General features: G+C 73.6%; 42 protein-coding genes (2 of these 42 cut by a window edge). 21 read left to right on the forward strand and 21 right to left on the reverse strand.

Annotation, left to right across the window (positions count from 1 at the left end; translation table 11 throughout):
• The 3 genes in view from ABD879_RS02390 to ABD879_RS02400 are tightly spaced (at most 9 nt apart) and all read right to left on the reverse strand, a layout consistent with a single transcriptional unit that may run on beyond the window.
• A protein-coding gene (locus ABD879_RS02390; RefSeq protein ID WP_345016931.1) for a DUF397 domain-containing protein crosses the window boundary here: on the reverse strand, positions 1-70 show its beginning. It extends 224 nt beyond the left edge of the window; the window shows 70 of its 294 coding nt (coding positions 1-70); its start codon is at positions 68-70; its stop codon lies beyond the left edge, outside the window.
• Positions 71-79: 9 nt separating this feature from the next.
• Positions 80-334 (reverse strand): DUF397 domain-containing protein, encoded by a 255-nt coding sequence (locus ABD879_RS02395; RefSeq protein ID WP_345016933.1) that lies wholly within the window; start codon positions 332-334, stop codon positions 80-82.
• Positions 315-1,175 carry a helix-turn-helix domain-containing protein gene (locus ABD879_RS02400; RefSeq protein ID WP_345016935.1) on the reverse strand — a complete coding sequence of 287 codons (861 nt, stop codon included), beginning with the start codon at positions 1,173-1,175 and terminating at the stop codon, positions 315-317. Before ABD879_RS02400 ends, ABD879_RS02395 begins: the two co-directional genes overlap by 20 nt.
• Positions 1,176-1,324: 149 nt before the next feature.
• Here ABD879_RS02400 and ABD879_RS02405 point away from each other — a divergent pair, with 149 nt between their 5' ends.
• Positions 1,325-2,116 carry an ATP-binding protein gene (locus ABD879_RS02405; RefSeq protein WP_345016937.1) on the forward strand — a complete coding sequence of 264 codons (792 nt, stop codon included), beginning with the start codon at positions 1,325-1,327 and terminating at the stop codon, positions 2,114-2,116.
• A 405-nt stretch (positions 2,117-2,521) separates the two neighbouring features.
• Here ABD879_RS02405 and ABD879_RS02410 read toward each other — a convergent pair whose 3' ends face one another.
• From ABD879_RS02410 to ABD879_RS02435, 6 genes are all read right to left on the reverse strand, one after another.
• A complete protein-coding gene (locus tag ABD879_RS02410) occupies positions 2,522-3,079 on the reverse strand; it encodes a TIGR04222 domain-containing membrane protein (RefSeq protein ID WP_345016939.1) in 558 nt (185 codons plus the stop codon).
• A 185-nt stretch (positions 3,080-3,264) separates the two neighbouring features.
• The gene (locus ABD879_RS02415) at positions 3,265-5,823 is read right to left on the reverse strand and encodes a bifunctional FO biosynthesis protein CofGH (protein ID WP_345016940.1); all 2,559 of its coding nucleotides are present in this window, start codon (positions 5,821-5,823) and stop codon (positions 3,265-3,267) included.
• 426 nt (positions 5,824-6,249) lie between these two features.
• Positions 6,250-7,188: a DNA-3-methyladenine glycosylase family protein gene (locus ABD879_RS02420; protein WP_345016942.1), complete on the reverse strand. Its 939-nt coding sequence runs from the start codon at positions 7,186-7,188 to the stop codon at positions 6,250-6,252.
• 4 nt (positions 7,189-7,192) lie between these two features.
• Entirely contained in the window at positions 7,193-8,260 is a 1,068-nt protein-coding gene (manB, locus tag ABD879_RS02425; RefSeq protein ID WP_345016944.1) for a mannose-1-phosphate guanylyltransferase, read from the reverse strand.
• Between the two features lie 99 nt (positions 8,261-8,359).
• Positions 8,360-9,517: a glycosyltransferase family 4 protein gene (locus tag ABD879_RS02430; RefSeq protein WP_345016946.1), complete on the reverse strand. Its 1,158-nt coding sequence runs from the start codon at positions 9,515-9,517 to the stop codon at positions 8,360-8,362.
• A 216-nt stretch (positions 9,518-9,733) separates the two neighbouring features.
• Positions 9,734-10,438 (reverse strand): class I SAM-dependent methyltransferase, encoded by a 705-nt coding sequence (locus ABD879_RS02435; RefSeq protein WP_345016948.1) that lies wholly within the window; start codon positions 10,436-10,438, stop codon positions 9,734-9,736.
• Between the two features lie 127 nt (positions 10,439-10,565).
• Here ABD879_RS02435 and ABD879_RS02440 point away from each other — a divergent pair, with 127 nt between their 5' ends.
• Positions 10,566-11,594: a lysylphosphatidylglycerol synthase transmembrane domain-containing protein gene (locus ABD879_RS02440; RefSeq protein ID WP_345016950.1), complete on the forward strand. Its 1,029-nt coding sequence runs from the start codon at positions 10,566-10,568 to the stop codon at positions 11,592-11,594.
• 2 nt (positions 11,595-11,596) lie between these two features.
• The gene (gene trxA / locus ABD879_RS02445; protein WP_345016952.1) at positions 11,597-11,920 is read left to right on the forward strand and encodes a thioredoxin; all 324 of its coding nucleotides are present in this window, start codon (positions 11,597-11,599) and stop codon (positions 11,918-11,920) included.
• A gap of 7 nt (positions 11,921-11,927) precedes the next feature.
• On the opposite strand, the gene ABD879_RS02450 is transcribed toward trxA, so the two are convergent.
• The 3 genes from ABD879_RS02450 to ABD879_RS02460 form a co-directional block, all read right to left on the reverse strand.
• Positions 11,928-13,007 (reverse strand): glycosyltransferase family 4 protein, encoded by a 1,080-nt coding sequence (locus ABD879_RS02450; protein ID WP_345016954.1) that lies wholly within the window; start codon positions 13,005-13,007, stop codon positions 11,928-11,930.
• 85 nt (positions 13,008-13,092) lie between these two features.
• Positions 13,093-14,016, reverse strand: coding sequence for a glycosyltransferase family 2 protein (locus tag ABD879_RS02455; RefSeq protein WP_345016956.1), 924 nt, complete (start codon positions 14,014-14,016; stop codon positions 13,093-13,095).
• 63 nt (positions 14,017-14,079) lie between these two features.
• Complete coding sequence (locus tag ABD879_RS02460) at positions 14,080-16,110, reverse strand: hypothetical protein (RefSeq protein ID WP_345016958.1); 2,031 nt, start codon at positions 16,108-16,110, stop codon at positions 14,080-14,082.
• A gap of 133 nt (positions 16,111-16,243) precedes the next feature.
• Here ABD879_RS02460 and ABD879_RS02465 point away from each other — a divergent pair, with 133 nt between their 5' ends.
• From ABD879_RS02465 to ABD879_RS02500, 8 genes are all read left to right on the forward strand, one after another.
• Positions 16,244-17,095 (forward strand): TIGR03089 family protein, encoded by an 852-nt coding sequence (locus tag ABD879_RS02465; RefSeq protein WP_345016960.1) that lies wholly within the window; start codon positions 16,244-16,246, stop codon positions 17,093-17,095.
• Between the two features lie 58 nt (positions 17,096-17,153).
• Positions 17,154-18,605: an LCP family protein gene (locus tag ABD879_RS02470; RefSeq protein WP_345016962.1), complete on the forward strand. Its 1,452-nt coding sequence runs from the start codon at positions 17,154-17,156 to the stop codon at positions 18,603-18,605.
• Between the two features lie 39 nt (positions 18,606-18,644).
• Entirely contained in the window at positions 18,645-20,726 is a 2,082-nt protein-coding gene (locus ABD879_RS02475) for an acyltransferase family protein (protein ID WP_345016964.1), read from the forward strand.
• 109 nt (positions 20,727-20,835) lie between these two features.
• Positions 20,836-24,333: a CDP-glycerol glycerophosphotransferase family protein gene (locus tag ABD879_RS02480; protein WP_345016966.1), complete on the forward strand. Its 3,498-nt coding sequence runs from the start codon at positions 20,836-20,838 to the stop codon at positions 24,331-24,333.
• A 318-nt stretch (positions 24,334-24,651) separates the two neighbouring features.
• Positions 24,652-25,665: a CDP-alcohol phosphatidyltransferase family protein gene (locus tag ABD879_RS02485; protein ID WP_345016968.1), complete on the forward strand. Its 1,014-nt coding sequence runs from the start codon at positions 24,652-24,654 to the stop codon at positions 25,663-25,665.
• Between the two features lie 292 nt (positions 25,666-25,957).
• Entirely contained in the window at positions 25,958-26,611 is a 654-nt protein-coding gene (locus ABD879_RS02490) for a hypothetical protein (protein WP_345016970.1), read from the forward strand.
• A gap of 391 nt (positions 26,612-27,002) precedes the next feature.
• On the forward strand, positions 27,003-28,424 hold the full coding sequence (locus ABD879_RS02495; RefSeq protein ID WP_345016972.1) for a protein kinase domain-containing protein: 1,422 nt from the start codon (positions 27,003-27,005) through the stop codon (positions 28,422-28,424).
• Positions 28,414-29,079 (forward strand): hypothetical protein, encoded by a 666-nt coding sequence (locus ABD879_RS02500; RefSeq protein WP_345016974.1) that lies wholly within the window; start codon positions 28,414-28,416, stop codon positions 29,077-29,079. The genes ABD879_RS02495 and ABD879_RS02500 overlap by 11 nt, the downstream gene beginning before the upstream one ends.
• Positions 29,080-29,308: 229 nt before the next feature.
• On the opposite strand, the gene ABD879_RS02505 is transcribed toward ABD879_RS02500, so the two are convergent.
• A complete protein-coding gene (locus ABD879_RS02505; protein WP_345016976.1) occupies positions 29,309-29,746 on the reverse strand; it encodes a hypothetical protein in 438 nt (145 codons plus the stop codon).
• Between the two features lie 240 nt (positions 29,747-29,986).
• The gene (locus ABD879_RS02510) at positions 29,987-31,540 is read right to left on the reverse strand and encodes a hypothetical protein (protein ID WP_345016978.1); all 1,554 of its coding nucleotides are present in this window, start codon (positions 31,538-31,540) and stop codon (positions 29,987-29,989) included.
• Positions 31,541-31,770: 230 nt separating this feature from the next.
• Between ABD879_RS02510 and ABD879_RS02515 the strand changes: the two genes are divergently transcribed.
• On the forward strand, positions 31,771-33,375 hold the full coding sequence (locus ABD879_RS02515; protein WP_345016980.1) for a glycosyltransferase family 39 protein: 1,605 nt from the start codon (positions 31,771-31,773) through the stop codon (positions 33,373-33,375).
• Here ABD879_RS02515 and ABD879_RS02520 read toward each other — a convergent pair.
• On the reverse strand, positions 33,317-35,224 hold the full coding sequence (locus ABD879_RS02520; protein WP_345016982.1) for a glycosyltransferase family 2 protein: 1,908 nt from the start codon (positions 35,222-35,224) through the stop codon (positions 33,317-33,319). The two genes, ABD879_RS02515 and ABD879_RS02520, sit on opposite strands and share 59 nt — an antisense overlap.
• 295 nt (positions 35,225-35,519) lie before the next feature.
• Here ABD879_RS02520 and ABD879_RS02525 point away from each other — a divergent pair, with 295 nt between their 5' ends.
• Positions 35,520-37,766 carry a bifunctional glycosyltransferase/CDP-glycerol:glycerophosphate glycerophosphotransferase gene (locus ABD879_RS02525; RefSeq protein WP_345016984.1) on the forward strand — a complete coding sequence of 749 codons (2,247 nt, stop codon included), beginning with the start codon at positions 35,520-35,522 and terminating at the stop codon, positions 37,764-37,766.
• A gap of 54 nt (positions 37,767-37,820) precedes the next feature.
• The gene (locus ABD879_RS02530; RefSeq protein ID WP_345017084.1) at positions 37,821-41,243 is read left to right on the forward strand and encodes a bifunctional glycosyltransferase/CDP-glycerol:glycerophosphate glycerophosphotransferase; all 3,423 of its coding nucleotides are present in this window, start codon (positions 37,821-37,823) and stop codon (positions 41,241-41,243) included.
• Between the two features lie 43 nt (positions 41,244-41,286).
• Here ABD879_RS02530 and ABD879_RS02535 read toward each other — a convergent pair whose 3' ends face one another.
• Genes ABD879_RS02535 through wecB form a run of 3 tightly spaced genes read right to left on the reverse strand, consistent with a single transcriptional unit; the run spans position 41,287 to position 45,380 of the window.
• Positions 41,287-43,521 carry a glycosyltransferase gene (locus ABD879_RS02535; RefSeq protein WP_345016986.1) on the reverse strand — a complete coding sequence of 745 codons (2,235 nt, stop codon included), beginning with the start codon at positions 43,519-43,521 and terminating at the stop codon, positions 41,287-41,289.
• Positions 43,522-43,564: 43 nt separating this feature from the next.
• A complete protein-coding gene (locus ABD879_RS02540; protein ID WP_345016988.1) occupies positions 43,565-44,317 on the reverse strand; it encodes a hypothetical protein in 753 nt (250 codons plus the stop codon).
• Entirely contained in the window at positions 44,301-45,380 is a 1,080-nt protein-coding gene (wecB, locus tag ABD879_RS02545) for a non-hydrolyzing UDP-N-acetylglucosamine 2-epimerase (protein WP_345017086.1), read from the reverse strand. The genes ABD879_RS02540 and wecB overlap by 17 nt, the downstream gene beginning before the upstream one ends.
• A 54-nt stretch (positions 45,381-45,434) precedes the next feature.
• On the opposite strand from wecB, the gene ABD879_RS02550 reads away from it, so the two are divergent.
• From ABD879_RS02550 to ABD879_RS02560, 3 genes are all read left to right on the forward strand, one after another.
• Positions 45,435-46,976, forward strand: a complete 1,542-nt coding sequence (locus ABD879_RS02550) for a glycosyltransferase family 4 protein (RefSeq protein ID WP_345016990.1) — start codon at positions 45,435-45,437, stop codon at positions 46,974-46,976.
• A gap of 109 nt (positions 46,977-47,085) precedes the next feature.
• A complete protein-coding gene (locus ABD879_RS02555) occupies positions 47,086-48,411 on the forward strand; it encodes a nucleotide sugar dehydrogenase (protein ID WP_345016992.1) in 1,326 nt (441 codons plus the stop codon).
• Positions 48,412-48,547: 136 nt separating this feature from the next.
• On the forward strand, positions 48,548-49,681 hold the full coding sequence (locus tag ABD879_RS02560; RefSeq protein WP_345016994.1) for a glycosyltransferase family 4 protein: 1,134 nt from the start codon (positions 48,548-48,550) through the stop codon (positions 49,679-49,681).
• Between the two features lie 54 nt (positions 49,682-49,735).
• Here ABD879_RS02560 and ABD879_RS02565 read toward each other — a convergent pair whose 3' ends face one another.
• Positions 49,736-51,769 carry an outer membrane protein assembly factor BamB family protein gene (locus ABD879_RS02565; RefSeq protein WP_345016996.1) on the reverse strand — a complete coding sequence of 678 codons (2,034 nt, stop codon included), beginning with the start codon at positions 51,767-51,769 and terminating at the stop codon, positions 49,736-49,738.
• A gap of 109 nt (positions 51,770-51,878) precedes the next feature.
• Between ABD879_RS02565 and ABD879_RS02570 the strand changes: the two genes are divergently transcribed.
• The 4 genes from ABD879_RS02570 (at position 51,879) to ABD879_RS02585 (ending at position 56,524) form a co-directional block, all read left to right on the forward strand.
• Positions 51,879-52,490, forward strand: a complete 612-nt coding sequence (locus ABD879_RS02570) for an HD domain-containing protein (protein WP_345016998.1) — start codon at positions 51,879-51,881, stop codon at positions 52,488-52,490.
• Between the two features lie 87 nt (positions 52,491-52,577).
• Positions 52,578-53,081 (forward strand): SRPBCC family protein, encoded by a 504-nt coding sequence (locus ABD879_RS02575; RefSeq protein WP_345017000.1) that lies wholly within the window; start codon positions 52,578-52,580, stop codon positions 53,079-53,081.
• Positions 53,082-53,102: 21 nt separating this feature from the next.
• Positions 53,103-53,837, forward strand: coding sequence for an acetoacetate decarboxylase family protein (locus ABD879_RS02580; protein WP_345017002.1), 735 nt, complete (start codon positions 53,103-53,105; stop codon positions 53,835-53,837).
• A 152-nt stretch (positions 53,838-53,989) separates the two neighbouring features.
• Positions 53,990-56,524, forward strand: coding sequence for a HelD family protein (locus ABD879_RS02585; protein WP_345017004.1), 2,535 nt, complete (start codon positions 53,990-53,992; stop codon positions 56,522-56,524).
• 21 nt (positions 56,525-56,545) lie between these two features.
• Here ABD879_RS02585 and ABD879_RS02590 read toward each other — a convergent pair whose 3' ends face one another.
• Positions 56,546-57,400: a glycosyltransferase family 2 protein gene (locus tag ABD879_RS02590; protein ID WP_345017088.1), complete on the reverse strand. Its 855-nt coding sequence runs from the start codon at positions 57,398-57,400 to the stop codon at positions 56,546-56,548.
• 94 nt (positions 57,401-57,494) lie between these two features.
• Positions 57,495-57,671 carry the end of a CDP-alcohol phosphatidyltransferase family protein gene (locus tag ABD879_RS02595; protein ID WP_345017006.1) on the reverse strand. It continues 651 nt past the right edge of the window, so 177 of the gene's 828 nt are visible here — the last part of the coding sequence; the start codon falls outside the window, past its right edge; its stop codon occupies positions 57,495-57,497.

Here is a 57,671-nt window from a genome sequence, read left to right on the forward strand (position 1 = left end):
GCGCGACCTCAACAAATTCGCACCCGGTGCCCTGACTACACGCAGTCTTCGGCCACGAGATGTCGTGCATCCTCGGAGGCTATCTCTCCAGATCGAACGTGCCTCGACGGATAGCCTCGGCGAGCCTGACGAACTCCGACCGACCGAACATCAGCACCGGGCCCGACGGGTCCTTGGAGTCACGGACAGCGACGCCCGCCGACCGCAGATCAGCCACCTCGACGCACGCATTTCCACTACCACTGTGACTGCTTTTCCGCCACATGGAGACCCCTGAATTGACATCGGAACCGAACATAACTTGAGCAACCTCTCTAATCTTCGGCGGCGGCATCGATCAACACTATGGACTCTTCAGGACTGAGCGCCACATCGCAAAGCTGTTTAAAAGCGGTGGTACAGCGGTCGACCTCTGCCGGGCTTTCTAGGTAAACATCACCGTAGATTCCCTCGGTGTAGGCTACGTCCGGATCTGCTTCTTCGGGGAAGCTCAACACGATGAACGGCCCCTCCAGACCAGGATGCGTACCCGCCGAGAACGGGAGCACCTGGAGGGTGACGTTAGGACGCCTGCCCTCTTTGGAGAGATACCGCAACTGATCCTTCATCAGATCCCAGCCACCGATCGGCCGCCGCAGGATCGCTTCGTCGAGGACGACGTGTAGCCGTGGGGCATTCGGCTCCCTACGAAGCACGGTCTGACGCGCCATCCTTGCCATGACTCGCCGACGGACATCGGACTCTTTGCTGTGCGGCCGTCCCGCCCTGATTACTTCACGAGCATAGTCCTGCGTCTGAAGCAAACCAGGTATGAACTGGGCCTCCCACTCGCAAATGAGTGATGCTTCATCCTCCAACGCCACGTAGCTGCCAGTGAAGACATCGGCATAGTGGGTCCACCAGCCGCGCTGTCCAGCCTCCCGAGCGAGCGCGAGTAGCGCCTCTCGCTCGGGACTCGAGATGCCATAGAGGTTGAGCATCACCTCGACGTCTCCTACGCCCGGCTTGGTCCGACCGTTCTCAATATGACTCACTTTGGGCTGACTCCAGCCCAGCCTGCTCGCCGCTTGTACGGCTGTGAGCCCTGCTCGCTGCCGCGCCTCCTTGAGACTCCTCGCCAACCTGCGAGCCCGCACCGAGGGTGCGTACGTGGGGGCTGACTTCGCTGCTGACATCGGACGAATCCTCCCGCTCTAGATCGACGCTGCGAACACAGATGGCCACATAAGGCCACGATGTTTGAATCATTCATGGTGCTCATGAATATTCATGGCTACCATGACTCCGTATCGAAGTCACTACAGAGCGTAGTGATCCTCGCCGCATGACGTGGCAACCCCACGGAGGCGACCCGATGATGAGCGGCAACCCCCTGAACCTTCCGCACGGCGGTGCGTGCGCCTGGCGGCTCTCGGCGGACGCCGGCTGCGCTGCCCAGGCCCGGTCGGCGCTGGGCTCGGTGATGCGGACGCTCCGGTTCCCGGCGGCCAGCATCGACGACGGGGCGCTGGCGGTGAGCGAGCTGGCCACCAACGCCCTTTGGCACGCGATCAGCCCCTACCGCGCCAACCGAAGCCCCGCCGGCCACCTCGTCGGCCCCGAACTGTGGGTCTGGGCCCGTACGGCGCCGCGGCCGGAGTTCGTCGCCGCCGTGTTCGATGCCGTCCCGGAGGTGACCCCGCAGGCGCGCCCCGAGGACGTGTCCAGCACGCACGGCAGGGGGCTCGGCATCGTCGAAGCCCTCACGGCGGCATGGGGCTGGCGGCGTACGCGGTCACGACTGGTCTCGCCGCCGATCTCCGGGAAGGCGGTGTGGTTCTCCCTGCCGCTGCCCTCCCCATGGCCGCGACCCCCTCACCGCATCCCACCGGCGGTTGCCGCCCAGCACCTGACAACGCATCTCTCCAGCCGCGGAATCACCGCCGCCCGGTGCAGTGACGTCACCGGTATCTCCGTCGTGAGCACCGCGGCCCTCAACATCTGGGTGTGTCACGAGGCGTTCTCGTGGACCGGCGGCGACGGCGTCCACCACCGCCATCCGCTCATCGACCTGCAGGAAACCGCCGAACACGTGCTGCACATCTTCGACCAGTCCCAAAGCCCGGACTCCACGTGAAGGAAGGGCCCACGGTGTCACAGCGGGACGACGAGCAGCCGCCCGAACTGCCGAAGGCCGGCGAAGCCGCGCGGCTGCCGGGTGTCACAACCTCAACCGCACTGTCCTAGGGTGTCCGGTGGATATCGGCGGCCGCGTGTCCGCCTCCAGCCGCCCCGCCGGTACCGCAATGTGGCCGAAAACCACCGACCGGCCCGATGCGAAGCGCGGCACCGCCACCCCGGCGCCGGGCCCGGCCACCGCAGCACCTCGGCCACCGCGCCGCTGCGAAGCCACCATGATCCACCGGACGCGCCCCAGGGCCTACCGCGGTCGGCTGTCGTTCGCTCGCTCCCCTGACGGCCAGATGCGTTTCCCCTCACCCTGTGAGAATGCAGTCCGTCCGCCTCTGGTACGCCAGGTGCTTCAGATGCCGGTTGAGGGCGGGTCGTACTGAAAGGCCGGGTCGGGTCCGCCGCGCGGCGTGCCGTCGTCGAGCGGCTTGACGTTCACCGGGGGCTCCCAGACGTGGGTCTGGAAGATCTTCCGCAGCTCGCCATCGACAATGGCCGACGCACCGGCGACCGCGATGCGCTCCAGCTCGTCGGCCGCGCCGCCCCGAGCCGCCTCGTCCTTGATCCGCCTCCGGGCGCGCACGCGCCGCCACTGCCACAGCCGTCCGAGTCGCGAGCTGGGAAGAAGACGGCGCTCGCGCAGGCCGTCGGCGACGTCGCGCACGGCGTTCGACTCGCCGACCATCGGTATGGTGCCGTCCGAGCACCCGCCCGACATCGGGAATCGCGTCAAGGACGGCCCACAGACCGCGTCATCGGCCTCCGCCCGCACCGTGTGGACGCGGTGCCGATCCGAGGTGATGCGCACACGGCCGTCCCGGCACAGCGCCACCAGCGCGACCATCGCCACACGCTCGCCCCCGCCGCACAGATAAGCCAGCTCGTAGCGATCGAGTCCCGCTTCCTGCACGGGACCACCTCCCGCATCCAGCCGACATATCGGTCATGTCGGGGACCGTCGACCCTGATGCGCCTGACAATCAGGCGCATTGTCGTCCACCTCAACCAGATGCACCAGCCGCCCCTTCCACGACGTGCGGCACGGGACCCGCGGGCCCGGGGGCGCCGTCCGGAAACGCCCCCGGGCCGGGCCGGTCAGGTGCCGACGAGCGGCAGGTTTCGGCCGAAGTGGCCGACGCCGTCGGTGCGGCGGGCGGCCTGGATGCGTTCTTCGGGGACCTCGCCGTACAGGGTGGTGCGCTGGCGGGCGGGGCGGCCCGCCTTGGCGGCGATGGCCTCCAGGGAGCTGATGGTCTTGAACGAGCCGTTCTCCGAGCCGGCCATGCGGCTGATCGTCTCCTCCATCAGCGTGCCGCCGAGGTCGTTGACGCCGCCGCGCAGCACCCGGGCGCACAGCTCGTCGCCCAGTTTCACCCAGGATGTCTGGATGTTGGGGACGGCGCCGTGCAGCAGGATGCGGGCGAGGGCGTGCACCGCGATGTTCTCGCGGGCGGTCGGGCCGGGACGGGCGAGCCCGGCCAGGTAGATGGGCGAGTTGTGGTGCACGAACGGCAGCAGCACGAACTCGGTGAAGCCGCCCGTCCGCTCCTGGATGGAGCGGATCAGCTTGATGTGGGCCACCCAGTGCGCGGGCGTGTCGACGTGGCCGTACATCATCGTGGACGTGGTCGGCAGGCCGATCTCGTGGGCGGTGGTGACGACCTCGATCCACTGGTCGGTGGGCAGCTTGCCCTTGGTGAGCACCCAGCGGACGTCGTCGTCCAGGATCTCGGCGGCGGTGCCGGGCAGCGAGTCGACCCCGGCGGCCTTGGCCTCCTGGAGCCACTCGCGGATCGACATGTCGCAGCGGGACGCCCCGTTGACGACCTCCATCGGGCTGTAGGCGTGCAGGTGGATGCCGGGGGCGCGGCGCTTGACCTCGCGGGCGAGGTCGAAGTACGCGGTGCCGGGCATGTCGGGGTGGATGCCGCCCTGCATGCAGATCTCGGTGGCGCCCGCCTCCCACGCCTGGTCGACGCGGTCGCCGACCTGCGCCAGCGACAGCGAGTAGGCGTCGGCGTCGGTGCGGCGCTGGGCGAACGCGCAGAACCGGCAGCCGGTGTAGCAGACGTTGGTGAAGTTGATGTTGCGGGTGACGATGTAGGTGACGTCGTCGCCGACCGCCTCGCGGCGCAGGTCGTCGGCGATCTTCTGCAGGGCGTCCAGTTCGGGGCCGTCGGCGTGCAGGAGGGCGAGGGCCTGGTCGTCGGTCAGCCCGGCGGGGTCGGACTCGGCGGCGGCGAGCGCGGCCTTGACGTCGGCGTCGAAGCGCTGCGGGGCGGTCATGCGTTCGCGCAGGGCGTCCCAGTCGCCGTAGACCGAGTCGAAGTCCTCGCGGCGGTCGCCGGTGCGGCCGACGGTGTCGATCTCCACGTGCAGGTCGGTGCGGCCGGCGGACTCCAGCCCGCCGTCGGGTTCCTGCCAGGGGCGGCCCTGGAGCACGGCGTCCTCGCGGGCCAGGCCGGTGGCGGGGTCGGCGAGTGCGGCGACGTGCGCGCTCAGCCGGGGGTCGAGCCACGGTTCGCCGCGCTTGAGGTACTCGGGGTAGATGGTGAGGCGCTCGCGCAGCTGGAAGCCCGCGGCGGCGGTCTTGGCGGCGAGCTCGTCGATCTGCGGCCAGGGGCGCTCGGGGTTGACGTGGTCGGGCGTGAGCGGTGACACGCCGCCCCAGTCGTCGATGCCGGCGCGCAGCATCAGGGCGTACTGGTCGTCGACGAGGTTGGGGGGCGCCTGGATGCGCGCCTTGGGGCCGAGGACGAGCCGGGTGACCGCGATGGCGGCGGCCAGCTCCTCCAGCTCGGCGTCGGGGGTGTCGCGCATCTTGGTGTCGGGCTTGGCGCGGAAGTTCTGGACGATCACCTCCTGGATCGCCCCGTACTCGCGCATCGTCCGGCGGATCGCGAAGATCGCGTCGACGCGCTCGGCGGGCGTCTCGCCGATGCCGATGAGGATCCCGGTGGTGAACGGCACGTTGGTGCGGCCGGCGTCCTCCAGCACGCGCAGCCGCACCGCGGGGTCCTTGTCCGGGGAGCCGAAGTGCGGGCCGCCCTTCTCGCTGAACAGCCGGGTCGCGGTGGTCTCCAGCATCATGCCCATGGACGGCGCGACCGGCTTGAGCCGCTGGAAGTCGCGCCAGGACAGCACGCCGGGGTTGAGGTGGGGCAGCAGCCCGGTCTCCTCCAGCACGCGGATGGCCATCGCCCGCACGTAGGACAGGGTGTCGTCGTAGCCGTGCGCGTCGAGCCACTCGCGGGCCTGCCGCCAGCGGTCCTCGGGCTTGTCGCCGAGGGTGAACAGCGCCTCCTTGCAGCCGAGCGCGGCGCCCTGGCGGGCGATCTCCAGCACCTCGTCGGGGCTGAGGTACGGGGCGTCGAGCCGGTGCGGCACGGTGGCGAACGTGCAGTAGCCGCAGCGGTCCCGGCACAGGCGGGTCAGCGGGATGAAGACCTTGCGGCTGTAGGTGATGATCCCGGGCCGTCCGGCGGCGGCCAGGCCGGCGTCGCGGATCCGGGAGGCGTGGTCGAGCAGGTCGTCGAGCCGCGCGCCGCGGGCGTGCAGCAGGGTGGTGGCCTCGTCGAGGTCGAGCGTCTTGCCGTCGCGTGCCCGGGCGAGGGCCCGGCGGAGCGCGGAGTCCGTTACAGCACCAGCGTCCATGCTGGCACTCTATGCCAATCGTCATAATCCACGACCATGGGACGGGGCGTGAAATACGCGATGAAAGAGGCAGCTCCCGGCGATCCACTCTTATTCCCCGCCCGCCCGGATCCAACACAGTGAAGCGACTCTTACATGAACGCTGCAGAAATACTCACTGGACCTGAATGTTGGACGCGGTCAAACTGAGGATGGCCCGGAATGGCGGCGGACGGCCCGCCTCCCGGGTCGGCGCGCGCGAACCAGCCCCCGGCCAGGGCACACGCATCCCCGCGAAGCGATCGAAGGGTCTTGTGATGCTCTACGTGCTCATCGCCATCGCCGGCCTCGCCGTGGCCGGTCCGCTGTTCGGCGCCGACAGCCGGGACGGGCTCGACTGGGCCCCCGGCGACTTCTGGCTGCCGCGGCGCCGCACCGCCCGCGCCGTCAGAACCGCCGGTAGTCCCGCACGGGCAGACGGGGACCGCGCCGCGGCCGACCGGTGCCGCCGAACGGCGCCAGCAGCCGGGTGACGCGATGGCGGTGCCCCGCGTACGGCTCCAGCAGTTCGAGCATGCCGGCGTCGTCGACCTCGCGGCCCGCCAGGGCCCGGCCCACCAGCCCGGGCAGGTGGTAGTCGCCGACCGAGACGGCGTCGGCGTCGCCCACGGCGCGCTGGCGCACCTCGGCGGCCGTCCACGGCCCGATGCCCGGCAGGGAGCACAGCCGCCGCTCGGCGGGGTCCTCCTCCAGCCGGGCGGCGACGCGGGCGGCCCCGATGATCGTCCGGGCGCGGACCGGCTCGGCGCCGGAGCGGTGCCACTCCCACGACGGGATCCGGGCCCAGACCTCCGGCGGCGGCGGGACGCGCATGGGCCCGCCCGGCAGGTCCTCGGTGCCGGGCGCGGGCTCCCCGAACCGCCGCAGCAGGTAGCCCCAGGCCCGCCACGCCTCGGCGGCCGGGACCTTCTGCTCCAGCACCGCCGGGACGAGCGCCTCGAACACCCGGCCCGTCCGGCCGACGCGCAGTCCCGGCCGCAGCCGGACCGCCTCCCGCACCACCGGGTGCCGGGCCCGGAACTCCTCGGCGGGGTCGCCCGCCCCGAGCAGGTCGGGCACGCCGTCCAGCAGCCACGCCGCGCCCGGCCCCCAGGCCGCGGCGTCGACGACGCCGCGCCGCAGCCGCAGGCGCAGCGTGCCCGGCCCGTCCGGGGTCAGTGAGGCGCGCCAGAGGGCGCCGTCCGGCTCGACGCGGAACGCCGGATCGTGCGGGCCGCGCCGGAGCGGATCCAGCGTCGCCCGCAGGTCGAGCGGCCACGGCGGCCGCCACCGCCGCACCCCGGTCGGCGACACGGCCGGCGTCCCGGCCTGGGCCCGCGCGACCATCGGCTCAGGCGTCGGTGGAGAAGCGGACCGCGGTGGGCGGCAGCTCGATGCCCGGCCAGACCCGCAGGCCGCCGCGCAGCTCGTTGCCCGGCCCGACGACGGCCCCGTCGCCGAGGACGACCCCGTCGAGCACCGCGCCCGGCCCGACCCGCGCGCCCCGGCTGAGCACCGAGTCGCGCACCGTGGCGCCCTCGGCGACGAACGCCTCGTCCAGCAGGACGCTGCCGGACACCGTGGCGCCCGCCTCCACCACCGCGCCGCGGCCCACGGCGGTGCCGCCGCGCACCACCGCGCCCGGCGACACGACCGCCCGGTCGAGGACGAGCCGCTCGCCCGGCGGGCCCGGCATGGCGGACGAGGCCATGCGCCCCAGCACCAGGTCGCACGAGCCCCGCACGAACGCCTGGGGCGTGCCGACGTCCAGCCAGTAGCCGGGCTCGACGTAGCCCATGACCACGGCCCCGGACGCGATCAGGCCGGGGAACGTCTCGCGCTCCACCGACACCACGGTGTCGGCGGGGATGGCGTCGATCGCCGAGCGACGGAACACATAGCAGCCCGCATTGACCCGGTTCGTCACCGGATGCGGGGTCTTCTCCAGGAACGCCGTGACCCGGCCGTCGCCGTCGGTGGGCACGCACCCGAACCGGGACGGGTCGTCGACCTCGGTCAGGTGCAGCGTGACGACGGCGTCGGTCTTCTCGTGCAGCTGGACCTGCGCGCGCATGTCGTGGCCGGACAGGATGTCGCCGTTGAGGATCAGCACCGGGTCGTCGGGCCCGCAGGTCAGCGCCCGCGCCGCGTTGCGGATCGCCCCGCCGGTGCCCAGCGGCTCGTCCTCGCTGACGTAGACCAGCTCGACGCCGTGGGCGCGGTGCCCGAACGCGGCCTCGAACATCTCCGCGCGGTAGGAGGTGGCGAACACGATCCGCTCGATGCCCGCCGCGTGCGCGCGGGCCAGCTGGTGGGCGAGGAACGGCACCCCTGCCGTGGGAAGCAGCGGCTTCGGCGTGGAGATGGTCAGCGGACGCAGCCGGGTGCCCTGCCCCCCGACCAGCAGAATGGCTTCCAACAGGCTCCTCCCCAGACAGGCCGGTCACGCGTCCCGGCTCCCACGGCGTCAGGCCCGAGCGAGCCTAGTGGCAGGGCGCGCGAAGGGCGAGATCGCCTCTCACGCGGGCGAGGCGCCCCGGGCTCCGGCGTACTGCTCGACGGCGCGCCGGTAGCACTCCAGGTGCGCCTCGGCGGAGGCGGCCCAGGTGAAGCGGCGGGCGCGGGTGAACGCGGCCTCGGCCAGGGAGGCGCGGCCCGCCGGGTCGTCGATCAGCGCGGCCAGCGCCTCGGCGATGCCGTCGGCGTCGGGCTCGGTGTAGGCGACGGCGTCGCCGCCGACCTCGGGCAGCGGGCCGCGCCGCGTCGTCAGCACCGGCGCGCCGCAGGCCATCGCCTCCAGCACCGGCAGGCCGAAGCCCTCGCCGCGGCTGGGCACGGCCACCGCCAGCGCGCCGCCGAAGAACCCCGGCAGCGCCGACCACGGCAGATACCCGGGGCGGACGAGCCTGAGGTGGTGCGGCACGGCGGCCAGGGCCGCGTCGATCTCGTCGTCCCAGCCGCCGCTGCCCGCCAGCACCAGCGCGGGCGGCTCCCGGCGGTCGGCGCACGCCCGGACCCAGCCGCGGATCAGGTTCGGCACGTTCTTGCGCGGCTCCAGCGCGCCCAGGTAGGCGATGTACGGGCGGCCGTGCAGGCCGAGCCGGTCGGAGACCTGCTTGACCTCCTGCTCGGAGGGGCGGTGGAACAGCTCGTGGTCGACGCCGTGGTAGGCCACGTCGATGTGGGACGGGTCGGCGTCCAGCACCCGCACCAGCTCGTCGCGGGTGGCGCGGGACGGCACGAGCACCCGGGTGGCGCGCCTGGCCGCCGTGCGGGTGGCCGACTTGATATAGGTGGCGCGGATCGGGTCGTCCGCGCCCGGCTCGGCGAACACCGTCACGTCGTGGATGGTCACCACCGTCGGCAGGCCCGCCGACATGGGGAGGGTGTAGGCCGGGACGTGCAGCACGTCGGCGCCCACCTGCCGCGCCACGTACGGCAGGCCGGTCTGCTCCCAGGCCAGGCGGGACGCCCGGTGCGCCAGCGCCGCGGGCCCGGGCACGACGCGGGCGCCGGGCACCAGCTCGGCGTAGCGGCGTTCGTCGGCGCGCTGGCAGGCCACCGCCAGATCGGCACCGCGTGCGTGCAGCGCCCCGAGCAGGCCGTCGACGTACCGGCTGAGCGCTCCGCGGTCGGCGGGCACTGCGGTGGCGTCGAGCAGAATCCGATGCGTCACGGGTCCACCCCTATTCCGGTTCGGTGGAAGTGACGGGGATCACTCCTCCCCCGAAAGCCTACGCCCACGGCGGCGCGGAGACGGTTCCCACGCCGTCGGCGGACGTCCGTCGCGGGCCCGGCGCACCGCACCGGCCCCGGCCGCCTCGCTCGGTCCGGCGGCGTCCGGCCGGTCCACCGCGCCCTCGTAGATCAACCTAGCGGGCCGCGGGGCGGATCAGCGCTTGCGCGCGTGGATCAGCACGATGCTGCCGCGCTCGTTGGGGGCGCGCCGGTCGGACAGGGCGACCAGCGGGACCAGCGGCGCGGCGGCGTTGAAGCCCACCCGGCCGCCGTAGGCCGACAGCGACAGGTACAGCCGCTCGGCGGCGGCGGTGCGGAACTGGTAGGAGTGCCGCAGCAGGTCCAGGCCGCGCTCGTCCATCAGGCGGCGCAGCGTCTCATGGGTGTAGGTGTGCTGGACGTGGTACTTGGCCTTGTGCGCGTCCCGCAGCTTGGGCCAGGAGTCGGCGCGGCTGAGCACGTCGGCGGACATGAAGATCTCACCGCCGGGTTTGAGCACCCGTGCCATCTCGTCCAGGGACGTGCCGCCGTCGTCGAAGTGCTCGATGGCGCACACGGACAGGATCGCGTCGAAGGTCGCGTCGCCGAACGGCAGCCGCAGCGCGTCGCACTCCACCAGCGCGGGCGCGTCGGCGAGGGTCCGCCCGTACAGCATCTTCTTGCGGGACAGGTCGATCGACACGGCCTGCGCGCCGCGCCTGCGGGCCCGCCCCGCCCAGTAGCCGTCACCGCCCGCCACGTCCAGGACGCGCTTGCCGCGCAGGTCGCGGCCCATCCAGTCGAGCAGCGTCCCCGCCTCGCGGTACCGGCACACGTGCACCTGGTGCCCCATGAAGGCGACCACATCGGAGAGTTTCATCGTCAGCCCACAATAGGGCGCCTCGGCACGGCCCGTGGGGCGGCCAGGACAAACCCCCAGGGGTCGTCGGGGGACGCGCCCGCGCGGACCGTCGGGTCCGCCCGCCCGGTTCGCCTAATCTGGGCGGGTGAATGTGAAGGCCGCCGTGACGCGGGCGGTGCGGGCCCTGCTCGTGCTGCTCGCCCTGGGCTTCTGCGCGTACAGCCTCGTCGCCCGGTGGGACGAGACCGTACAGGCGTTCCAGCAGATGTCGTGGGCGGCGCTGGCGGGCGCGTTCGCGGCCGGGCTGGCCGGGCTGTTCGCCTGGATGGTGGCCTGGCGGGCGCTGCTGGGCGGGCTGGGGTCGCCGCTGCCGCTGCGGGCGGCCTTCCGCATCAACGCCGTGTCGCAGCTCGGCAAGTACGTGCCGGGCAAGGTGTGGGCGATCGTCACCCAGGTGGAGATGGGGCGGGCCTACCAGGTGCCGCGGCTGCGCAACTTCAGCTCCGTGCTGCTGGCGGTCGCCACGACGTGCGCGTGCGGTCTGGCCGTCGCGTCGGTGACGCTGCCGCTGACCTCGCAGGCGGCGCGCGAGCGGTACTGGTGGCTGTTCCTGCTGGCGCCCGTGCTGCTGGGCGCCCTGCACCCGCGCATCGTCACCTGGTGCCTCGACACGGCCCTGCGCCTGGTGCGCAGGCCGCCGCTGGAGCACCCGGTCGGCCTGGGCGTGACGCTGCGCGCCATCGCCTGGACGATGCTGGCCTGGGCGCTGTTCGGCGTGCACACCTGGCTGCTGTGCGCGGCCGTGGGCGGCGAGGGGGCGGGCCTGCCGTTCGCGGCGACGGGCGCGTACGCGCTGGCGTTCGTGGCCGGGTTCCTGGTCTTCATCGCGCCGGGCGGCATCGGCGCCCGCGAGGCCGCGCTGGTGCTGGCGCTGTCGTCGTGGTTGCCGGCCGGGGCGCCGATCGCGGTGGCGATCGCGTCCCGGGTGCTGCTGACCGTCGCCGACCTGGTCAACGCGGGCATCGCGGTGCTGGCCCGGCCGGCGGCGGACCGCCCCGCGGAACCGGCCGCGGCCGCCGGGGAGCGGCCGCGCGTCCCTCCGCGTGACGCAGGTAACGGGAATGAATCGCGCCCGGAGAGGCTTGTGCCGGGCAGGCAACCGAGTAAGGAGTGATCGTGACCGCGCCCATCACCGTCACCGACGACACCTTCGAGGAGAAGGTCCTGAAGAGCGATCTGCCCGTGCTGGTGGACTTCTGGGCCGACTGGTGCGGTCCCTGCAAGATGATCGCTCCGGTGCTGGAGGAGCTCGCCGCGGAGTACGCCGGCCGGCTGACCATCGCCAAGATCAACGCCGACGCCAACCCGGAGACCGGGCAAAAGTACGGCGTGATGAGCCTGCCGACGCTCAACCTCTACAAGAACGGCGAGGTCGTCGACCAGATCACCGGCGCCAAGCCCAAGCGCGTGCTGACGAAGCTCATCGACCAGCACCTGTGACGGCTCATCACCACGTGCCCGTGAGGGCCTCCAGGTAGGCGGCCCACACGGGTTCGTGGTCGACCGGGCGGACGCCGGAGCGCAGCCGCTCCGGCTCCCCCGGCGCGTAGAAGCGTTTGAGGGCGTCGGCCAGGGAGCCCGGGTCGCCGGGTTCGCAGATGAGCCCGTCGACGCCGTCGCGCACCTGGTCGGCGAAGCCGCCCACGCGCGTGGCGATGACGGGGACGCCGTGCTCGTAGGCCATCCACACGTTCTGCGACGCGGTGGCCGACCGGTAGGGCAGGACGAGCGCGTCGCACGCGGCGAACAGGGCTGGCACGTCGGCGGCGGGCACGTACCCGGGGCGCAGCTCCACCCGCCCGGTCAGCCCCAGCCTGCCGACGAGCTCGCGGGTCTCCTCCAGCCCGCCCCAGAACTCCCCGGCCACGGTCAGCGACACGTCGTCCGGGCCGTCGGCGAGGGCCCGCAGCAGCACGTCCAGGCCCTTGTAGGGGCGGACGATCCCGAAGAACAGCAACCGGCGGCGCACGGCCCCGTCCCGCGCGACCTCGACCGCGGGCGTGGGCAGGTGCGCGGGCATCTCGGCCACGCGCACGGGACGCGCGGCCAGCTCACGCGCCAGCGCCCCCTGCTGCTCGGTGTGGACGAGCACGCCGTCCACCCGCTTCAGCAGCGCCCTCATCAGCGGACGGTCGTAGGGCTTGCGCTCGTGCGGCAGCACGTTGTGGCACAGCGCCACCGCACGCGCCCGCCCTCGCAGCCCCTTGAGGATGCCCAGGTACGACGGCACCTGCACCGGGCTCAGCACGGCCAGCACCACCAGGTCGGCGGTGCGCAGCGACCGGCCCGTACGCCACCACCCGTCGGGGCGCCGCCAGTCGAGGCGGCGGCGCGTGCCGGGGAACGGCTCGCCCTCGGGCTCGGAGATCGTCTGCTGCCCCGGGTACAGGAACGCGGGGTACTGCGCGCGCCACGACTCGATGACGACCGAGTGCCCGGCCGCGGCCAGCCGGTGCGCCAGCTCGGTGGTGTGGTGGGCGCCGCCCCCCTTGTAGGGGAACGCGGGCCCCACGACGGCGATCCTCATTCGACGGTCCTCACGCGCTCACGCGCCGTTTCCCATGCGCCTGTCCGTGCGCCGCTGCCTGTGCGCCGTTCCCCATGCGCCGTGCTCAGGTGTCGCCGCGCGAACGCACGATCAGGTCGGCCAGCAGCGCCAGCGAGGCGATGAGCAGCCCGCTGATGAAGATCATCACGGTGTTGTTGGCGAAGTACCCGAAGTGCACGACCATGTCGAACACGCCCTTGACGACGCCGATGCCCAGCAGCCACAGCGCCGGCGGCATCAGCACCTTCAGCGGGTTGAAGTACATCACCATCCGCAGCACCTGCAGGATGTAGCGGTAGGCGTCCTTGAAGAAGCGGAACTTGGACTTGCCGGCCCGCTTGGCGTAGTCGATCGGCACGTACCGCACCGGGTGCTGGTTCGACAGGAACGCGATCGTGATCGTGGTGACGCAGGAGAACCCGGGCGGCAGCAGCCGCAGGTAGGGCAGCGACACCTCGCGGCGGAACGCCCGCAGCCCCGAGTTCAGGTCGGGGATCTTGGTGTTGGTGAGCCGCTCGGCGACCTTGCGGATGAACCACTTGGCGGGCACGCGCAGCAGCTTGTGCGTGCCCTCCTCGGTCTTGCGGGCCCCGACCACCTGGTCGACGCTGGGATCGCTGTCGAGGATCTCGACCAGCTCGGGGATGCGCTCGTTCGGGTAGGACATGTCGGCGTCGGTCCACACCACGATGTCGCCGCGCGCCTGCTGGGTGCCGATGCGCCGCACCGTGCCCGCGCCGCTGTTGTGCTGGAACGCCATGACGCGCATGTTCGGGAAGCGGGGCTCGGCCTCCCGCAGGCGCTCCAGGGTCGCGTCGGTGGAGCAGTCGTCGACGGCCAGCAGCTCGTAGGACTGGCCGCTGTTGTCCATCGCCTTGCAGATGCGCTCGACCTCGTCGATGACGTGGTCCTGCTCGTTGTAGCACGGCAGGACGATCGTCACGTGGACGCGCTCTGAGGGGGCCGTGGGCTCGGGCTCGGTGCTCACGCACGGCGAGGATACTCCCCTGGGCGGTGCGCGGCGGCCACCACGCGCGTGCGCAGCCCCCAGTCACGGCCGGTCCGGCACGGCCATCCACACGTTGACGGTCAGGCCCCAGGTGCCCGTCGGCCACCGGGTCAGGGTGCGCTGGTCCTGGCGGGTGCGCAGCTCCAGCACGCGGACCGCCCGCCCGTAGGGCGCCACGTTCGCGGCCTCGCCGCCGAGCAGCACGGGCCGCCGCCCCGCGTCGTAGATCTTGCGCACGATGCGGGCGACGTCGCCGGGGCCGGCGTCGGGCACCGTCCGCGCGGCGGGCAGCCCGCACATGCCGCGGACGACCTGCGAGAACCGGTCGGCGGTGGCGCGTTCGACGATCACCACCGACGCGTTCGGGCCGATCCGCCCGCACATCCCGCGCACGGCCGCCACCTCGCCCTGCTCGGTGCGCACCGCCATGACCCCGGCCGAGGCGACCGCGATGGGGGCGAGGACGAGCACCGCGGCCCCCGCGGCGTACGCCCGGACGGCGCGCGGCCCGCGCCCGGCGCGGCGGACGCGGCGCAGCCCCCAGTCGGCCGCCCACAGCGCGAGCAGCAGCATCCCCGGGATGACGACGGCGACGAGCCGCCGCGACGCCCACGGATGGTCGGGGGTGATGGCGGGGCGCAGCAGCGTCGTCACGGTCGTCCACGCCAGGACCGCGAACGGCAGCACCCATTCGGTCGAACGCCCCCGCAGCAGGCGGCGGACCAGCAGCGCCGCGCCGAAGGCGGCCAGCAGCGCCGCGGGCACGCCGATGTACCACGCGACCCAGTGGTAGGACAGCTCGGAGTACTGGCGGGTGCCGTCCACCGGCAGGTGGTTGATGCGCTGCACCTGCTCGATGAAGTGGACGTTCAGCTCGTCGTCGGCGTTGCGCGGCTCGCGGCGGACGGTCTGGAACAGCGGGCGGGCGGCGAACGCGGCCAGGACCGGGACGGTCAGCGCGGCCGCAACGTCCGGCAGCCGCCCGCGCGCCACCGCCGCGCCGGCCCGCCGCAGCCGCCGGCCGGTGACGTCCCAGCGCAGCGCGGCGGCCGTGAGCAGGGTCGCGCCCGCCAGCGCCGCCGCCATCGCCAGCAGCGGGTTCAGCGACGCGTGCAGGTATCGCAGGTAGGGGCGGGACAGGACGAACCCTTCGACGAGCCCCGCGCCGACCCCGACGGCAAGGCCCAGCCCCAGCGGCCACCCGGTGCGGCGCGCGCAGCCCACGAGCAGCCCGGCGAACACGACCACGGGCAGCACGTCCCGCAGCGCGTCGATGCGCACCAGCACGATGAGACCGAGCGCCAGCCCGCCCAGGAACGCCTGCGCCCGCACCTGGCAGCGGCGCGCGTCGTGCAGCAGCGCCAGGCCGCCCAGCAGCAGCACCAGGGCGGGGAGCTCGCTGTAGGTGGAGCGCGACACCCACAGCATGGGCAGGCTCAACGCCAGCGCCGCCGCGCCCAGCGGCGCCCAGTTCGGCCCCACCAGACGCGCCGTCAGCCCCCCGAACGCCACCACCGCGCACGCGCCGAGCAGGGGGGCCATCAGCAGCATCCCGTGCGTCCCGGCGATCCAGCCGCCCAGCGACAGGATCAGCGGCAGGCCCGCCATGAACTGGGGGACGATGTCGTCGCCCCTCTGGTAGAAGGCGGGGCTTTCGTAGCTCAGCGCGGGGTCTCCGCCGCCGAACGCCCACCGCATCTGCGGGATCGGCAGGGAGCCGTGCTCCTTCAGCCAGGTCGCGAACTGCACGTACGACGCGGGGTCGCGCCGCACGATGATCTGCTCGGCGTTCATGACGACCTGGAAGACCAGGAAGGCGACGCCGACCGCGAGCACGCCCCCGGCCGCCCACCAGGACACCGGCCGCGCCTCGTCCGCCTCCCCGCCGGACGCGTCGCGGGGCGCGCGCAGCCCGAACCACAGCACCGCCGCCGCGGCCACGGCGAACAGCGCGATGGCCGGTACCGGACGGAAGACCCCCGCCAGCAGCAACGGCAGGGACACCGCCAGCCACGCCACGAGCAGCAGCGCCGGGACCACGCTGACCCGCGCCAGGACGCGGGCGGCGCTCATCGGGTTCTCCTCGGTGGGTTCATCGAGCGGAGCGTAGCGGGGCGGCCGCACCGGGGCGGAACGCGCGGGACGGGCACGCCGTGATCACCGGTTGGCGGGGCGTCCGGCGCCGCTGGTTCTACGCTCGGGTCACATGACCGAGATCGGACCCGTGGAACTGCTGCGGCGGCGCGTGGACGACGACCCGTCGCGCCCCCTGGTGACCTTCTACGACGACGGCACCGGCGAGCGCGTCGAACTGTCGGCCCGCACGTTCGACAACTGGGTCGCCAAGACGGCGAACCTGCTGGTGGACGGGCTGGGCGCGCAGCCGGGCGACCGCGCGGTGCTGATGCTGCCGGCGCACTGGCAGACCGCCGTGTGGCTGATGGCGTGCTGGTCGGCGGGCGTGGTGGCCGAGCCGGTCCCGATGCCGGGGAGCGAACCGCCGGGAGCCGGGCCGGAGGCCGAACCGGCCGCGCGGTCCGGGCCGTACATCCTGGCGGCCGCCGGGGAGGTGCTCGACACGGTGATCGACCGCACGGACGCCGAGGAGATCGTCGGGCTGTCCCTGCACGCGCTCGGCGGCCCGCTGCCCGACTGCCCGCCCGGGGTGCTCGACTACGCGGTCGAGGTGCGCGCGTACGGCGACCGGTTCGCACCGGCCCCGTCGGTCACTCCCGACCGACCCGCGCTCACCCTACCCGGGAGGCATGTGACAAAAACCACACTCAGTGGGGCAGGTGTGGCATACGAGGCACAGGCGGCCGCGGAGAAATGGGGGCTCGACGCGGGCGACAGGATCCTGGTTGACATGCCCTTCACCACACTGGACGGGGTTCTGTGCGGGCTGGTGGCCCCACTAGCCTCTGGTGCCTCGGTCATAATCCAACGAAACGTCGACGAAGCAGCCATAGATCGCCGAGTGATCCTGGAGCATGTGACGGCGGTGGCCGGCCTCTCCGGATGGAATGACGCAACCGGGTCCGTACGCCGCCTCCTTTGACCTAACCTCTCCCTAGTTTCCGACCCCTGAGGGGCGGCAGACCCCCACCACGGAGCCGATGAACAGCAACCCGATGTACATGGAGTACGTCGACGACGCCGAGCTGCAGCCCGAGCCGGCTCGTCGACGCGGCTGGCGCGTCCTGGGCTGGGTGTCCATCGGAATGTCGGTGGCGATGGTCGTCGGGAGCCTGACCGCGTACGGCTTCTACCGCAAGGCGTTCGGCAACATCGCGCACGAGGACACCGATGCGCTGGTCGGCCCGAACCGGCCGAAGAAGCTCAACAACGCGATGAACATCCTGCTGCTGGGGTCGGACACCCGCGAGGGCGCCAACGCCAAGTACGGCCGCAGCATGCAGAACGACCCGCCGCGGTCGGACACCATGATCCTGCTCCACCTGTCGCCGGGCGGCGGCCAGGCCATCGGGGTGAGCTTCCCCCGCGACCTGATGGTGCCCATCCCGTCCTGCAAGACCAAGGACGGCCGGGTCACCCAGGCCCAGTCGATCGGGCAGATCAACTCCTCGTTCACCCTCGGCGGCGCGTCCTGCACGGTGAAGACCATCGAGAGCTTCACCAAGATCCACATCGACCACTTCGTGCAGATCGACTTCAACGGGTTCAAGGCCATCACCGAGGCCGTCGGCGGCGTGGAGGTGTGCCTGCCCAAGGCCGTCAACGACACCAAGGCCAACCTGCACCTGCCCGCGGGCCGGCAGACCATCAAGGGCGAGGACGCGCTGGCGTACGTGCGCGCCCGCTACAGCCTGGGCAACGGCTCCGACACCGACCGCATCAAGCGCCAGCAGAAGTTCATGGGCTCGCTGGCCAACAAGGCGCTGAGCGCGGGCGTGCTCACCAACCCGGGCCGGCTGTGGTCGCTGATCAGCGCGGCCACCAAGTCGCTGACCACCGACAACGACCTGAGCCCGCAGGTGATGATGCAGATCGCGCAGGGCATGCAGGGCATGACCTCCGGCAAGCTGCGCTTCGTCACGGTGCCGAACGGCGCGTACGCGCCCGACCCCAACCGGCTGGCCCTCTCCCAGCCCGCCGCCAACCAGCTGTTCACCGCGCTGCGCAACGACAAGACCGTGCCGACCCAGCAGAACCAGCAGAGCAAGCAGAGCTCGTCGGCGCCCAAGATCCCGCCGAGCCAGGTCCGGGTGCGCGTCTTCAACGCCAGCGGCATCGACGGGCAGGCCCGCCGGGTCGCCGACGACCTGGAGGAGCAGGGCTTCCAGGTCAGCGTGGGCGGCAACGAGACCACCTCGCGCACCACCAAGGTGCTGTACGGCTCCGGCGCCGACCAGCAGGCCCAGACCGTGGCGGGCCTGGTCGCGACCAGCCCCAAGCCCGCCCCGCGCACCAGCGGCGGCGTGCCCGGCGTGGTCGATCTGGTGGTCGGCTCCGACTGGCAGGCGCTCAAGACCTCGCAGAGCGTCCAGACCGGCATCCCGCGCCAGCAGGGCGAGGTCCGCGCGACCGACGACATCTGCAAGGAATGACCCCCGCACCGGTACTAGGGAGACCCCGCACCCCGGCTCATGACTGATCCGACCAGGCCGAGCGCAGACCCGCAGGCCGACCCCGACCCGACCGCGACACCGGACACCGGGGGCGGCCCGCCCTCGCCCGGCTGGTCCGGCGCCGCGGACACCGACGCGCCGGGCGCCCCGTCCGGTCAGGCCGTGCCGCCGCCGGCCGGCCACACGCCCCCGTACGGCACGCCCCCCGCCGACGCGTCCCCCGACGGCGTCCTCTCCGCCGCGACGCCGACCGAGGCTACGGGACCGCTCCAAATGGCCCCGCCCGACCGCACGGTCGAACTGCCCCCGGAGGCGGCTCGCGGCGCCCACGGCGCCGGTGACCCGCAGGCCTCCCCCCAGACGACGACGCAACTGCCCCCCGGCATCGTCCCCGCAGGCGCCGAGCAGACGCCCCCGGGCGGCGAACACGGAGGGCTCCCCCATGCGGGCGCGACGCCACCAGGCGGCGCGGCGGCATTCGGCCGCACCGGGGACGAGTCGCCCTCCGGAGCCCACCACGCGATCCCCGAACAGCGCCCCGCCGCCGAACAGGGTGGATTCGCCCACGCGGGCGCCACGCCACGCAGCGGCAGTACGGCGGCGTTCGGCGGCACCGCAGACGGCGACTCCTCCGGAGCCCACCCCACGCTCGCCGAACAGCCCTCCGGCGGCCGAAGCGGAGGGTTCGCGCACGCAGGCGCGACGCCACGGAGCAGCGGCGCGGCGGCATTCGGCCGCACCGGGGACGAGTCGCCCTCCGGAACCCACCACGCGATCCCCGAACAGCGCCCCGCCGCCGAACAGGGTGGATTCGCCCACGCGGGCGCCGCGTCACGAGGCGGCGGCGCGGCCGCACGGGACGCCGCGCCCTCGGGTGTGTCCACGGGCGGGTACCCGGTGGTGTCCACCGGCGGCCACCCGGTGGTGACCGGGGACCCGTCGGGCGCCGCGGGCAAGGGCAAGGCGGTGCCGGCGCCGCGCCGCAAGGAGCGCGACCCGTTCTTCGACAACGCCAAGTTCCTGGCGATCCTGCTGGTGGTCATCGGGCACTCGATCGCCGGCCTGATGGACGTGCCGCTGGCGAAGGCGCTGTACTTCCTGATCTACATGTTCCACATGCCGTTGTTCATTGTGATCACCGGCTACTTCTCGCGGAACTGGTCGGCGTCCCCCGGCAAGGCGCGCAAGCTCATCACCAACGTCGGCGTCCCGTACGTGGTCTTCGAGACGGCCTACTCCACCTACGACTGGCTGGTCGGGCGCAACGACCTGGAGATCAGCCTGCTCAACCCGTACTACCTGACCTGGTTCCTGTGCGCGCTGTTCATGTGGCGGCTGTCCACCCCGGTGTGGCAGCAGATCCGCTGGCCGCTGGCGGTGGCGGTGGGCTTCTCCCTCATGTCGTACATGAGCCCCATGGGCGGCACGTTCGACATCCACCGGGTGATCGGGCTGCTGCCGTTCTACGTGCTCGGCCTGATGCTGCGGCCCGAGCACTTCGAGATCGTCAAGCGGCCGATGTCGCGGGTGCTGGGCGCGGCCATCCTGGCGGGCGGGTTCGGCGTCGCCTACCTGGCCATGGACCACATGTCCCGCAAGTGGCTCTACTGGAAGGACCCGCACGTCAAGCTGGGGGTGGACAACGTCACCGGCACCGTCATGCGGCTGGCCATGTTCGCCTGCGCGGTGACGCTGGTGTTCGCCTTCCTGTCGCTGGTGCCGCGGCGCCGGACCTGGTTCACCGGCCTCGGCGCCTACACCCTGTACACCTACCTGCTGCACGGGTTCTACACGCGGCTGCTCAGCTTCCTCGGCTGGTGGGACCTGGACTGGATGAACACCACCCCCGGCGTGCTGGTGGTCATCGCGGTCGCGCTGGTCGTCGGCACGGTGCTGTGCACCAAGCCGGTCGTGCGGTGCATGAGCTGGGCCCTGGAGCCCAAGATGACGTGGGCGTTCACGCGGTTCCGCCGCCTGGGCGCGCCCCCCGCCAAGGGCAAGGGCAGGGCGCCGCGGCCGCCGCAGGGGCCGCACGGCCCGCCGAGCCCCGCGGGTTTCGCGTCCGCGGATGCGAAACCCGCTGAGCCGGTCGTTCGTTAGCCCGGTTGGCTACGCTGCCTGAAGTCCCCCGTGGGCCGCCCCTCCGGCCCGGGTCATCCCCTCAGCGTCCGCCGTCGGGCGCACCTTCGTCGGGAAAGCCGAGAGAACCTTGTCACCACTGCTGAGCGTCGTCGTTCCCTTCTACAACGTAGAGATGTACCTGCGGCCCTGCCTGGAATCGATCGCGGGGCAGACCCTGCGCGACCTTGAGGTCATCATGGTCGACGACGGGTCCACCGACGGCAGTGCGACGATCGCCAAGGAGTTCGCCGAGCGCGACGCCCGGTTCCGGCTCGTCCAGCAGGAGAACCAGGGGCTGGGTCCGGCGCGCAACGCGGGCGTGCCGCACGCCACCGGCAAGTACCTCGCCTTCGCCGACAGCGACGACATCATCCCCCGCTACGCCTACGACCTGATGGTGTCGTCGCTGGAGGAGACCGGGTCGGACATCGCGGCCGGCGCGGTGCGGCGGTTCGGGGTGGACGGACTGATGCACTCGGGCGTCCACATGAAGATCTTCCCGGTCGAGCGCAAGCGCACCCACGTGCGCGAGTTCCCCGAGCTGCTGCGCGACCGCACGGCCTGGAACAAGGTGTTCCGCCGCTCGTTCTGGGACCGGCACGACTTCACGTTCCCGGCCGGCCTGTACGAGGACGCGCCGGTGACGATCCCCGCGCACGTGCTGGCCAAGCGGGTCGACGTGCTGCACGAGGTCGTCTACCACTGGCGGGTGCGCGAGACCGGCGCCCGGTCCATCACGCAGCGGCGCACCGAGCCGGGCAACCTGGGCGACCGGATCCGCTCGGTGCGGTCGGCGTCGCAGTTCCTGGCCGAGCACGCGCCGGATTTGAAGGACCGCTACGACGCCTCGACGCTGCGCGACGACATCCGCATCTACGTCAACATCGTCGACCAGGGCGACGACCAGTACCGCGAGACGTTCTTCGACATCGTCAACGAGTTCCTGGACACCGTCGACCCGAAGCTGTTCGACGAGCTGCCCGCCATCGACCGGCTGAAGTTCCACGCGGTGCGGCAGCGGATGATGCCCGAGCTGGTGGAGATCGTGTCGTTCTCCAAGCGGCACCCCGAGCGCACCAGCGCGATCCGCCGCGAGGGCAAGTCCGGCTGGTACGGCAACTACCCGTTCCTGGGCGACCCGCGCTTCCCCGACCGGCTGTACGAGCTGTCGGAGGACGAGCTGGAGCTCAAGACCGGCATCGACGAGGTGCTGTGGCGCGACGGGCGGCTGCGCATCGAGGGCCACGCCTACATCGACCGGCTGAACGTGGCGTCCGCCGACGACTCGGTGATCGAGGTCGAGCTGCGCCGCCGGATGCTGCGGCTGTTCCCGAAGGTGATCCGCCCCAAGGTGGAGCGGGTGCGGCGCCCGGACGTGACGGCGGGCAGCGGGCAGGCCACCGCCGACCTGGACTGGTCGGGGTTCGCCTTCGAGCTGGACCCGGCCAAGCTGGGCTCGGGGGAGGGCAACTGGCACGTGTTCGTCACCGTCACCACGCACGGGGAGAAGCGGCGCGGCCGGCTCGCCAAGCCCAAGGGCGCCGGCCTGTGGCCCCCGGCGCACGAGGTGGCGCCGGGCCGCCAGGTCAAGCCCAAGTACACCCAGGCGCGCGAGCTGCTCATCGGCGTGCAGCCGATCCGCGCGCAGGTCACCGACGTGCGCGGCGGCGACGGCACGGTCAAGCTGACCGGGTGGGTGCGGCGCGAGGACGCGGTGTACGTGACCGACGGGCACCTGCTGGCGTCGTTCCGGCAGGGCAAGACCACGGTGAAGTTCCCGGTGCGGCACACCGGGTCGGGCGCCGGGGGGCGGGTGGAGTTCACCGCGTCCATCGAGCTGGCCGAGCTGGCCGAGCAGACCGGCTCGGCCGAGGCGGCGGTGACCGGCGACAGCATCGACTGGGACGTGTCGCTGAAGACCAAGGGCCGCGGCAAGCTGCGGCTGGGCGTGGAGGCCGACCTGCTGGGCCTGCGCGAGACGGTGGCGGGCCGCGAATACGACGTCATCAGCACCAAGTACGGCAACCTGACGCTGGTGGAGCGCTCGCCGCGGCTGGTGGTGACGGGCGTGCGCTGGCTGGAGGGCGCCACGATCGAGCTGACCGGCTCGTGCGCCGACCCGCGGACCCGGCCGGACCGGCTGGTCATGCGGCGGCGCCGCTCCACCAACACCCACGAGGTGCCGCTGACGTGGGACGGGTCCGACTTCACCGCGCTGCTGGACGCCCGGTGGGAGTCGTTCGACGGGGCGCTGCCGCTGCCGAGCGGCCGGTGGGACCTGTACGCGCCCGGCCCGAACGGGGACGTGGCCGTCGGCATCGACCGGCAGACCCGCGCGGCGCTGCCCGAGCCCCGGTTCGTCGGCGTCCACGAGCTGGCGCTGCGGGTCAACCGGGACCTGCTGCACCTGTGGGTGCGCACGGCGCTGTCGGACGACGAGCGCGGCCCCTACGCCCAGCGCACGCTGCAGCGGCGGCACTTCTCGTCGGCCAACACCGCGCCGCTGCGCGACCTGGTGGTTTTCGAGAGCTATTCGGGCCGCCGGCACGCCTGCAACCCGCGGGCGGTCTACGAGGAGCTCAAGCGCCGCGACCTGGGCCTGGAGCTGGTGTGGTGCACCTCCGACGGGCAGTTCCGGGTGCCGGACGGCGGCCGGACGGTGCTGCGCGGCAGCCGCGAGTACTACGAGCTGACGTCGGCGGCGCGGTTCATCGTCAACAACGGCCCGCAGATGCAGGGCTTCGAGAAGCGCCCCGGCCAGGTGTACCTGCAGACCTGGCACGGCACGCCGTTCAAGCACGTCGGCTACGACCTGCTGCAGGGCGGCCGGATCGCGGGCGGCATCGCCGCGCTCGGCCAGTTCGTGGAGGACGTGCCGTTCTGGGACCACCTGCTGTCGGCCGGGCCGCACGTCACGCAGATCCTGCGCGGGGCGTTCCGCTACGACGGCGACGTGCTGGAGACCGGGTACCCGCGCAACGACCTGCTGTTCGCCGAGGACCGGCACGAGCGGGCGCTGCGGGTGCGCGAGCGGCTCGGGGTGCCGGCCGGGCGCCGCGTGGTGCTGTACGCGCCGACGTGGCGGGAGGACGTGTGGCAGACCTCCGGCCGCCAGGCCGAGCTGGTGCTGGACACCGGGCGGCTCGCCGCCGCCCTGGGCGACGACCATGTGGTGCTGGTCCGCCAGCACCACATGGTGGCCGACCGCACGGTCGGCATCGGGGACCAGGTGGTGGACGTCACGCACTACCCGAACGTCACCGAGCTGTTCCTGATCGCGGACGTGCTGGTCACCGACTACTCGTCGGCGATGTTCGACTTCACCGCGACCGGGCGGCCGATCCTGTTCTACACGCCCGACCTGGACTTCTACCGGGACGAGCTGCGCGGGGTGTACTTCGACCTGGCCGCGGAGGCCCCGGGACCGCTGCTGACCGAGCTGGACGAGGTGGTGGACACGGTGCGCCGCATCGACTCGGTGGGCATCGAGCACGCCGCCGCCTACCGGGCCTTCCGCGACAAGTACTGCCCGATGGACGACGGGCAGGCCGCCGCCCGGGTGGTCGACCGGCTGCTGGCGCGCTGACCGAGCGGGGTCCCCTCGGGTCGTCCGGGCCTGTCCGGACGACCCGAGGGGACTCGCCGCTCGGCGTTCCGCGCGGGCGCCCCCCGGCCGTCGTGATCACCATAAGATGACGAACTGCGCGTTCACCCGGCGGACACCCCCTGTCGGAGCGGTAGCATCGTGCCCTCTCGGCCGACGGGAGCGCGCCCGGCTCCCGCGGCCGACGGCGCTCGGAGCCGCCAGGACGAACCACCAGGACCGCCGCCCGCGGGTCCTCGTGGGTTCGCGCCCAGCGACGGCGGGAAGCCTCCAGCCACAAAGTTGAAAGGACAGCTCTCCATGGCGAACTTCACGCTCGCGGACGTTCGAGAACGGACGTACAAGGCGCGTGACGCATGGTGGACCGTGCTGCTGGTCGATCCGCTGGCATCCCGTCTGGTGCGCTTCACCGCCAACCGCACGAACATCACGCCCAACCAGCTGACCGTGGGCGCGCTGATCCTGGGGCTGGGCGCGGGGGCCTGCTTCGCGGTGGCCGAGTGGCCGTACCTGGTGGCGGGCGCGCTGCTGTACCACCTGTCGTTCACGCTCGACTGCATGGACGGCAAGATCGCCCGGTTGAAGGGCACCGGGTCGGTGTTCGGCGCCTGGCTGGACTACATCTTCGACCGGGTGCGGGTGCTGGCCTGCTCGATCGCGCTGATGGGCGGGCAGTACGCGGCCACCGGCAACGTCGCGTACGTGTGGACCGGGCTGGCCGTGGTGTTCCTGGACATGCTGCGCTACATGGACGCCTTGGAGATCTACAAGGTGCGCGGGCAGATGCGCAGCAAGCTGCGGCAGCTGCAGGAGGAGGCGCAGAGCCTGGAGGAGGCCGTGCGGCGCGCCGACGGCGCGGCCGAGGCCGGCGGGATGGGCGACGAGCTGCGGTCGGCGGCGGGCGCGCTGCGTCCCGACCCGGAGGCCGACCTGGAGGAGCGGGTGGTCGGCGACGACCCCAACAAGCAGGCCAACCTGCTCATGCAGCAGGAGTTCAACCGGCGCTTCCCCTGGTACGCCCGGATCCGCAACGCGCTGCTGCGCGGCCGGATCCGCCCGCACCTGATCAGCGGCATCGAGTTCCAGATGGGCGTGTTCATCGTGGCCCCGCTGGTCGCGGCCGCGGTGCCGGGGGCGGTCATCCCGGTGACCGTGCTGGCCGCCGCCGGGATGCTGGCCTTCGAGCTGGTGATCATCTACAAGTTCTGGCTGTCCAGCCGCGACTACAGCCGCGCGGTGGCCAAGCTGGAGGGCAGGATCGCCGAGTACCGGGCCCGGTTTCCCGAGCAGGTGACGGTCGCCGACCGGGTCTGAGACCGCCGGGCGCGCCGCTCGCCGGTGCGCACCGCAACCGCCCGTCCGCGTCGCCGCGGGCGGGCTTTTTCCTGTGCGGTGAGTGATCAGGACGGGTCCGGTCCGTTGCGTGCGCGGCGCGCGTTCATTCGCCGTTCACGGTCGCGGCGGCGCGGATCGAAGCGCATCGAAATCGTCCTCGGTTTCCTCTTGACGGTGATCGGTCGGTGAGCGTAGTCAAGTGGCCTGAGCGTTGATCGTGGCGGAGCGACGGGAGTGGGGCCGGATGTTCACCAGAAACTGCATTTCCGATATGCGCGGCGGTCGGCACCGGCGGCCCCGCGAGGCCCGCGACACCTCGCCGCGTTACGGCGCCTGGGCCGGAATGGCGCTGCTGGCCACGACGGCGGGCGGCGCCTTTTACGGGATCGCCGAGGCGCTGGGCGCCGGGAGCGGTCCGCTGCCCGTCCCGCAGTCGCAGGCGATCCAGGCGTACCCGTCGCGGACGCCGTCCAGGACACCGAGCGCCGTCGTCCCGCCGAGCACGCCCACGCCGCCGCCGGGTGCGGCCGCCGAGCGGACGCTGCGCCCGGAGCCGACGCCCGAGCGGGTGCAGACGGCACCGGCGAAGTCCACCGTTCCCACCGAGCGAGACGGCGGGCAGGAGGCGTCCGAGCCGACGAAGCCGCCGTCGCCGCCGTCGAAGCGGCCCATCGCCCTGCCGGAGCCGCCCGAGTCCGACCCGCCCGCGAAGATGCGGCGGCGCGCCGTCCCGCCGCAGTGGCTGAGGTACCCGCTGACACCGATGCCCGGATACCCCTACCCCTCCTCCCCGTGGACGGCGTGGCGGTCCCCGCAGGACCGGCAGCAGTCGCAGTGGGAGCAGTGGCCGTACCAGGGGTGGTGGTCCGGATATTCCGCCAGGGATTCCTCCGGATTCGACCGCGACGGCGGCCGCCGCCGATAGGAATCACGCCGTCTAGCAGGGGAATCGCGGCATATGTCGGAAGAGCGCCAATAGCGGCATTAAGTATGGCGGCGCCGGGCGCCCCCGAGGGCGCGCCCGGCGTCCCGGCGGGCAATTGCGGCGGTATCCGGCGGGCACACGGCCGGGCGGCTGCCCGCCTTTTTCATAAACGCCGCCGTTCGCGAAAAGGGGCCTGGCGGCGCGCCATTCACGGTCGGTGCCGCACCGAAACCGCCGCACGGCCATGCCGAAACCGCCGCACGGCGACATGCCCACAGCGCCGCACGGCGACATGCCCACAGCGCCGCATGGCGTCGAACCGTCCCGCCCCGCGCCGCGTACTGCTGGGCGTGCCTGGATATTCGGCCCGCACGCACGGAAGGACGGCCCGATGAGGCCGGGCCTGCGGCTCACCGAGCGCTACCGGCTGATGGAGCGCCTGGACGACGGGGACGCCATGGAGGTATGGCGGGCCTGGGACGAGGTGCTGAGCCGGTCCGTTGCCGTCAAGCTGCCCGACCCGTCCCGGGCGGCCGGCGACCGCGGCCGGGCGTTCCACGAACTGGCCGGCCGCGCCGCGGGCGTGCGGCACGCCGGCTTCGCCGCCATCTACGACTGCGACCAGACCCGGGACGCCGCCGGACGCGTCACCCCCTACCTGGTCACCGAGTACCTGGAGGGCGAGACGCTGGCCGCGCGCATCGACCGGGCGCCGCTGCCCACCGCCGAGGCCCTGGAGATCTGCGCCCGGGTCGCCACCGCGCTGGCGGTCGCGCACCGCGACGGCGTGCCGCACGGCGATCTGACGCCGCGCCGGATCTTCCTCACCCCCGGCGGCGTCAAGATCGTGGACGTGGGCATCGGGGCGGTGCTGCGCGCCTCGGCGGACCGCAGGGCGGACCGCGGGGCGGGCCATGGGCCGCAGGCGCCCGCCCGGACCGACGGCCCCGCGCCCGCCACGCCGTCCGACCTTCTGGCGGCCGACCGGGCCGATGACGTCCTGGCGTTCGGGGCGCTGCTCACCGCCTGCCTGAACGCGGGCGCGACGGCCGCGCGCGTGCCCGACGAGGTGACCGTCCTGGCCTACGAGTGCCGCGCGTCCGACCCGCTGCAGCGGCCGTCCATGAGCCGCGTCGCCGACGTGCTCGCCCGCATGGCGGCGCCGTCCGCGACCGCCCGCAGCGAGACGAACCTGGCGAGCCTGTACGCCGGCGACGCCTCCGCCCCGTCGGAGCCGGAGCAGGGCCCCGGCCCGCCGCAGGACGACAGGCGGACCGAACACCTGCCCGCCCCTCCCCCGGCCGAGGACGCGCCCCCCGGCCGGCGGCCCGCCCTCATCGCGGCCGCCGTCGCCGCCGCCGCGGTGATCACAGCGGCGGTGCTCGTCGCGGTGAACCGCCCGCCGCCCGCGTCCCGGGAGGCCGCCGCCCCGCAGCAGCCCCCGGCCGCCACCGCGCCCTCCGCCGCGCCCACCGAGCCGACCGCTCCGGTCCCCGAACCCACCGAGACCGCCTCGTCCGGGCCCACCGCCGCCGGCCGGGGCGTGGACACCAGCACCCTCGGCGTCCTCGGACGGCTGCAACCGCTCGTGGACAGCGGCCGGGCCAGCGGCCGGATCCGGGACGACGTGGCCCTCGACCTGACCAACCTGATCAGCAACCTGCGCACCGAGGTCACCGCGGGCCGGGCCGTCGATGTGGGCGCCCGGGTCGCCGAACTGCGCCGCAAGATCGACACACGGCTCCGGGAGCGCGCGCTGACCGCGGACGCGGCGGCCGAGCTGACCGGGGTCCTGGACCAGCATGGCGGGTGAGCCGGAGCCCAGGGGCGACGGCGGGCGCGCCGCCCCGGCCGACGAGATCGCCGAGCTTTTCGGCGACCGCGCGGGACGGCCGCCCGCCGCCGGCCGTCCCGCCGTGCCCCGCCCGCACGGCCGCCGCGGCCTGCGGGTCCTCTGGCCGGTCGCGGCCAGCCTGGCCTCGACCGCCACCGCGGCGACGATCCTGTACGCCGGGATCGACGTGACGCCCCTCGACGACCGGCCCACCCTTGCCCCGCCGCGCGTCCCGGCGCCCGCAAGCCCGAGCGGCTCCTCCGCGCCGTCCGCGACCGAGACCGGCCCGGCCACCACGCCCGCCCCGGACCCGCCGTCCACCGGCAGGGCGCCGCCGCCCGGCGATCCGCCGGCCCGCCGCACCGTCGAGCGCGACGACGCGCTCGCGGACCTGCGCAGGTCCGTCGAGAGCGGCGTGCGCGCCTGCGAGATCCGCTCCGACGTGGGCCTCGACCTGACCAACATCATCGACACCGCGATCCGGGAGGCCCGCCGGGGCGAGCGCGACCTTGTGGACGTCCGCATCGACCAGCTCCGCACCAAGGTGGTCACCCGAGCCCGCGAGGGCGGCATCGCCGAGGAGCGCGCCCAGCGGCTGCACCGCCTGCTCGACAGGGCCGACGAGCAGTTCTAGACGGCGCGCCGACCGCATTCTCTTTCGGGCGGCGACACGGTAATCGGGTGGAGAACCGGGTCCTCCCAAGGGAGGAGAATCGGCCCCATCGGGGGATGCCGATAATTCCGAAGAACGGAGGTGGTACACCTTCCGGCGCCCACTTTCCCGATCTGCCGGCGGACGGTCCGCATGGGACAGGCGCCCCCTGCCGAAAGCAGGAGACGCCCGTGTTGCGTCGGGTCAAGCCCTACCGGCCGTACCCGTAGCCGCCGTAACCGCCGAACCCCCGGCCGTAGCCGAAGTTGCGACCATAGCCGAACTTCCCGAAGTTGCGGCCGTAACCGAAGCCTCGGCCGTAGCCGAACCTGCCGAAGCCCCGCCCGTAGCCGAAGCCGCGGCCGAAGCCGAACTTGCGGTGGTGGCGGAAGAAGCGGTGGTGGCGGAAGCCGCGGTGGCCCCAGCCCCAGCCCCAGTCCTTGCGCACGTGGCGGCCGATGCGCTTGCACCCCTTCTTGCCGGTGCACCGTATGGGGCGCACCGCGGTGGTCGAGGTCGCCTGGCCGCTGACGGCGGTGGCGCCGCCGGCGGCGGTGGACGCCTGGGCTGCGGGTGTGAACGCGGCCATGCCGCTCAGCGCGAGCCCGGAGACGCCCAGGGCGACCCCCGTGCGAATGTCGATTCGCATGTCTCCCCCCATCTGGGTTTTCGACCTTGACGAGCAGGGACATTTCCCGATTTCTCGCCAAATAAGAGGATGCCCGGGGCTCCTTGTGCGAATACCTCCAGATCAGCAAAGAGAAGAAAGATCACCGCGAATATGATCGCCGTCGGCGCGACCGGCGTCCCCCCATATCCAAAGCGCAGGGAGTGTCCGAGTAGACACTTTCAGTGATCCATGGAAAGTGGCCGGGCCGCCGAAAGGCGTTCACCGGCCGACTTTTTCGCGGCGCTGCGCCGGTTCGGCGGCGCCGGGCAGTTCGCCGGGCTCGGGCGACGACGCCTCGGCGGCGGCCGGGGGCGCGGCGGCCGGGCGGGGCCGGCGGGCGAAGGCCAGGCCCGCGGCGAGCGCGGCGAACGGAATGGCGGGCAGGACGTAGCGGTAGTCGAAGTCGGCGGTGGCGGCCGGGACGACCAGCAGCGCCAGCGCGATCGACCACGGCAGCAGCACCTCGCCGCCGAGCCGCCGCACCCGCACCAGCACGCCCAGCAGCCCCACCGCCATCAGGACCCCCAGGTACGGGCCGCGCACGAACGCCCAGTCCTGGTAGTCGCGCATCCATTCGCCGTAGGGCTCCACGACGCGCGCCTGGGCCGTCTTGCCGCCGTACGGGTAGGCGCGCAGGGCGTGGTCGTCCCGCAGCGCCGCGCCGACCGGGAACTCGTACTCCTCGACGGTGCTCTTGCGCGGGTAGGGCTTGCGCTCCCACTCGAAGGAGCGGAACGTGTCGCGCACGACCACGCGGGCGTAGTCGCCGGGCTGCTTGGTGATCGCGGCCATGGCGAACTCCCCGGCCAGTTCGTTCGCCTTGGGGTTGTACATCCAGCCGGGGATCTTCTTGAAGCCCGAGTCGTCGCCCCACAGGGCCTGGAAGGCCGGGGCGGTGCCGGGCACGGGCGTCAGGTGGTCGCGGCACAGGACGGCGACCTCGGGGTCGGGCTTGATGATGTCGCAGCGCGCGAAGTCGGCGGTGCGGCCGTACAGCCAGATGCGGTCGGTGGTGGTGATGGCGTACTTGCCGTGCGCGGCGTTGAACCACGACATGTAGAGCGCGACGGGGATCACGGCCGCCGCCACCGTCGCGGCCATGGCCCGCCAGCCCGAGCGCATCACCAGCATGCACACCAGCAGCACGATCAGCATGGGCACGCCCACCGACCGCACCATCGCCGCGGCGGAGATCAGCAGGCCCGCCAGGGCCCCGGCCCACCAGCTCATCCGGCGGGGCTTCCACAGCGCCACGGTGATGCCGGCGGCGAGCAGGAAGGTGAACAGCCCGTCCGACACGAGCATGTGCTCGAGCTGGATCTGGTACGCGTCGTACAGCACCGGCACCGACAGCAGGGACGCGACCAGGCCCGGCAGCCATACGCCGCGGCGCGGCCAGGCGGCGCGGATCGCCCGCCACACCAGCGCGTACACCATGACGCCGGTGAGCACGCCCAGCGCGTGCTGCGCCGCCAGCACCGCCGTGAAGCTGTGGAACGGCTTGAGCAGCCACAGGAACACCGAGTAGCCGCCGGGCCGCAGCGGGGACGGCTCGAAGTGCAGCGCGCCTTCCAGATAGGTGTTGGAGTCGCCGAACCACAGCACCGACGGGAAGCCCCGCACCGCGATCCAGCGGATCACGACCGCTCCGGCCAGCACGACCGCGAACAGGCCGTGCCCGAGCAGGCACCTGCCCAGGCCGCGCAGCAGCCGACGCGCCGGGCCACGCGTCGATCGGCTTGAGCCCTGCACGTTGGTGGCCTCGTCGCTCACTCCAGCTCCGCGCTTTCCGTCCATGCGGCCATTCCCGGCCCCATCCATGCGACCGCACCCGGCCCCGCTCATGCGGCCGCGCCCGCCCCCGCATGCGGCCGTATCGGCCAGGTGCCGAAACCCCCTGCACCGCCCCCGCGAAGCATAGCCCGCCGACACACGACGGAGATCATTTACGCGATTCCACCTAGGATCGAAGTGTCCACCTTTGTGCGGGGACGGGGGTCTTCATGGCGAAGCGCGTCCTGCCTGCGGGTGCGATCGGACGTGCCGTCGCACATCGCCGCGGGGCCGACGCGCTCGCGGTGGCGCTCCCCGTGGTGCTGTCGTTCGCGGTCGGCCTGTGGGCGCTGGCCCGGCCCGCGCTGTGGCGGGACGAAGCCGTCACGATCGGGGTGGCGCGGCGTCCGCCGTGGGACGCACTGCGGCTGCTGGCCGACATCGACGCCGTGCACGGCCTGTACTACCTGCTCATGCATCCGGTGGTGGCGGTGTTCGGCGCCGGGGAGACGGCCGTGCGGCTGCCGTCGGTGCTGGGCGCCGCGGCCGCGTCGGGGCTCACCGCATGGCTCGGGATGCGGCTGGCGGACGCGCGGACGGGCCTGGTCGCCGGGCTGCTGGTCGCGGTGTCGCCGGCGATGTCGCGGTACGCCCAGGAGGCCCGCCAGTACACGTGGGTGACGGCGCTGGCGGTGGCGGCGACACTGCTGCTGGTCCGCGCCCTGGACCGGCGGGACGACGGCGATGGCGGCGCACGGCGGGCCTGGGCCGCCTACGGCGCGATGGTCGCGCTGATGGGGTGGCTGCATCTGTTCTCGCTGCTGCTGGTGCTGCCGCACGCGGTGGCGGCGCGGCGCGACCTGCGGCGCTGGGCGGTGGCGGCGGGCTGCGCGCTGGCGGCGGCGCTGCCCTTGGCGCTGCTGTCGGTCACGCAGCGGGCGCAGGTCAACTGGATCACCAGGCCCGGCCGCGACGACCTGTGGTACCTGCTCGACACGCTGTCGGGCGGTCGCCGGCTGATCCTGCCGACCCTCGCGCTGGTGGCCGTCGCACTGTGGCGCCCGATCGTGCGTCGCATCGGCGACGCGGCGGACGACACGCGCTGGGGGCTGCTGGCGTGGCTGGTGCTGCCGCCGGTCGCGCTGCTGGCGGTCTCGTTCGTCATACCGACGTACCTGTTCCGCTACGTGCTGTTCTGCTTCCCGGCGCTGGCGCTGCTGGTCGCGCTGGGCCTGCGGCGGCTGCCGGCGTGGGCCGCGGCGGCCGCGGCGGCGGCGCTCGCCGTGGCGATGCTCCCCGCGCACCGGCAGATCCGCGCGCCCGACGCCCGCGCCGACGACCTGCGGACGCTCAGCACGGTCATCCGGACCGGCAAGCAGCCGGGCGACGCGCTGCTGTTCCACCAGAACTACTACCGGCGCGCCATGAGCGCCTACGCCGACGCCTACGCGGGGCTGCGCGACATCGCCCTGGCGCGGACGGGCACGCAGTCGGGCACCATCGACGGCGAGGAGGTCCCCGCGGCCGAGCTGGCACGGCGCCTGGCCGGCGTCCGGCGGCTGTGGTACGTCCACCGCAACGCCAGGGCCCCCGACGCCCCCGACCGCGCCAAGGAGCGGATGGTCCGCCGGTCCGGCGTCTTCCGCCTGGTGAAGCGCTGGCGGTTCAAGGGCGGCACCGTGTCCCTGTACGAGAACGTGCGGCCCGGCACCGTGCCCGGGGGCGCCGGCGCAGCCGGGGACGGCGCGCGGCGCACCGCCGCCGTCCCCGGGGCGCTCAGCCCCGCAGGCGGCGGGCGAAGCGCCGCGCGGCCAGCGCGGCCCGCGCCGGCGTGATCTTCACCGACAGCCCGCCGCGTTCGGTGCGGTACGGCGCGGCCTGCCGCAGCCTGCCCGCCGGGCCGGGCCGCGGCAGCGCGGGCGGGGCCGGCGGGCGCACCCGGACCGTGACGCCGTCGACGGTGAAGCTCACCCAGGGCGTCCAGCGGCCCGGGTCGCAGCCGCGCAGGTCGAACTCGGCGGTCAGGTTGAGGGCCTCGGGGACGCACGACGCCCACACCTTCGCCGGCACCACCGTGCCGTCCTGGCGGCGCAGCAGCTCGGCGGACGCCTCCACCGGGTGGCCGGACGGCAGCGCGCTCGGCACGTGACCGGTGACCCGCAGCACCCCGTCCGCCGCCCAGTCGGCGCTCTCCAGCGTCATCGCGGTGCCGGGGTGCGCGGCGGTCACCCGCAGCTCCAGGCCCGGCCCGCGGCGGGCGGGCACGACCGCGCGGCCGCCGCGCACCAGCCGCCGCTCCGGCGGTTGCAGGTCGTCGTCCGGGCCGAGCCTGCGGACCACGGTCAGCTCCTGCACCCGCATCTCGACGTGCAGGTCCCAGGCGCCGTCGCCCGGCGCGTCGCCCGCGGCCAGGTCGATGTCGGCGCGGAACCGGTCGCCCCCCAGCGCGCGGACGGGCAGGCGGCGCTCGTCGGCCGGCTCGCCCCGCCGCCTGAGCAGCAGCGTCGTCTCCGGCCGCTCGGTGACGCCCGACAGCGCGGCGCGGCCGGCGACGCGCAGGCCGGACGGCGTCCAGGACACCTCGGTCAGCCGGTTCTCGGTGCCGATCCGGTCGGTGATGTCGTACAGGTGGTCGGGCAGCGCCGTGGCCGCGTCGCGGAAGCGGGGGTAGACCTGGAACGCCTTGTCCTTGTCCACGACGGTGGGCGGCGGGCCGTCGGGGTCGGTCGCCACGATCTCGGCGAGCACGTCGTCCAGCCGGTACCGCAGGCAGTGCATCACCAGCCGGGACCGGGGCCACAGCCCGTGCTCGACGCCGGGCGTGTACCAGGCGTCGACGAGCCGGCGGGCGCCGACGCGGGTGAGCGCCTGCTCCTCCTCCGGCAGCTCGCGGTAGCGGGGGCCGAACCGGCTGGCGATCTCGTGCCGGAAGTGCCGCAGCATCAGCCGGTCGCGCAGCGGGCCCGGCTCGACCCGCCCCGCCAGGTGGCTCATCACCTCGGAGATGGCCGGGAAGTACTGCTCGGCGGGCGCGCCGCCCTGCTGGAGGGTGCTGGTGCCGTCCTCCCGGTCGACCCAGTAGTAGCAGTCGTAGCCCGCCACGACCGAGATGCCGTCGGCGCCGAAGTACGCCTGGGCGGTGAAGAGCATGTCCTCGTGCGAGAACAGGTTCTCCACGAACCGCAGGCCGAGCCGTTCCAGCAGCGACCGGCGGAACAGCTTCAGCGGCGACAGGGTGTTGTAGAGCAGCGGCGTCTCGGCGACGGTGGTGCGCGGCAGGTCGCGGGGGAACACCGGCGCCTGCCGGCCCACGCCCACGTACTGGCCGACCACCACGTCGGTGCCGTTGGCGTCGGCCATCGCGACCATGCGCTCCAGCGCCTCGGGGGCCAGGTGGTCGTCGGCGTCCAGGAAGAACACGTACTCGCCGGACGCCCGGTCGATGCCGGCGTTGCGCGGCGCGCCGGGGCCGCCGGAGTTCGGCTGGTGCAGCACCGTCAGTTCGGACCGCGCCGCCGCCATCCGGTCCAGTTCCTCGCCGCTGCCGTCGGTCGAGCCGTCGTCGACGGCGATGATCTCGATGGCGCCCGCACCGGCCGACCGTCCCAGTGACTGCTCGTACACCGACTCCAGCGCCCGCCGCAGCGTCGTCCGGCAGTTGTAGACCGGAATGACGACGGTCACTTTCGGCCTTTGTTCCACGCCCACCCCGCGCGTCCGCAAATCGGTCACCTGCAGAACTTCACCAGGCTATCCGTCGCCATGCCGTGACGCGCCGCGTTTGCCGGTGTCGTCGGCCGGTGTCGTCGGCCGGTGCCGCCCGCGTCCGCGCCGCAGGCCCGGGGCGGCTCGCCCGGCCGCCGTGCCCGCAGGTGTGGGCGGCGTCCTATCGAATCGGCGGTCTATGCCCGGTAAACACCGACTAAAGTCCGTACAGCCCCTCTACCGGCCGACCGCAGGACGAGACCCTTTCGGAGCCATGGCAGACACCCCAGCTCACATCGGAGACGGACTGGCCGCTGCGCGCTCGGGCGCGCCCGTCTCGCTCAGCGTCGTCGTCCCCGTTCACCTGGTGCAGGGGTACCTGCGCCAGTGCCTGGACTCGATCCTGGTTCCGGACGCGCCGAACCTCGAAGTGATCGCGGTGGACGACGCCTCCCCCGACCACTGCGGGCAGATCCTCGACGAGTACGCCGGCCGCGACCCGCGGGTGCGGGTGCGCCACCTGGAGCGCAACGTCGGGCCGGGCGAGGCGCGCAACACCGGCCTGGACATGGCCACCGGCGACTACGTGTGGTTCGTCGACAGCGACGACTACCTCACCCCCGACGCGGTCTCCGCGGTGCTGGAGCGGCTGGCCGACACCCGTCCGGACGTGCTGCTGTTCGGCCACGCCCGCGAGTACTGGCACGGCAAGGTCAAGCGCACCTCCGTCGGCGACCTGGCCGGGGCCGGGGTGTTCTCCTGCGCCGAGCAGCCGTCGGTGCTGACGCTGACGTCGGCGGCCTGGAACCGGGTGATCCGCCGCCGGTTCCTGGCGGACCTGGGGCTGCGGTTCGGCGCCGGCCGCTACGAGGACGTCACCGTCGCCTACCCGGCGCTGCTGGCGGCCGAGCGGATCAGCCTGCTCGACCAGGTCTGCTACATCTACCGGCAGCGGCGCCGCGGCCCGGTCACCCGCACGACCAGCGCCCAGCACTTCGACGTCTTCGACCAGTACGAGCGGGTGTTCACCTTCCTCGGCTCGCTGGGCGCGGCCGGCGAGCCGCTCCGGGCGCCGATGTTCGACCAGGCGATGCGGCACATGCAGCAGATCCTGGAGCGCGGCGAGCGGCTGCACGAGGAGGACGCCCCGCGCTACTTCGAGCGCCTGGCGCAGGCCTACGCCGCGTACCGGCCCGCGGGGCACGAGCTGCCCCGCGATGAGCAGGCGGCCAAGAAGTACCAGCTCATCGGCAAGAACGACTACAAGGGCTACCAGCGGGCGCTGACCCGCAAGCCGCCGTCCCGCACGCCGGCCAAGGCCGCCACGGCGATGTTCCGCAAGCGCAAGCGCGCCGCCGTCAACGTCGCCAAGCGCACCGGTCTGCGCCAGTACTACAAGGCGCAGCTGCGCATGCCCATCGACGAGAACCTGGCGGTGTTCGCCGCGTACTGGTACCGCGGCTACGCCTGCAACCCCGCCGCCATCTACGAGAAGATGCGGGAGCTGGCGCCGGACGTGCACGGCGTGTGGGTGGTCAAGCGCGAGAACGTCAAGTCCGTGCCCAAGGGCGTGGACTACGTGGTGCGCGGGTCGAAGGACTTCTGGCGGGTCATGGCCCGCGGCAAGTACTTCGTCAACAACGTCAACTGGACCGACGACATCGTCAAGCGGCCCGGCCAGGTGCACGTGATGACCCACCACGGCACCCCGCTCAAGAGCATGGGCCTGGACCAGATGAAGTACCCGGCCAGCGCCAAGGGGATGGACTTCAAGCTGATGATCTCCCGGGCGGACCGGTGGGACTTCGTGGTGTCGGCCAACCCGCTGTCCACCGAGGCGTGGGAGCGCGGCTTCCCCTGCAAGTACGAGATGCTGGAGGTCGGCTACCCGCGCAACGACCGGCTGGTGCGGGCCACCGACGCCGAGAAGGCCGAACTGCGGCGCAAGCTGGGCATCCCCGAGGGCAAGAAGGCCGTCCTCTACACGCCGACGCACCGCGAGTACCAGCGCTCGTTCCGGCCCACGTTCGACATCCGGCGGTTCGCCCGCGAGCTCGGCGACGAGTACGTGCTGCTGATGCGCGCCCACTACTTCTACAAGCCGGGCGCGGGCCAGTGGGACCCCGAGCGGGTCGTCGACGTGTCGGCGCACCGGTCGGTCGAGGACCTGTGCATCGCCTCCGACGCGCTGCTCACCGACTACTCGTCGATCATGTTCGACTACGCGGTGCTGCCCGACCGGCCGATCGTGCTGTTCGTGCCCGACTGGGAGACCTACCAGCTCACCCGGGGCACCAACTTCGACGTCACCGCCTTCCCGCCCGGCGCCGTCGCGTACGACGAGGAGGAGCTGCTCAAGACGTTCCGCACCGGCGCGCCCTGGCTGGAGGAGTCGGCGGTGCGGGCCCGCGCCGCGTTCCGCGCCCGGTTCTGCCCGTGGGACGACGGGCACGCCGCCGAGCGGACGGTGCGCCGCGTATTCCTCGGCGAACAGGTGCCCAATCCGCCCGAAGCCCCCTAGACTCCCGCCACCACAGGCTCCCCGCCATCCCCCCGGCAGAAGGAGATCGCCTTGGTGCCTCACCGGATCAGCGTCGTCGTCCTCGCGCACGGGACCGCCACGGAGCTGAACGAGACGCTGCGATCACTGGCCGCGCAGACGTACGGCTCACTGGAAGTGGTGGTGGTCGACGGCGGGACCGGTGCGGCGGCCGAGGCCGATCTGCCCGACGAGCGGTTCCGGGTGATCCGCCGGGGGGCGCCGAGCCGCGGCGCGGCCCGCGGCATCGGCGTCGCCGAGGCCACCGGGGAGTTCCTGGCGTTCGCCGACGACGGCGACGTGCTGCCCGAGGGGGCGCTGGCCGCCCTGCACTCCGCGCTCACCGCCAGCGGCTCGGACTTCGCGGCGGGCAACGTGGCGGTGCGGCGGGAGCAGGGGTCGCAGCCGTCGCGGCGGCACCGCGAGGCGTTCGCCGCGGCGCTGTCGCGCACCCACGTGCGCAGGCATCCGGCCCTGCTGGACGACCGGCTGATCACCGCCAAGCTGTTCCGCCGCGCGTTCTGGGACCGGCACGCCCTGGCCTTCCCCGACATCAACCGCGACGACGACCTGGCCGTGGCGGTGCAGGCGTACTTCCTGGCCGAGGCGGTGGACGTGCTGCCGGAGGTGGTGCTGCGCCGCGCCCGTCCGACCGCGCCGCAGCCGACCGCCGAACCGCAGGCCGTCGCCGACGGCTTCACCGCCGTCGCCACCGCGCTGGAGGCGCTGGAGGGCCGCTGGTCGGCCCGCGACCGCCGCGCGTTCCTGGCGTCGGTGCTGAACGGCGAGCTGCGGGCGTTCCTGGACGCGCTGCCCGACGCCACCGACGACGAACGCGCCGCCGTGGTGCGGCAGGCGGCGGCGCACGCGTCCTGGCTGCAGCCCGAGACGCTCGCCGACCTGCCGTCGATCACCCGGCTGAAGTGGCATCTGGCGGGCCGGGAGCGCCGCACCGAACTGGTCAAGGTGGTGCGGTACGCGCGCGGCAAGCCGCACCCCAGCATCGTGCGCAGCGGGCTGCGCCGCTACGTCGTCCACCCGTACTGGAAGGACGACAGCCTCGGCATCCCCGACGAGGTGTACCTGGCGCGCACCGAGGTGGCGCTGCGCAGCCGCACCTACGAGATCGCCTGGCGGGACGGGCGGCTGTTCGTGTCCGGCGAGGCGTACATCAACTCGGTCAGCATGCGGCGCCGCTGGACGTCGGTGAAGAGCGTGGTGCTGCGGTCGGGGCGGCGGCGCGTGGTGCTGCGGGCCCGGCAGACCCGCAAGCCCGGCAAGAAGTCGGGGCCGTGGACCGGTTTCGAGTTCGTCCTCGACCCCAAGAAGCTGCGGCGCGGCGGCGCCTGGACCGACGGGTCCTGGGACGTGGAGGCCGTGGTGTTCAACGCGGGCGTGCTGCGGTCGGCGCGGCTGCGCGGCGGCACCAGCGGCAGCGCGGCCCGTCCGCCGTACCACTACGTCGACGACGACGTGCGGATCGTTCCGCGGGTGGTGGACGGCACCCTGCGCATCCACGTGGAGACCGTGACCGCCAAGGCGACGTCGCTGCGCTGGGACGGCGACGAGCTGGCGGTCGAGGGCGCCTGCGCCGGTGCGGCCGAGCTTTCGCTGGCGATGGGCGACGAGGTCGTGCCGGTGCCGGTCACGGTGGTCGGCACCCGGTTCGTGGCGCGCGTCCCGCTGCCCGAGCCGAAGAAGCTGATCGATCCGCGGGCCGTGGACGACACCTGCGACTGGGCCGTGCTGATCAACGGGCGTCCGCTGGTGCTGGCCGAGGGCGTCGACGGCATCGAGCGGCTGGTCGGCCGGCGGGAGCTGTCCGCGGGCCGCGACGCGTCCGGCTACCTGCGGGTCCAGTCGCGCACGGCGCGGCTGACGGTCACCGAGTGCGCCTGGCGCCCCGACGGCACCCTGGTGCTGGCCGGGACGCACCGGGCGGACGGCACCGGCGAGATCGTGCTGCGCAGCCGGGGCCGCCGCAAGGAGTACGCGTTCGGCGCGACCCGCGGCGACGACGGCGTGCTGCGCGCCGAGATCCCGGCCGCGGCGGTGCCGAGCGTGGCGGGCGTGCTGCCGCTGCGGGCGGGCCAGTGGGACGTGCTGTTCCGCACCCCGGGCGGCCGCGCCCTGGCGGTGCGCACCGACCCGGCGGTGGCGTCCGCGCTGCCCCCGGCCCTGGAGGTCGCCCGCCGCGGGTACGCGCTGGAGCTGCAGCGCGTCGGCCTGGTCGTGCGGGTGTCCGGCGACGTCCCGCCCGAGGAGAAGTCGGCCGCCACGACGCTGCGGGCCGAGGCGCGCCAGCGGGCGGCCAAGGAGGGGCTGCGCGACGCGGTGGTGTTCTCCTGCTTCAACGGCCGCCAGTACTCCGACAGCCCCAAGGCCATCCACCTGGAGATGGTGGCGCGCGGCCTGGCAGGCGACCTGGAGCAGCTGTGGGTCGTCAACGACGCGCAGGTGGAGCTGCCCGACACGCTCACCCCGCTGCGGCTCAACGGCCGCGAGTGGCACGAGGCGATCGCGAGCTCCCGGTACATCATCACCAACCACCGGCTCGGCGACTGGTTCCAGCGCCACCCCGACCAGGTGGTGCTGCAGACCTGGCACGGCACGCCGCTGAAGAAGGTCGGCCGGGACGTCAAGGAGGCGCACTTCGCCTACGCGCCCGGCATGAAGCAGGCCTACCGCTCCCTGTCGAAGGGGAAGGGCAAGGGCGAGGAGGCGCAGGCCGGGCCGGCGCTGCCGGAGTGGACGCACCTGCTGTCGCCCAACCCGTTCAGCACCGAGATCTTCCGCCGCGCGTTCTCGTTCAAGGGCGAGATCATCGAGGCCGGGTATCCGCGCAACGACCTGCTGTACCACCCCGAGGCCGACCGGATCGCGGCGCAGGTGCGGGCCCGGCTCGGCGTGCCCGCGGGCAAGCGGGTCGTGCTGTACGCGCCGACCTGGCGCGACGACCAGTACTACAGCCGGGGCCGCTACAAGTTCGACCTGCGCCTGGACCTGGACCGGGCGAAGGCCGCGCTGGGCGACGACCACGTGCTGCTGGTCCGGCTGCACAGCAACGTCGTGGACGGGGTGCCCGAGGACGGCGAGTTCGTCATGGACGTCTCGCTGTACCCCGACATCACCGACCTGTACCTGATCTCCGACCTGCTGATCACGGACTACTCGTCGGTCATGTTCGACTACGCCAACACCCGGCGGCCGATGCTGTTCTTCACCTACGACCTGGCCGACTACCGCGACCGGCTGCGCGGCTTCTACCTGGACTTCCAGGCCGAGGCGCCGGGTCCGCTGCTGGAGACCTCCGACGCGGTGATCGAGGCGATCCGCGACATCGAGCCGATCGCCAAGGAGTACCGGCACAACTACGACGCGTTCGTCGAGCGGTTCTGCCCGCTGGACGACGGCCGGGCCTCCGCCCGCGTCGTCGACCGGCTGTTCCCCGGCTCGTAGCCGCCCTGGCGCCACGGTTCCCGGCTTCCCGGCGCGGCGGCCGCTAGGGGCGGGCGCCCGCCAGCAGCTCGGTCCACTGGCGGCAGACCTCGGCCAGGCCGTAGGCGCGGGTGACCTGCTCGCGCGCCAGCCGCCGGTCGGCCTCCCAGCGGCCGTCGCGCACCGTCGCGGCGATCGACGCGGCCATCGCCGACGCGTCGGCGTGGATCCAGCGGGTGTCGTAGATGGTGTCGGCGCCGGGCCAGCCCAGCAGCACGGGGACCGCACCGGACGCCATGCCCTCGGCCGGGGCCAGGTGGAAGCTCTCGTCGTCGCTGGTGGACAAGACGAACCCGATGCGGCGCAGCCACGCGGCCACGTCCCGGCCGTAGGAGTCGAACACCACGCCGCCCGACAGCAGCGGGGAGCGGCGGATGCGGCGGAACACCCGCTCGTAGTGGGCGCGCTCCTCGTCGCGCTGCCAGATCCACCAGTACTCCCACGGCAGCTTGGACTTGACGAACAGCGTGAAGCGGGGGTCGTCGCGGCGCAGCTCCTCCAGGGCGTCCAGCGCCAGGTCGAGCCGCTTGCGGGACGGCGCGATGCCGATCATGCCGAGGTGGTGCTCGGCGCCGGCCAGCTTGGGCCGGTCGAGCTGGGCGTCGTCCACCCAGTTGGGCACGACGGTGATCTTGTGGGCGGGCCAGCCGGTGGTCTCGCGGGTCAGCCGGGCGTAGTGCGGGCTGACGCAGATCACCTGGTCGACCGCGTCGATGTCCAGATGCCGCGGCCACCTGGCGTACAGCTCGAACCGGTGCAGGCGCACCAGCAGGCGCTGGCCGGGCCGCTTGTGCCGGGCGTACCACAGCGCGTTGGGCCCGCACCACTCGCACACGACCACGTCGGCCCACTCGACGAGTTCGCGGCTGCGGTCGGGGTCGTGCACCTTCAGCGCGGCCCAGTGGTCGACGCGGACCTCCATGTCGGGTCGGGACCGCAGGTAGTCCAGCAGCCGGGTGAAGAACTTCAGGTCGTGCCCGGCGATGCCGACGCGCAGCCTCCGCTCGCCGGCGGCGCCCGCGGGGGCGGCGGCCCCGGCGCCGTCGGCGGCCCGGCGGGCGGCGGCGAGGACGGCCTGCGACGGCTCCGGGAACGCCTGCTCCAGGTAGCCGCGGAGCCGTTCGGCGGCCGCGTCGAGCGTGTAGTCGCGGGCGGCGGCCCGGCAGCGTTCGGCGGCCGTCACGTACACGTCGGGGTTCTTGCCGATGAGCGCCAGCGCGTCGACCACGTCGGTCTCCGACGCCACGAACAGCGGGTAGTCGGCACCGAACAGCCGCTCGTGCATGGGGGTGCGGTTGAGCAGCACCGGCACGCCCAGCGCCCCGCACTCCAGCACCTTGGTGGACAGCTCCAGGCTGGCGTCCATCTCCGGGTGCCGCCACGACAGGCCCACGTCGCACTCGGAGGTGATCCGCATCGCCTCGGCGCGCGGGTGGCCGCCGTGCCAGACCACGCCCTGGGCGGTCTCCAGGGCGGTGCGCATCCGGGTGGAGAAGCCGGGGTCCTTCGGGTCGTCGTGGATCTTGTCGCCGACCATGTGCAGCTCGGCGTCCACGCCGCGCAGCGCCAGCAGGCGCGGCAGCCCCGTCATCTCGTAGGTGTTCCAGCGCGGCGCGAACTTGCCCGTGTAGACCAGCCGCAGCGTCCGGCCGCGCGGCGGCCGCGCGGCGCGCGGCGTCAGCCCGTCCGGCAGGACGACCACGGGCGGGAACAGCACGCTCTTGCCCGCCGTGGCGGGGACGGCGCTCTCCAGGAACGAGCGCAGCTCCTCGGTCTGGCACAGCAGCAGCCGGGACGCGTCGGCGATGCGGCGCAGCTCGCCCTTGGCCGCCCGGTCGAACTCGCCCGCCGACTGCGGCACGTCGGTCAGGTACGTCCACAGCCGTCCCGCCGGCGGCCCGGCGGCGAGCTTGCCGGCCAGCCGCCGCCCCCGCACCACCACCAGGTCGAACGGGTCCTCGGCGTCGATCTCGGCCAGCACGGCGGCGGCCTGCTTGGCGGGCATGCCGCGGTCGCCCTCGACCTTCCCCTCGGCGTGCGGGCTGCGCACGGTCACGCCGGGCAGGGCGCGCAGCGGATCGACCAGCCGTCCGGTGCGGACCGGGGCCTTGAGCACCAGGGTCACCGCGCAGCCGGCGCGGGCCAGCGACTGCACCATCCCCTGGGCCCAGATCGCCGAGCCGTCGATCAGGTTGAGATCGACGTCGCCGTACACGAGCGCGCGTGGTGGCACGGGCATTCCTTTCGGGCGGTTTGCGGTCAGGTCAGGCGGGGCAGGCGGGTCAGGCGGGCTGGAAGGCGGGGACCAGTTCGGCGAGCCGCGCGGGCGCGGTGACGGCGGCGTCCCACTCCAGGATCGCCAGGCCCGGCGGCGGCGCCTCGCCCCACAGCACCAGCGGCAGGCCGCGGACGCGGGCCAGCTCGCGGACGTCGTGCAGGACGCGTTCGCGGTCGTACATGCCGGGCATGCCGAGGTAGGCCCAGGGGCCGCCGGGCTCGCCCGCCGCCGCGTCCACCACGAGCATGTCCACGTCGGCGGTCTCCAACGCGGTGACGGCGTCGTGCGGGTACAGCGAGACGATCTTGGCGTGCCCGGCCAGCGCCGCGGCGGCGGGCCGGCCGAGGATCCCGGCGATCACCAGGCCCTCGTGGGGGGCCGCCACCAGCAGCCGGTCCTCGGCCCGGTCCACCTGGTCGAGCTCGACGCGGTTCTCGGCGTCGGCGGCGGTGGCCGAGGCGGGCGCGGGCGCGTTGCGCTGCTTCCACAGCCGGTACAGCTCGCGCGGCAGGCGCGGGGCGCGGCGCCGCGGGTTGCGGGCCGCGCCGGCGACGAGCCGGCCGAACTGCAGCGCCGCCGAGGTCTCCAGGGCGGTCAGCCGCCGCTCCAGCTCCTGCACGCGGGCCTGGCTCTCGCGCAGCTGGGCGCGCAGCCGCGCCACCTGGCGGTTGGCCTTCGCCGTGGCCATGGGCCGGGCGGTGGCCATCGGCGGGGCTGCGGACGGGGTGTCGGGTCGGGCGTCACGCGGGTCGGTCACCGAGATACTCCATGATCACGTCGGCGATGCGGGGTCCGGCCTGGCCGTCCCACAGCGGCGGCTTGCGCGGGGTGCCGGCCGGCCCCGTCTCCAGCACCTTGCGGGCCGCCGGGACGAGCTCCGCGAACCCGACCAGCCGGTTGGTGCCGTGGGTGATGGTGATCGGCCGTTCGGTGTTGGGCCGGACGGTCAGGCACGGCACTCCGAGGATGGTGGTCTCCTCCTGCAGGCCGCCGGAGTCGGTGACGACCGCCGCCGCGCCGCGCACCGCCGCGACGAAGTCGATGTAGCCCAGCGGCTCCAGCACGTGCACGCCCGGGTGGTCGGCCAGCCCGGCGGCCATCAGGTTGGCCCGGCCGCGCGGGTGCACGGGGATGACCACGTCGGCCAGGTCGGCGACGCCGTGCAGGTGCCGGACCAGCGCGGCGGCCGTCTCCGGCGCGTCCACGTTGGCGGGGCGGTGCATGGTGGCCAGCACGTACCGCTCGGGCAGCCCGTGCTCGGCCCGGACCCTGGCGGTGTCGAACTTGCCGAGGTTGGCCAGCAGGGTGTCGATCATCGGGTTGCCGACCAGGTGCACCCGCTCCACCGGGACGCCCTCGCGGGCCAGGTGCCCGACGGCCTCGGGGCTGGTGGCCAAGCACAGGTCCGACAGCTGGTCGGTGAGGCGCCGGTTCACCTCCTCCGGCATGGTCATGTCGAAGCTGCGCAGCCCCGCCTCCACGTGGGCGACCGGGATGTGCAGCTTGGCCGCGACGAGGGCGGCGGCGATCGTCGAGTTCACGTCGCCGTACACGATGACGAGCGCGGGTGAACGGCTCGTGAACTCCCCCTCCAGTCCGGTGAGCAGCGCGGCGGTCTGCGCCGCGTGGCTGCCCGAGCCGACGCCGAGGTTGACGTCGGGTTCGGGTAGACCCAGCTCGTGAAAGAAGATCTCCGACATCCGCTCGTCGTAGTGCTGGCCCGTGTGCACCACGGCCTGTTCGGCGTGCGCGGCGCGCAGCGCCCCGATCACCGGGGCGGCCTTGACGAAGTTCGGCCGGGCTCCCAGGACATGAACGATCGACCCCAACACGATTTCCCTTCTGTTCATCCGGGTTGCTTACGCTCGCCCGCCGTGCTCATCCGACATTCCCTGATCCCGCCGCTGAAAGCGGCGGTCTACCTGCCCGGGCTCGCCTGGCGGCAGCTGCGCGCCGACCCGCGCCGGGCGCCCCGGCTGGCCGTGCGGCTGCTGCTGCGCGCGCTTCCGGCCGGTGCGGGCGACCGGTTGCGGCGCACCCGGCTCGGCCGGCTGGCGGTGCCCCGGCCGCGCGATCCGCGGCGCGAGTCCGCCGATCTGCGCCTGCTGCTCGACCACGACCCGGTCCCCCATGACCCGGTCGACCACGACACTTCCGGACGTACCCCCAGTTCGATTAAGAAAGGGTCGAACCAGGTCAACATCGATTCCGGATGCGTCCTGCAGTTCGTGACGAACGCACTGCCCCGCACGAACGCCGGGTACACGGTGCGCACCCACCGAATCGCCCTGGCGCAGCGGGCGATGGGCTACGACACCCACGTGGTGACGCGGCTCGGCTATCCGCTCAGCCAGGGGATCGCGGACCCGCGCCGATACGTGGAGGTGGATGGGGTGCCGTATCACCGGCTGCTTTCGTGGCTGCCGCCCGGCACGCCCGTCAAGGCCGTCGCCAAGAGCGCCGACCTGGCGGAGCGGCTGGTGCGCGAGCTGCGCCCGGCGGTGCTGCACGCGGTGAGCGACCACCACAACGCGGCCGTCGCGCTGGAACTGGGCCGCCGCCGCGGCCTGCCGGTGGTGTACGAGGTGCGGGGCTTTCTGGAGGACTCCTGGCTGTCGCGCGACCCGTCGCACCGCTCGACCGACGACTTCTACCGGCTCACCCGCGAACTGGAGACGCGCCGCATGGCCGCCGCCGACGTGGTGGTGACGCTGGGCGAGGCGATGCGCGCCGAGATCGCCGACCGGGGCATCGCCCCGGAGAAGATCATCACGGTGCCGAACGGGGTGGACGAGGCGTTCCTGCAGCCGCTGCCCGACGCCGCCGAGCTGCGCGCCGAGCTGGGCATCGGCACCGACGTCCCGGTGGTCGGCCTGACCTCGTCGTTCTACGGCTACGAGGGCATCGACACGCTGATCGACGCGGCCGCGGTGCTGCGCGGGCGGGGCACCGACGTCGCGCTGCTGCTGGTCGGCGACGGGCCGGAGCGCGGCGCGCTGGAGCGGCGCGCCGCCGAACGCGGCGTGCGCGCGGTGTTCCCCGGCAGGGTGCCGATGTCGTCGGTACGTCGCTATCACGCGGTCCTCGATGTGTTCGCGGTCCCCCGGCGGGCCGACCGCGTCTGCCAGTTGGTCACGCCCCTCAAGCCCGTCGAGGCGATGGCCGGGGGAATTCCGGTAATAGCAAGTGATGTCAGGGCTTTGCGCGAAATTGTGGAACCGGGCGTGACCGGGACGTTAACAGTTCCGGAAGACCCGGAGGCATGGGCGGATGCACTGTCCCAGCTCATTTACAGTCCCGAACAACGCCGGAAAATCGGACAGTCCGCTCGGGAATGGGTCCGGGTGGAACGTACCTGGCGGGCCGTGGCGGACCGGTACCGTTCTGCCTATCCGGTCCCACCGCGGACGACGTGACAGCGAGACGTGACAGCGATCTTGTGACACCGGGTGCCCGCGCGACGGGTTCCCGCAAGGAAGGTGCGGCCGTTCCGGCGCCGTGAACACGCGTGAAGGGAGCCGCCGGGTGGATCTGGTGGTCATCGGACTCGGCTATGTCGGGCTGCCGCTGGTGCGCGAGGCGTGCCTGGCCGGCCTGCGGGTCGGCGGGCTGGACCGCGACCCGCGGGTCGTCGCCGGGCTGTCGGCGGGGCTGTCGCACGTCGACGACGTGTCGGCCGCCGAGGTCGAGCGGATGCTGGCGGCCGGATTCCGGCCGAGCGCGGACGAGGACGTCCTGGACGGCGCCCGCACCGTGGTGATCTGCGTGCCGACCCCGCTGTCGGAGGAGGGCGGCCCGGACCTGACCGCGGTGCGCGGCGCCGGCGAGGCCGTGGCGCGGCATCTGGAGCCGGGCACGCTGGTGGTGCTGGAGTCCACCACGTACCCGGGCACCACCGAGGAGGTGGTGCGGCCCATCCTGGAGACCTCCGGGCTGACCGCGGGCGAGGACTTCCACCTGGCGTTCTCCCCCGAGCGCATCGACCCGGGCAACCCGGTCTACGGGGTGCGCAACACCCCCAAGATCGTGGGCGGGCTGACCCCGGCGTGCGCGTCGGCCGCGGCGGCGTTCTACGGCAAGTTCGTCGACCAGGTCGTGCAGGCCAAGGGCACCCGCGAGGCCGAGATGGCCAAGCTGCTGGAGAACACCTACCGGCACGTCAACATCGCGCTGGTGAACGAGATGGCGGTGTTCTGCCACGAGCTGGGCATCGACCTGTGGGACGCGATCGACTGCGCGGCCACCAAGCCGTTCGGCTTCCAGGCGTTCCGGCCGGGGCCGGGCGTGGGCGGGCACTGCATCCCCATCGATCCCAACTACCTGTCGTACAAGGTGCGGTCGCTGGGCTACCCGTTCCGGTTCGTGGAGCTGGCCCAGGAGATCAACGACCGGATGCCCCGGTACGTCGCCGAGCGCGCCCAGCAGCTGCTCAACCAGCAGGGCCGCGCGCTCAAGGGCGCCAGGGTGCTGCTGCTCGGCGTCACCTACAAGGCCGACGTCGCCGACCAGCGCGAGTCGCCGGCCCGGCCGGTGGCGCGGCGGCTGGCCCGGCTGGGCGCCGAGCTGCGCTTCCACGACCCGTACGTGGCCGAGTGGCGGGTAGACGGAGCGCAGGTGCCGCGCGTCGGCCCGGCGCCGGTGGTGCGGCCGGACGGCGGGCGGCGCGACGACGCCGGCTCCTCCCGCGACGAGGCGGAGCTGGCGGCCGCGCTGCAGGACGCCGACCTGGTGATCGTCCTGACCGACCACTCGGCCTACGAGGCGTCGCTGCTGTCCCGGCACGCACGGTCCCTGTTCGACACCCGGGGCCGCACCCGCGGCATCCGGCGCGAGAGCGTCGAGCTGCTGTGAAGCGACCGGTCCCGGCGGTGGGACGGGGCGCCGACCGGGGGCGGACATCGCGTGGCAAGGCGGAATTAACACACAATTTCCCTGGCCCGCACAGACTCGACGATGGATTTGTCGGCACCGATCCGGAGTGAATGCCATGCGGGTCTGCGTTTGCACGATTGTGCATCACCCAGAGGATGCCAGGATTCTGCACCGGCAGATCCGCGCGCTGCTCGACGCCGGTCACGAGGTCACCTATATCGCGCCGTTCCGCGCGTGCAACGTGACGCCCTGGCGGCGGGTGAGCCCGGTGGACGTGCCGCGCGCGGTGGGGCGGCGCAGGCTCCGCGCACTGCGCGCCGCGCACCGGGCGCTGGAGGAGCACGCCCCGTACGCCGACGTGATCCTGCTGCACGACCCGGAGCTGCTGGTCGGCCTGCCCCGCTCGGTACGTGCGCGCACGGTGGTGTGGGACGTGCACGAGGACACCGCCGCCGCCCTCGGCGCCAAGGGCTGGCTGCCCGCGCCGGTGCGGCCGCTGCTGCGTCCCGCCGTGCGGCGCCTGGAGGCGCGCAGCGAGCGCCGGCACCGGCTGCTGCTGGCCGAGGAGGGCTACCGCGCGCGGTTCCAGGACGAGCATCCGGTGGTGCCCAACACCACCTACGTGTCGGACGTGCCGCCGCCCCCGCCGGACGGCCACCGCGCCGTCTACGTCGGGCACCTGTCGCGCGCCCGGGGCGCGCTCGACATGGTGGAGACGGCCCGGCTGCTGGCGCCCGAGGGCGTGATGATCGAGCTGATCGGCGCCGCCGACGGCGACGTGCGGACCGCCCTGCGCGACGCCCAGCGCGACGGCGTGCTGCGCTGGTACGGCTTCGTGCCCAACGACCGGGCGCTGCGCATCGCCGAGGGCGCCATGGCGGGGCTGGCGCTGCTGCACGACGAGCCGAACTACCGGCACTCGATGCCGACCAAGGTCGTGGAGTACATGGCCCGCGGCATCCCGGTGATCACCACGCCCAATCCGCCCGCGGTGCGGATCGTCGAACCGGCCGGGTGCGGGCTGGTCGTCCCGTTCGGCGACCCGGCCGCCGCGGCCGACGCGCTGCGGCGGCTGCGCGACGACCCCGGGCTGCGCGCCGAGTTCGGCGAACGCGGCTACGAGACGGCGCGGGCCCGGTTCCACTGGCCGGTGCACGCCGAGCGGTTCGTCGCCCAGCTCGAGCAGTGGGCCGGACGCGCCGTCCCCGGCCCGGTCGTGGCGCCGCGGCCCGAGCCGCTCCCCGACTAGCGGCCGGAACGCCGTCCCTGGCCGCGGTGCACGACGAGCTGCGACGAAGACGGGTCACGACGAGGAGGACGGCTGCGGGGAGCCCCCCGCTCCCCCGGTCAGCCCGACGGCCACGGCGCGCGCCAGCCTGCTGGCCGCGCCGAGCGGGCGGGCGGCGGTGACCACGACGATGTAGCGATCGACCCGCACGGCGATCGTCCCGGCCGTGGGACCCAGCTCGTACGCCTCGTCCCCGCCGATGTCGGTGCGCCGCCGCGCCTGGGACTGGACCGCCCGCAGCGACTCCATCAGCGCCGACGCGGCCTGCCCGGTGGGCGCCACCCACTTGACGGTCACGGTGAGGCTGCGGGCGCCCCACTCGTCGTCGCCGGTCCCTGTGCCGCTGTCGCTGGGCTCGGGGGTGGGGCTGCCGCCGGCCCCTCCGGGGCCGGGGCTCTTCCCGCCGGAGGCGCTCGCGCTCGGTGACGCAGAGCCGCTGCGTTTCGGGGACGCCGGGGCCGACGGCTCCGCCGGGGCGCCGGAGGGCTGCTCGGCGGGTCCGCCGGACGGCGCGACGGTCAGCGGCGGGACCTCCGGCAGCCCCTCCTGCTCCGGCGCCCGGTAGGTGCAGCTCACCGCATGCGGCAGCCTCTGCTCGCCGATCCGGTCGCTCTCGGGGCGGGCGCTGCCGGGATCCAGCCGGGCGGCCAGCAGGTCGGGCCGCTTCAGCAGCGCGCAGGCGTCCGGCCAGTCGGCCGCCGGGGTGCCGCCCAGCTCGGCGGGGCCCGGCCCGGCCGACCCGCCGCGCAGCGCCACCAGCCGGGCCGCGCCTCCGGGACGCGGCGTCGCGGTGGGCACGCCCGCGTACAGCAGCCCGCCCGCCGCCGCCAGCCAGGGCCGCGCCCCGTCCAGCTCCGGGTCCATGGCGAACGGCGCCGCGACCGTCTGGGTGGCGCCGTCGCCGGGGTCGACGACGTCCACCCCGGCGGGCAGCAGCGCGCTCGACAGCCGGGGCCGCAGCGCGTAGATCCGGCCGCCCGCCGCGGCCAGCGCCGCGTACTCGGGGGCGTCGCGGTGCCAGGCCGCCTGCCCCGACGACGTCTCGACCGCCTCCAGCCGCCGCTCGCCCCGGCGCGCGCCGTCCGGCCGGTACGCCACGACCAGGCGGTCGCCGGCGACCACGGCCGGGCAGACGGCGTCGTCGCACACGTTCTCGCCGGACCACTCGGCGAGCCGGTCGCCGTTCTCGCGGTAGGCGCGCAGCGCCGTGCCGTCGTCGGCGAGCGTGACGCCGTCCAGCACCGTCACCTCGGGGGCCTCCGCCGACTCCAGGGAGCGCGTCCAGCGCACGGCGCCGGTGTCCGGCCGGACCGCGATCAGGCGGCTCGGGCCCTTGCCGCACTCCAGGGCCAGGACCGCCGTCTTCTCCACCGAGCCGGAGGCGTGCGCGGCGCCCTCGAACAGCCGGCAGCCCGCCGGGAGCCGCTGCGTCCACAGCCGGGTGCCGTTGGCGGCCGACCGCCCGTACAGGACGCGGCGGTCGCGGTCGGTGGTGAGCACGGTGTCCGAGCCGGCGGGCCAGCGCAGCGTGGTGCGGGCCACCGAGGCGGGCGTCTCGCCGGACTGCCGCCACAGCTCGGCGCCCGACAGCGCGTCGAAGCCCACCATCATCCGCTCGCCGCGGTCGCCGTCGCGTTCGAAGTAGCCGACCAGCCGCGTGCCGGTGGCCGCCCAGCCGAGCATCGTCCAGCCCATTCGCCGGTAGCTCCAGCGTGCGGCGCCGGTACGGGCGTCGCGGACGTCCAGGCCGCCGCCCGAGGCCAGCACCGCCTGGCCGTAGGCCACCTCGAACGCCACGCTGTTGTACCCGGCCAGCGGGCCCCGGTGCACCGGTGCCGACTGCTGCCAGCTCGTCGCCAGCGGACCGGGCGGGGGGCCGACGTCCGCCAGGGGCGAGACGGGCACGGCGGTGACGCTGTGCCGCACCTGCCACCACTCGGCGCGGGTGACGGCCCGCACCACCAGCGCCCCGCAGACGGCCACGACCAGCACGCCGCAGACGACGCCGACCGCCGCCCGCCGGCGCCCGCCGAACCGCCTGCCGCCCACGCCCGTGCCGCCTCCTTCCGCCGTCACGTACTGTGCTGCAAGACCGTCTCACACCATGCCGTGTCCCGCGCCCCCCGCGCGACACAGCCCGGCCAGAACGGAGATCCCGGTGGAACTGTTCACCACGTGGCGAACGTGGGACCAGGCCCGCGCGGCCATCGCCGAGTCCGGCGCCGCCCCCGGCGACCTGGCCGTGCTCGACCGGGCCGCGGCCGCCGCGCAGCGCTGGCACGGCGACCAGACCCGGCCCACCGGCGCCCCCTACCTGGAGCACCTGCTGGAGGCCGTCGAGGTCCTGGTGCGCGGACGCGGCGTGACCGACGCGTTCATCCTGGCCGCCGCGCTGCTGCACGACGTGGTGGAGGACACCGGCGCCACCGCCCGCGACGTGGAGGCCGAGTTCGGCCCGTGGGTGGGCGAGCTGGTCGAGTGGGTGACCAAGCCGCCCTCCGACGGGCTCGGCCGCCAGGCCAGGCGCGCCGCCAAGACCGCCTACCTGCGCCGCCTGCGCGACGCCCCGCGCGAGGCGATCCTGGTCAAGCTCGCCGACCGCGCCAGCAACGTCCAGACCCTGGACCGGATGCCGCCCGACTTCCAGCGCCGCTACTACGCCGAGACCTGCACCTACATCGTCCCGCTGGCCGAACTGCCGACCCGCGGCGACCCGTGGTTCGCCGAATGGTACGCCACCTGGCGGGCCCGCTTCGCCCACCTGCGCTGACCGGACCCGGCCCGCACCCCCGGCGCCGCGCCCGGCGGCAGGGCCCCGCGTCCGCCGGCGGGGCCCGCGGTGCGGGATCATCGGGGCATGGAACGCGAGTGGGTGGCCGAGGAGAGCGTGCTGGTCGACGCCGCCGCCGGCGCGGTGTGGGAGGCGGTGGCCGACCCGCGGCGGATGCCCGAGTGGAGCCCGGAGCTGTTCGCGGTGCGGGTGCGCGGCGGCCGCGGGCCGGCCGGCGAGGGCACCCGGTTCGTCGGCTTCAACCGGATCGGCTGGCGGGTGTGGTTCACCACCTGCGAGGTGACGGCGTCGGTGCCCGGCGAGGTGTTCGCGTTCCGGGTGTCGAGCTTCGGGATCCCGGTGGCGCTGTGGGGCTACCGGGTGGAGGCGGTCGGCGAGAACTCCACCCGGCTCACCGAGTACTGGCACGACCTGCGCCGCGACCAGCGCGGGGCCGGGTTCGTATCGCTGCTGGGCCGGGTGTTCACCGGCGTGCCCGCCGAGCGGCGCGCCGAGGTCAACCGGCGCGGCATGCGCCGGACGCTGGAGCGCATCGCGGCCGCGCTGTCCGGCGGGGTGACAACAGAATGAGAACCTGTTCTACTTAGTGGTGTGAGCACCGCCGCCGACGTCCATGTGATCCGCGGGGAACGGGTCGCCCTGCCCGTGCGGGTCCGGGACGCCGCCGTGGCCTCGGCGACGTTCGCCGTCCCGGCGGGCCCGGCCCAGAACCTGATCGCCTACTCCGGGCTGGCGGTGGCCCGGCCGCTGCCGGGCCGGGCGGTCTGCTCGCTGGCGTTCGTCCGGTACTCCGACGGCGACCTCGGCCGGTACCACGAGTTCGCCGTCGCCTTCCTCGTCCGCTCCCCCGGCGCCTCCGGGGGCCGCCTTACGCGCGTGGCGGCGTTCATCCACTGGCTGCCGGTCGACCAGGAGTTCACCTTGGACGCGGGCCGGTCCATCTGGGGCTTCCCCAAGGTCCTGGCCGACATCCCCATGCACCTCACCAGCCGGATCAAGCGGTGCGCCGTGCGGTTCGACGGCCGCACCGCGATCGAACTGGCCGTCAAGCCCGGCCTGCCCGTCCCCACCGGGCTCCCCGGCGGCCGCGCGGCGCCCCGCCTGGACGCCTACTCGTGCCTGGACGGCGTCACCCGCCGCATCCCCTGGACGGTGTCGCCGTCCAGGCTGCGGCTACGGCCCGGCGGCGCCCGGGTCAGGCTCGGCGACCACCCCGTGGCCGACGAGCTGCGCGCCCTCGGCCTGCCCCGCGCCCCCGCGCTGAGCAGCGGCGTCATCCCGCACATGACCATGGCGTTCGACGCCGCCGAAGAGGTGACCGCCTGAACCGCCCCGCCGCCTGATCACCGCGTGCCGCGGTCCGGGGCCGCGACCGCGTAAGCTGTCTCTTTCGCCCCTTGGGGGCGCACCGCCGAGCACCTCGGCGAGGCAGCAGGTCAGCGCAGGTCGCGAGGGAGCAGCCCGGAATGTCGTCCCCGGTGACGAATGGGTCCGCCAAGGCCACCGAGACGGTCAAGGACCAGGAGATCGCCGCCGAGCAGCGGTACGTCGACCGGGCGTACGCGCGGCTGGAGGAGATGCGCGAGGACGCCAGGGCCATGCTGCGCGAGGGCTACCGGCAGGCGCTGGCGGGCACCAAGGGCTCGCTGGTCGACCGGGACGCCATGGTGCACCAGGCGGCGCTGCGCGCCCAGGCCCTCGACGTCGCCGACGACGGGCTGGTGTTCGGGCGCCTCGACCTGAGCAGCAGGGAGGTCCGCTACATCGGCCGCATCGGCGTGCGCACCCGCGACCACGACTCGCTGGTCATCGACTGGCGGGCGCCCGCCGCCGAGGACTTCTACCGCGCCACCCCCGAGGACCCGCGCGGCGTGGTGCGCCGCCGCGTCCTGCACTCGCGCGGCCACACGGTGGTGGACCTGGAGGACGACCTGCTCGACCCGTCCGCCGCCGACGGCCTGGTGGTGGTCGGCGACGGCGCGTTCCTGGCCTCCCTCGCCCGCACCCGCGAGGGCGCCATGCGCGACATCGTGGCCACCATCCAGCGCGAACAGGACGAGGTGATCCGCGCCCCCGCCGACGGCACCGTGCTGGTGCGCGGCGCCCCCGGCACCGGCAAGACCGCCGTCGCCCTGCACCGCGTCGCCTACCTGCTGTTCCGGCACCGGCGGCGGTTCGGTTCGCGCGGCGTGCTGGTGGTCGGCCCCAACCGGCGGTTCACCGCCTACATCGAGCGGGTCCTGCCGTCCCTCGGGGAGGAGTCGGCGGCGCTGCGGTCCCTCGGCGACCTGGTGGACGGCGTGTCGGCCCGCACCCACGACTCCCCCGAGCTGGCCCGGATCAAGGGCTCGGCGGTGATGGCCCGGGTGCTGCGCCGCGCCGTCACCGACCATCCGCCCGGCGCGCCCGACGAGCTGCGCGTCGTGCACAAGGGCGTGGTCGTCCGGCTCGACCGGGCCCGGCTCGACCGGCTGCGCGCCGACCTGCACCGGCGCAGCCGCGGGTCGGTCAACGCCGCCCGCGCCCGCGCCGCCGAGGCGCTGCTGGACGCGCTGTGGGAGCGCTACAGCGCCCTCGGCGGCCCGGAGGACGCCGCCCGGGCGCAGGAGGCCGACGCGGGCCTGTGGAACGCGCTGCTGGCCGCCGACGGCCTGGCCGCCCTCGACGAGGGCGACGCCCCGGCCGCCCGCCGCGCCCGCTCCGGCGACCGCGGCACCCCGCGCGAGCAGTTCGACGCCCGCGTCCGCGAGCAGCCCGAGTTCACCCGGTTCCTGCTCGCCTGGTGGCCGCTGCGGCGTCCGCTGGACGTGCTGCGCTCGCTGGGCGAACCGGACCGCCTGCGCCGCGCGGCGGGCCGCGACCTGGACCGCGACGCCGTCGCCCGGCTCGCCGAGGCGTGGGCGGCGGCCCTGGGGCCTTCGGATTCCGCGGGCGAGCCCGTGCTGACCTACCAGGACATCGCGCTGCTGGACGAGCTGGACGCGCTGCTCGGCTCCCCGCCCCGCCCGCCGGCCCGGCGCCGCGCCGCCGCCGAGGACGACCCGTTCGCCGTCGACGGCGTCAACATCCTGACCGGCGAGCAGGTCGCCGACGATGCGTGGGAGCCGGAGCTGCAGGAGCTCACCACGTCCATCGAGCGCCTGGAGCAGGCCCGCCGGGTCGACGACGAGGTGGTCGAGGAGCGTCCCGAGTACGCCCACATCGTGGTGGACGAGGCCCAGGACCTGTCGCCCATGCAGTGGCGCATGCTCGGCCGCCGGGGCCGGCACGCGAGCTGGACGATCGTCGAGGACCCCGCGCAGAGCGCCTGGGAGGACCTGGACGCCGCCCGCGAGGCCATGGACGCCGCGCTCGGCGTCGAGAAGCCCGCCAGGTCCTCTTCCCGGCGCGGCCGCTCGCCGTCCCGGCGGCGCCCCCGCAAGCCCGCCGCCCGGGCCCGCTACGAGTACGAGCTGACCACCAACTACCGCAACTCCACCGAGATCGCCGCCGTGGCGTCCCGGGTGCTGGCGCTGGCCCTGCCCGACGCCCGCCCGGCCCGCGCGGTGCGCACCTCGGGCATCGACCCGGTCGTGCGCGTGGTGCCCGGCCCCGAGCTGATCTCCTCCGCCCGCGCCGCCGTCGCGGAACTGCTCACGCAGGTGGAGGGCACGATCGGGCTGATCGTGCCGCTGGAGCTGCGGGACCGGCCCGAGGAGGGCCAGACCGCCCTCCCGCTCACCGACGCGCCGGACGCCGGCGAGCAGGCCGGCGCCGCGTCGTGGAGCGCCGCCGACCGCGCCCGCCTGGCCGCGGGCTTCCCCGAACGCGTGCAGGTCCTGGACGTCCTGGAGGCCAAGGGCCTGGAGTTCGACGCGGCCGTGATCGTCGCGCCGGAGACCGTCGCCGCCCAGTCGCCGCGCGGCCTGCGCGTCCTGTACGTCGCGGTGTCCCGCGCCACCCAGCGGCTGACCGTGCTGACCACCAGCCCGCAGTGGCGCGACGCCCTGACCGGCGGCCGGCCCGCCGAATGACCACCGGACGCCGGGTGGCGGTCAGATGATCGGGGGGCGGCCCGCGCGGGTCATGCGCCAGGCGGTGCGCCAGGAGATGGGGCGGCGGCGGCCCGCGGGCTTGCGCCACCCCTCGAAGAAGCCCTTGAACCAGGGCTTGAGCGCGCTCGGCTTGCGTTCGCGCAGCACCGTCATGCCCACCCACACGGCCACGTAGGTCAGCGCCAGCGGCCACGGCAGGTTGCGGCGGGCCAGCCACACCCGGTTGCGGGCGTTGTAGCGGTAGAACATCGCGTGCCGGGTCGGCAGCACCGCCGGGTGGTACATCACCGCGGACGCGTCGTAGACGATGCGGTAGCCCGCGTTGAGGACCTGCCAGGCCAGGTCGGTCTCCTCGTGGGCGTAGAAGAAGTCCTCCGGCAGCCCGCCCCCGGCGTCGAACGCGGCGCGGCGGACCGCGCAGGCGCCGCCCAGGAACGTCGTCACCTCCGACGACCGCTCGGGGTCGCCCGCACGCAGCCGGGGCACGTGCCGCCGCTCTCCGCGTCCGCCCTCGGGATCGCGGACGCGGAAGGAGATGATCCCGAGGTCGGGCTCGGCGGAGAAGCGGTCGCGCACGTGCGCACCCAGCCGCGGCGAACGGTACCACCCGTCGTCGTCCAGGAAAAGGATCACGTCGCCGCTGGAGGCCTCCACACCGCGGTTGCGGCCGGCCGGGATGCCCACGTTGGTCGGCAGGCGGATCAGCTGCACGCGCTTGTCGTCGAAGACCTCGTCGTCGCCGGGCCACCAGTCCCCGGACACGCCGTTGCCGACCAGGACGACCTCGACGTCCACATGCTCCTGGTCGAGGGCGCTGCGCACCGCGCGGGCGAGCTCCTCGGGCCGGTTGCCCATGGTGAGCACGACGACGCTCAGCGACAGGTCCCCGCCGGCGCGGGGTTCGACAGTCCGTTCGCCCTGGGTCACAGTGCCCCCGTCCAGGTAGCCGTCACCGAAGCCTCCGAGAAGCCAGAATGCTCACCAAATGCAGCAGCGTCTGCACGACCGCGACGACCGCCACGGCCACGGTCAGCACCCGGACCGCGGCCGGGGTCTCGGTGCCCAGCACCGTGTCCAGCACGGTGGCGGCCAGGATCAGCAGGGACAGCTCCACCGCGCCGATGAT

This window comes from Actinomadura keratinilytica, assembly GCF_039539665.1.
In the GTDB taxonomy this organism is placed as follows: Bacteria; Actinomycetota; Actinomycetes; order Streptosporangiales; family Streptosporangiaceae; genus Spirillospora; species Spirillospora keratinilytica.

Excerpts from the sequence above, each read along its gene's own strand:
- ABD879_RS02395 (WP_345016933.1), bottom strand. The coding sequence starts at position 334 with ATGCCGCCGCCGAAGATTAGAGAGGTTGCTCAAGTTATGTTCGGTTCC.
- ABD879_RS02485 (WP_345016968.1), top strand. The coding sequence starts at position 24,652 with ATGGCGAACTTCACGCTCGCGGACGTTCGAGAACGGACGTACAAGGCG.
- ABD879_RS02400 (WP_345016935.1), bottom strand. The coding sequence starts at position 1,175 with ATGTCAGCAGCGAAGTCAGCCCCCACGTACGCACCCTCGGTGCGGGCT.
- ABD879_RS02435 (WP_345016948.1), bottom strand. The coding sequence starts at position 10,438 with ATGAAACTCTCCGATGTGGTCGCCTTCATGGGGCACCAGGTGCACGTG.
- ABD879_RS02495 (WP_345016972.1), top strand. The coding sequence starts at position 27,003 with ATGAGGCCGGGCCTGCGGCTCACCGAGCGCTACCGGCTGATGGAGCGC.
- ABD879_RS02415 (WP_345016940.1), bottom strand. The coding sequence starts at position 5,823 with ATGGACGCTGGTGCTGTAACGGACTCCGCGCTCCGCCGGGCCCTCGCC.
- ABD879_RS02465 (WP_345016960.1), top strand. The coding sequence starts at position 16,244 with ATGACCGAGATCGGACCCGTGGAACTGCTGCGGCGGCGCGTGGACGAC.
- ABD879_RS02420 (WP_345016942.1), bottom strand. The coding sequence starts at position 7,188 with ATGGTCGCGCGGGCCCAGGCCGGGACGCCGGCCGTGTCGCCGACCGGG.
- ABD879_RS02450 (WP_345016954.1), bottom strand. The coding sequence starts at position 13,007 with ATGAGGATCGCCGTCGTGGGGCCCGCGTTCCCCTACAAGGGGGGCGGC.
- ABD879_RS02515 (WP_345016980.1), top strand. The coding sequence starts at position 31,771 with ATGGCGAAGCGCGTCCTGCCTGCGGGTGCGATCGGACGTGCCGTCGCA.
- ABD879_RS02525 (WP_345016984.1), top strand. The coding sequence starts at position 35,520 with ATGGCAGACACCCCAGCTCACATCGGAGACGGACTGGCCGCTGCGCGC.
- ABD879_RS02460 (WP_345016958.1), bottom strand. The coding sequence starts at position 16,110 with ATGAGCGCCGCCCGCGTCCTGGCGCGGGTCAGCGTGGTCCCGGCGCTG.
- ABD879_RS02470 (WP_345016962.1), top strand. The coding sequence starts at position 17,154 with ATGAACAGCAACCCGATGTACATGGAGTACGTCGACGACGCCGAGCTG.
- ABD879_RS02475 (WP_345016964.1), top strand. The coding sequence starts at position 18,645 with ATGACTGATCCGACCAGGCCGAGCGCAGACCCGCAGGCCGACCCCGAC.
- ABD879_RS02535 (WP_345016986.1), bottom strand. The coding sequence starts at position 43,521 with ATGCCCGTGCCACCACGCGCGCTCGTGTACGGCGACGTCGATCTCAAC.
- ABD879_RS02560 (WP_345016994.1), top strand. The coding sequence starts at position 48,548 with ATGCGGGTCTGCGTTTGCACGATTGTGCATCACCCAGAGGATGCCAGG.
- ABD879_RS02575 (WP_345017000.1), top strand. The coding sequence starts at position 52,578 with ATGGAACGCGAGTGGGTGGCCGAGGAGAGCGTGCTGGTCGACGCCGCC.
- ABD879_RS02490 (WP_345016970.1), top strand. The coding sequence starts at position 25,958 with ATGCGCGGCGGTCGGCACCGGCGGCCCCGCGAGGCCCGCGACACCTCG.
- ABD879_RS02405 (WP_345016937.1), top strand. The coding sequence starts at position 1,325 with ATGACGTGGCAACCCCACGGAGGCGACCCGATGATGAGCGGCAACCCC.
- ABD879_RS02505 (WP_345016976.1), bottom strand. The coding sequence starts at position 29,746 with ATGCGAATCGACATTCGCACGGGGGTCGCCCTGGGCGTCTCCGGGCTC.
- ABD879_RS02500 (WP_345016974.1), top strand. The coding sequence starts at position 28,414 with ATGGCGGGTGAGCCGGAGCCCAGGGGCGACGGCGGGCGCGCCGCCCCG.
- ABD879_RS02590 (WP_345017088.1), bottom strand. The coding sequence starts at position 57,400 with ATGGGCAACCGGCCCGAGGAGCTCGCCCGCGCGGTGCGCAGCGCCCTC.